Here is a 54,615-nt window from a genome sequence, read left to right on the forward strand (position 1 = left end):
TTACCCTTGCGATCCACGGCAACAAGGCCACCGGAGCCACCAATTTCACCGAGTTCGCGGACAACTGCATCAGCCGCTTCACCGAGCGATTGTCCAGCCCAGCGCATCCGGGCATCAATTTCATGACCTACGGCCCAGCGAATGAAATATTCTCCGTGACCGGTGGCCGAAAGCGCAACGGTCTGGTCGTCTGCCCAGGTTCCAGCGCCTATGACCGGACTGTCTCCAACACGTCCCGGAGTCTTGGCGGTCATCCCACCAGTGGATGTGGCTGCCGCCAAGTGTCCGAAGCTGTCTAGAGCAGCGGCTCCGACAGTTCCGTGCTTGCGGGCGGGATCGCCATCGTCAGCAGCACCGCTGCGGCGACGTAGCATTTCATCATGCAATGCCTTGCGACGTTGCTCCGTCGAGAACCATTCCGGAGGCATCATTTCCAAACCAGCAGCTTCGCAAAAACGCTTTGCCCCTGCGCCTGCAAAAAATACGTGCTCAGTCTGTTCCATGACCGCACGCGCCGCCAGGACTGGATTGCGTGGCCCGCAAATTCCCGAAATGGCACCGCATGCACGAGTAGCGCCGTCCATGATGGCGGCATCCATCTCATGCGTTTCATCCGTTGTGAAAACAGAACCACGGCCTGCGTTGAACAGTGGATTTTCTTCCAGCGCGACCACAGACGCCGTGACGGCATCAATGGCTGTGCCCCCGTCCCGCAACACGTCGAGCCCAGCCTGTAAGCATTCGCGTAAACCGGCATGAAAGGCCGCTTCCTTCTCCGGCGACATATTAGCCTTGAGAATGGTTCCAGCGCCGCCATGCAACGCAATTACAGGTACGAACTTGGACATTTTAGCTCACTATTAAGGATGCGTTCACAGATCGGAGTAATGCGAAGAAATATGCAAACTATCGGAATGTGTCAGCCGGTTTTGACTGGTTCGTGTCACTTTGTGTATTCTCGAGTTCCTTCGGCAAAGGCTGGCTTGAGCAGCGCATATGCATTTCACGAACGAATAGTTTTCGCCGCTTCTCATCATTCTCTTTTATTGCCATTGCAATACCCAGTCCGTAGGGGCCGATAAGAAGTCCTGGAGCCAGATCGGAAACCTTCTTTTCTCCCGCTTCATAATTCACAACCTCCGCGCGAATTTGTTCGCACTGCGGTGACTGCCATTTAGGGTCCTGCGAGGAGAGAGTGGTTGCATAGTTTTGCGGCGATGTCGTGCATCCTGCCAATGTCAACGACAGCAGGCCAATAGCCCCCGCCCCTATACGATCCATCTTCATACTGCTCCGTCTCATTGTTAAAACAGTTCCAACCCTGGGCCGGTTGGTGGTTGCAATTTCTATCACATCACCCGCGCTTTCCAGTGGGCTTCTTAACTTTTTCCATCTTCAAGAATCGCTTCCGCCACCAGTCCGCCAGCTATACGAAAGTCATCGGACCATTCGTCATCATCAAATACACAAAGCGCAATTGTTGCACATCTCTGCCTCTCCTTGAGAAGGGCGAGTGCAATGGCCTCTAAAGTAGCCGTTTCACCGCTCGTTTGGGCGATTTCGAGCCACAAACCTTTAGCAGCGTCTGCAATATCACGGGAAAACTCCATGTAGTCCGCCTCCTCGGAGGCTTCAGCAAGCAGAAGCCTTATTTCATCGAATCATAAAACAGCCCCTGATTTTTAGCGATTCAGAATGAATTGCGTCAGACACTTTTCAATCACACTACAGTCAACGATACTTTCTATTCGAATGAATATAAGCTTTGAAGCTTCAACGCATCACGACCGGTGGGTAGTGGTTTAATAAATAGTGAGGTCGAGTTTGAAGCCGGATTTAGTCTTTAAAGTCGTTCTCGCGCTTTGCACTGCCTTCCTTCTGATCGCTATATTTGTCAGATTTTATCACGAGTATCATGATATCGATCCGACCTGGGGCAATATGCGCCCCGGAATTCATCCCGGATGGAATGATCGCGAGGACTAGTTTCATTTAGCTGTGTTGATCGATTTGAGCTTTATCGAAGAGGCGACGTCGATCATGCACGCCTTCAGAGAAGAAAATCGCAGTAATCGTCACAATTTTATGACTGCAATCGTTAGACACCTTAGGCTAGGTTTCAATCCGTAAAGGTGATCTTCCGATCCCCTAGTGGAGAGGCATGGCATGACGGTTGAATCTAAGTCCATCCGTATCATACGAACAGTCGTGGAAACGCTGCGCCCACAATTCAACATAGAACTGTGGGACGGTACGCGGATAGGCACATTCGACGGTCCGTCACTGATGATCAACGATCCGACGATTGTTCGACAACTGATTCTCAAGCCCAATTACGATTCCCTGATCGATATCTGGACTTCGGGTCGTGTCGATATCAGCAATGGCACTATTTTTGATCTCGCCAGTGCCCGAACCGACGGCAGCGTGAAGAACAGACTAAAAGAGCTGCCCAAGTGGCAATTACTAAAGGACCTCCCAGCACTCCTATTTGCCGGAAAGTCCGACGCACGTGCGGCTTTGGACGGTAAGGAGCCTTTTGTCAGCGGATCGAACAAGGAAGCGATTACCCATCATTACGATGTATCCAACGAGTTTTACCGTTTATTTCTCGATGAGCGGATGGTTTACACTTGCGGTTATTTCACGGACTGGGCCAACGACATCGATCAGGCACAGAAGGACAAGCTGGAGCTGATCTGCCGTAAATTGCGCTTGAAACCCGGTGATCGGCTTCTGGATATTGGCTGCGGCTGGGGCGCTCTTCTTATTTATGCAGCGCAGAATTTTGGCGTCATCGGCACCGGCGTTTCGCTCTCCGAAGCGCAAACGGCGCTGGCCCGCGAGAGGATCAGGCTAGCAGGACTTGAAGATAAGATCACCATTCACGTCAAATCCTATACCGAGCTGGACGGCCAGTTCGACAAAATATCGTCTGTTGGAATGTTCGAGCATGTCGGCATCACCAATTACGATAGTTATTTCAGCACCGTGAACCGGCTTCTGCGTCCAGGCGGACTTTACATGCACCACGCAATCACTCGCCGCATGAAGAAGAACAAAAAATCCTTCAAGCGCAAAAGTGCTGAGCATAAGGCACTTGTGAAGTACATTTTCCCCGGTGGGGAACTCGATCACTTGGGGATGACGGTAGAAAATCTCGAAGGGTACGGCTTCGAAGTTCACGACGTGGAAAATCTGCGCGAACATTATGGCCGCACCTGCCGTTTATGGTGCGAACGGCTCCATTCCAATTTCGACAAGGCCGTTGCCGAAATTGGCTATCCAAAAGCGCGGCTCTGGCTCCTCTATCTTGCTGGATGTTCTCTGGCATTTGAAAGAGGCACCGTTCAGATTAACCAGACATTGGCTTCAAAACGCAAACGCGGCATTTCCGCCGTGCCCCAGACCAGAGCGGATATCTACGCCAATTTCGGCAACCCGGGCGCCGGCTGAAGCAACGCAGACATCTGCGGCCAGTGGTCTGATTCCGGCATTTGCATCCATCGGATGTGGATACCGAGCAAATGTCGGAATCGAGAAGACCACGCGTAAATTTATGGTCCTAGTGGATTGAATTTGACGTTTGAAACGAGATCTATGTCGGAGGGGTATCAAACGTCAAATTCAATCCACGAGTTCATCAAAGACGGAGGCATCTTCGCTAACTGTACGCCCTTTTTATCGAATTGGTCTGTATCAGACGCCAAAGCGGCGTCATTGCCTCCGTGATATCCCTGTAAAGCGCGTAGCGACGATTGTAGTGCTCAACCAAAGCGGCATTCGGCTTATAGTGCCGATCAGCACGCACCATGGCAGTGGCGCCATCTGTAAAATCAGAGAACAAACCGACACCGGTTGCCGCAGCTATGGCCGCACCGAGCGCGCCCGTTTCCCGCGAAACGGCAACCGACACAGGCACGCCGAGCACGTCGGCAAAAATCTGGGGCCACAGACGGCTCCGGGAACCACCACCGGAAAGCACGGCCTCCTCGAAAGTCGCGCCTGCTTTGCGGATTGTCTCCACGTGCTGACGATGACCAAAAGCAACACCTTCGAGTAACGCTCGGATCAAATGCCCCTTGGTGTGCCAGCCCGCAATACCGTAAAATCCCGCACGCGCATGACCGTCCTGCTGCGCTCCGTAGAGATAAGGGTGGTAAAGCGGATCATCATTTGCGGGCTCAATCGCCGCTGCCAGGCCGCAACAGACATCAAAAGGCGAGACATCGGCGTGATGTTCACCTTCGAAGAACTCCCGCACCAGCCATTCCAGATTTGCCGCCGAGGTAGCGCTGTTTTCCATCGCCATGTAACGGTTGCGATCGAAAGTCGACGTCATGAAAACCGGCCCCTCAAGATCGGGACCGTCGACAATGATCTGATTGATGCTCCACGTGCCAGCGATGATCGACGCGCTGCCCGTACGTGAAACCCCGGAACCGAGCGCCGATGCGACGACGTCGAAGAGTCCCCCAATCACAGGCGTACCCGCAGCAAGCCCGGTCTCACGCGCCACGGCTTCCGTTACGTTGCCTGCAATGTTGTCACTTTCGATGAGTGGCGGCAGGATATCCATGCAATCGCTCAGGCCATAAGCTTCCATCAGAGTCCTGTCATAACGGCGCTTTGCCAGATCAAGCAAGCCTGCTCCCGACATATCGGAAACTTCGCTAAAACGTTTGCCGGTCAGGCGATTGACGACAAAGTCCTTGGAGAAGAATACCGTGCCGATCTGGTCAAACAGATCAGGCTGATGACGCTTCAGCCAGGCAAGGAGGGTCGGGGTTTGGGAGGGCCAAGGACGCTGACGAGCTATCGGATAGGTCCTTGCGCCCACGCCTTCCGCTGCCCACTCTTCAACGAGATCGGTCGCACGTGTGTCGAGTGACTGTATGCCGATGAGAGGCTCCCCCTCCCGGTCAAGCGCATAAAGCCCGTTGCCATGTCCGGCACAACCGATAGCGGCGATGTCGCTCGCTGCTATACCTGCTTTATCGAGGCAAGCCCGTATGACCCTCTTGGCATTGGACCAGAGTTCACCAAGGTCACGCTCGACATGGCCAGGATGTGGCATGCAGCTATGTCCCTCCTCCCCCGCATGTGCGAGTTCGCGTCCCGTAAGATCAAAGACCACCGCTTTGATGACGGTGTTGCCCGCATCAAGCCCCAACAGATATTTTTGCATCCAGAACCCCTCCCAAGGTTCAACTGGTTCAGCAACTCAGCCCCGCTGATAAAGCGAGTAAGCCTCCTCGCCACTCGCATCCTGATGGATGATCGCCATCAATCCGCGTACGACGGCGCTAGGATTGGCATGCTGATATATGTTGCGCCCATAGACCATGCCCATTGCGCCCTGCCGCATCAAGGAGGCCGATTTTGCAAACACTGCTGCAAGGTCTTCCTTGCCACCGCCGCGCACCAATACCGGACAACGCGCCGCTTCAACAACGCGATGGAAGTCCTCCGCATTCGTCGTCGGATCCGCCTTGATGATATCAGCGCCCATTTCGCGGGCAAGCTTCGTAAGTGTCACGATCTTGTCGGCATCACCATCAACCATGTAGCCCCCGCGTTCCGTGACCGGCTGCATGACGAGTGGTTCGATCATCAGCGGCATACCGTATTTTTCGCAATCAGCTCTGACACGAGAAATATTCTGCACGCACTGGCGAAAAAGGTCCGGCTCATCCGGCAACATGAACAGGTTCACCACGACACAGGCCGCATCCATTTGCAGCGCACCGACCAGCGGTTCGGCTTCGTTCTGCAGCACTGCCCACATGTCGCGATGGCGTATACGATTATAAGGATTACCCATATCAAGACGCATGACCAGAGCTGGCTTATCCTTGCCGGGGATATCCTGCAAAAGATCTGCCTGGCCATAGTTCATCTGAATCGCATCAGGCTTTGCATCGACCAATGCCTGGACGACGGCTGGCATGTTCTCCAGTCCGTCGAGAAAAGACGGCTCGTTGCACACGCCATGATCGATAGCCACGTCCAGACAACGGCCATTGCCGAACAGCCGGTTCATCCGGACTTTGCGGTTTTCTCGCATAATTCACTCCTTTGTTCGTTCCTTGCGGAAAGCGTTTCCTCGGCAACACCGTGGCGCTCGCGCATGAGGGTTAAAAATCGCGTCAGCTCTGCATCGCTACGCTGCGGCGGCCAGCTTTTCTCCGCCGCGAGCAGATCAAGCACAGCCTTGGTCATGGCGAGGGAAAGTTCACCAGAAATCGCCAGTGTTGTGCGCCGCAGAAGCAGGTCATCCAGATGCTCAACCGCCTCTGCACGGATGAGATACAAAAACTCTCGCGTGCTGTAGTCGCTATGGGGCAAGGTGCGATCCACCCCACCCGTGATGAAACGGGCGATTTCCGCTGCATCGGTGCCGTAACGTTTGAAAAGCGATGCAATACGAGCCGAAGATAATTCCGTTGTGGTGGCCAGTTTTTCGATCCAGCTCGCGCGATCTTTCGGGAATGCGCGTCCACCGCCGATTGCACGTTCCGTCGTGTCGATCCGGCGCGATTGCGCCAAGCGCTTCAGCACCATGTCGGCAGCCATTTCGCCGAACGACCGGAAAGTCGTCCACTTGCCACCAATCATGCAGAGCACGGGAGGGCGGCCATCACATCCTTCAAGCACAGTACAGAAATGGTCGCGCGGAATACGTCCTGTAAAACTGTCATCGCTGGCTGGTAACGGACGCACGCCTGCGAACTGAAAGACAATTTCTTCGGGATGTATTTTGACCTCAGGCAACACGAAAGCGAGCGATTGCAAAATGTAGTCCCGCTCGTCTGCCTCGCAATGCACCTTGCCGGGGTCATCAACGCGGATATCCGTCGATCCAACGAGAACTTTGCCGAGATAAGGAAACAATATGCAGATCCGCCCGTCCTCGTTCTCGTAATAGATCATATGCCCATGGAGGCTGTCGCTGAGGGCGGGATTGTCGACGATGAGATGCGATCCCTTGGTGCCCCCCATCAGAGGTGCGGGCTGCGCCTCTTTCGGAAAGAGCGAGCCATTCGCCATGTCGATCCAGCCGCCGGTCGCATTGATGACCAACCGTGGTCTGATTGGCAGCATTTCGCCGGAGATTCCGTCGAGCAACAAGAAATCACCACCACCACTTTTCCGAATTGTCGCATAGTTCAGCGCCTTCGCATTGTGGCCAGCAGTGAGGCCATCGCGAAGAAGTTCTATACCGACCCGCTCGGGATGGCTGACCCAGGCATCAAAATACGTAGCAGAGTTGCGGATCGCTGGATTGAGTGCAGGCCATTTCGCAAGCGTCGTCTTGCGGCCACGAAAACGGTGCTTTGGCATCAGCGCCCGTTTACGCGTCAGGAAGTCGTAAATGCCCAGCCCTGCTTTGATGGCGATTGCACCACGTCGGCTTGGACGGCGGGTAAGCCCCAGAAAGCGTACAATCCCATTACCAAGGCCCGAAAAAATGTCGAAGATCGGAACCGTCGTCGGCAATGGAGCCACATAGTGGGGAGCATTACGAAGCAGTCTGTCACGCTCGACGAGGGATTCCTTGACGAGGCTGAATTCGCCATTCTCCAGATAACGCAACCCGCCATGAACCATGCGCGAGAGCGCCGCACTGGCACCCGAACAATAGTCCGACTGCTCGACCAGCAGCACATTCACGCCCTGCAGCGCAAGCTCGCGGAAAACGCTGAGCCCGTTAATGCCACCGCCAACGACACAAACATCCACCTTCGGGCTCTGGCGGAGCCCGTTCAACATCTCTTCACGGTTCATGATGGCCGTCCGTTATCCGTCCATGTTAACCAGTTGCGTCGAAATAGCCGTGTCAATTGTCATAAGATCGTCAACTGACAGCCGAAGCTCTCCCGCCTGCGCATTGTCGAGTGCTTGTGTCGGGTTTCGCGCGCCGCAAAGCGCAAAGGTGACACCGGGTTGCGCAAGCGTCCATGCAATCACGATCTGAGCAACAGTCGCGTCATGCTGATCAGCGACTGGCTGTATCGCCCTGGAAAATTCCTTTGCCTTCTGCCTGTTGGTGACGGAAAAGCGCGGATTGTCCTTGCGCTGATCGTCGCCGGAAAATACCCGTTCCGGTCCAATCACGCCGGACAGAAGACCAAGCGCGAGAGAGGAATAACTCAAGGTCGATACATTGTTTGCCGTGGTAAGCGGCAACAAATCCTTCTCGATCTCCCGATCTATCATGCTGAATCGCTCCTGGATCGCATCGAGTGCTCCCAACTGGATATATTGTTCCAGCTCCGAACGATTAACATTGCTGGCACCGACGGCACGGATTTTTCCTGCCTGCTTCAATTCCTCAAGCGCCGCGACGGTCTCTTCGATCGGTGTTGTCGGGTCCTGCCAGTGAGTGATGTAAAGGTCGATATAATCAGTGCCAAGGCGACGCAGACTTTCTTCCACCTCGTGGATGATCGCATCTCGCCCCAAATAGCGATGGACTGGTTTTCCATCCTGATCGAAGAAGTGGTTACCTTTTTGGGCGTGCCAGACAAGACCGCATTTTGTAACGATAACTGCCTTGTCGCGGCGCCCGACAATCGCCTTGCCGACAATTTCCTCAGATCGCCCGAGACCATAGGCCGGTGCGGTATCGATCAGTGTTACACCAGCTTCCAGCGCCCCCTGGATAGCCGCGATGGATTGGGCTTCGTCCGTTCCGCCCCACATCCAGCCGCCTATGGCCCATGTACCGAGACCGACTGCGGAAGCCTTGACGCCGGAGCGTCCGATTTCGCGGACCAACTGTTCGGAGCTCATGCGGAAAATCCTTCTTCGGATGCGAGTTCGAGGATGCGGGCACCAGTCGCCTCGTCTGTGACGAGTGTATCGAGATGATTGCCACGAAGAACACTCAGGATAGACGCAGCCTTGTTCAATCCGCTGGCAACACCGATCTTCGTCGGGATGTGGGCAAACTCGTCCAGCGTTAGCGAGACCAGAGCGCGGTTCAGACTATACTCACAGACCTGACCATCAACATCGAGCAGATGAGCCAGAAGCTCGGCACTAGCTCCGGAATGCTCGATAGCCGTGCGATCCTCACTCGAAGAGGGGTGCAGGTCGTAGTAAGTCGAATCCGTACTGACGATAGAGCCTATGCCCACAACTGCTATCTTGGCCTCCCTTGCCCGTTGGAACACGTCCGCTACAGAACGCATGTTCATCAGCATGGCGCGTTGCCCAGCGTCATCTGCGAACAAAGGCGCATGTATCTGATATGAGTGTCCGCCAAGCTTTTCGGCCATCAACGTCGAGACGTGGTTGACGTCAGTATAGTGTTTTCCCTGCACACAGCCCGTCGCCGGAATGACCTCAACATTAAAACGGCGAGGAGCTTGAATGCCTGTAACAACGGCACTCACACCCTTGCCGCCGGTAATGCAAATCGTGTCGCCATCAGCGATTTCTTCTACAAGCAAGCGGGCGGCCGCTTCTCCAACCGCCAGCAGAGCGGTTTGCGGATTGTCGGATACGGTCGGCACAACAATGGCGCGGCTGATACCGCCGAGCGCTAGCAGACGTTCTTCCAGATCGACAAGAGGCTCGACCGGCGACTTGATCTTGATTTCAACGAGACCAAGCTGGCGACCGCGCTTGATGAGCCGGTTGACTGTCGCATGTGATATGCCGAGTTGGTCCGCTATCTGCGCCTGTGTCAGTCCTTCAAGAAAATGCAGGACGAGTGCCTGATGCATCTGGCGAGCGACAACGATTTCCTCACGCGGCGCGGTTGTTCTGGGTTTCAGTTTGGCAATGGACATATCAGGACGCCTTCCGCTTGTGCAGGAAATGGTCGATAGAAACCGCCGCAAGAAGAATGCAACCCTTGATCATGTCCTGCCAGTACACTGAAACATTGAGAAGGATCAGCGAGGATGTGACCAGCGAAAGCAGCGCCATACCGAGAATGGCACCAAGGATCGTGCCGGAGCCGCCGCTCAGCGATGCACCGCCGATGACTGCGGCAGCAATGATGTTCAACTCCATACCGACGCCAAAGGTGGGCGTCGCAGCGCCGAAGCGGGACATATAGATGACGCCTGCAACACCAGCGAGCGTCGAGCACAAGACTGTCACCCAGAATTTAACCTGGTTCGTCTTGATGCCCGAATAGAGCGCAGCCTTTTCATTGCTGCCGGTATAAAACACCTTGCGAAAGGCGGTGGCCCGGCGCAGCAGGAAATCAAACAGAATGACGACAGCAACGAAAATCAAAATGACATAGGGTATGCCATAGAAGGTACCCTGTCCTACTGCCTTAAAACTTGGCGGCAGTGTGAAAAGCGATAGCGGCGTGCCTTTGGTGATGATCAGGCAAAGGCCGCGCACAATCACCATGGCCGCCAGCGACGTGATGAAGTGGTTGAGACCGACGACGGTTACAAAGAACCCCATGGTAGCGCCGATGGCGCCGCTCGCCGCGATGCCGATAAGCGAAGCCGTCCAAGGATCAAGCCCGGCAAGAAAGAGCGCACCGGAAAGGACCATGGAGAAACAGACCACCGAACCGACCGAAAGGTCGATGCCCCCGACGATCAGCAGGATTGTCATTCCCACGACGACAATACCTTCCACCGAGAAGCTCATCAGCATCGCGCGAAAATTGCCGAGCGTCAGAAAATGCGGCGATGCGAAGCTCATTACCACGCCCAATGCAAGAATGATCGCAATCAGACCGGCCTCACGCATAGTCCCGATGCGCCTTATCGACGATGTTCTCGGCACAGTCGCCGCCATTGTGTCGATAGCCATTTCACCCTCTCCCATTTTCTTTTTATGCAGCATGGTGCGATGTCCGTTCCGTGCCAACGCCCGAAGCCAGACGGATCACCGCCTCTTCTGACATCGCAGCCGCTGAAAGCTCTCCCGCAATGTGTCCTTCCCGGACCACCAGCAGGCGGTCGGAAAGACCGAGCAGTTCCGGCATCTCGGATGAGATGACGATGATGCCGATTCCGGAGCGCGCAAGCTCCCGCAGCAGCCGATGAATTTCCGCCTTCGCACCGACATCAATGCCCCGTGTCGGTTCATCCATCAGAATGACTTTGGGTTTTACCGCCAGTTGCTTGGCGATTGCCACTTTCTGCTGGTTGCCGCCCGAGAGCGATTTCACCGGCGCTTCAATGCCGCCCATGCGTACGGAAAGCCGTTTCGCAAAATCCTCTGCAAGTGTAGCCTCGGCGCGACCATTCAGAAGCCCGGTGGCATTGGTCAATGATTTCAGGTCCAGTACGGAAATATTCTGCGCGATGGACATTTCCAGAAATACGCCAGAACCTTTGCGGTCTTCGGAAAGATAAACAATGCCGGCCTTGACGGCATCAGAATAGGAATGGGTTTTCTGCGTTTTGCCATGGAGGCGGACTGTTCCCGCCGTACGCGGACGAAGGCCGCAGATACCTTCGGCGATCTCGGTTCGCCCGGACCCTATAAGGCCGCCTATACCAAGAATTTCGCCTTTGCGGACGGCAAAGCTTACATCGCGGAAACGCACACCGTCGGTAATACCATCGACTTCGAGAATGACTTCACCTGCCGCCTCGTGGGGTCCAAGCTTATCGGGATAGAGCTGTGTTATCTCACGACCCACCATTCGGCGCACCACATCGTCCGGCGTGATCTCTGCAATACAGTCAGTGCATACATAACGACCATCGCGAAAAACGGTCACCCGATCGCAGAGACTGAAAATCTCGGCCATACGATGACTGATATAAATGATAGAAATGCCGTTGGCCTTGAGATCGCGGATGATCGAAAAAAGCTGTAGCGCTTCCGTTTCGGTGAGCACTGCCGTCGGTTCATCCAGGATCAGCACGCGACAGTCGAGTGTCAGCGCCTTGGCGATCTCGACAAGTTGCTGGCTGGAAATCGGCAAGTCGGCAACTTTTTGTCGAACATCAATCGCCGCCAAACGATTCATCACAATCTGCGCATCTCTTTCCAGCGCGCGATAATTCATGAACGGCGAACGGCGGCGGTTCGTCGCCGCCATGAACATGTTTTCAGCCACCGTTGCATCCGGACACAGTGCAATTTCCTGATGCACAAGACCGATACCAAGCGATTGCGCCACAGCGGGCGAAGCAATGTGAACCGTTTTCCCGTCGATGCGTATTTCACCCTCGGTCGGCTGCAGCACGCCAGCGATGATACTCATCAGCGTCGACTTGCCAGCGCCGTTCTCACCGCAGAGCGCATGAACTTCGCCGCGTTCAAGCGTGAAATCGACATGCGTCAGTGCCTTCACCGCTCCGAAATGCTTGGATACACCATGGATGGTCAGCACCGGTTCAGCCATCATATTCCTCCCTATCCGTCAAAACCATCCGCGCCGCCTGACGCGGATGGTTCTTGAGCAGAGCCTACTACTCTTCAATGCCCTTGGTGCCACGACGCTTCAGGTATTTGTCCCAATAGAAGTCATCAGCATTTTCCGCCGTCACAATTGAAAGGCCGTTATCGACAACGGGAATGCTCATCGGGTTGAAGCCGGACCGCTTGGCGTCATTCATCGGATCGATCAATTCCGGGTGCTTGGCGAGCCACAGCAGCATGAAGCCCATATAGCCCTGTATGCCCTGGTTCGGATTGATAGAACCGAAGACTTCGCCAGCCTTGATCATGTCCAGGATGTTGGCGTTGACATCCGCACACATGACAAGGACCTTACCACCGGCTTCCTTGTTTGCCTGCGCGGCACCGATCGCAGAGTTAGCCTCCGGCATGAAAACCGCACCAAGGTTCGGATTGGCCTGAATCAGGCTCGACAGCCCCTGATAGGCCTTGGTCGGGTCCTGATTGGAAGCAGCGCGACCAACCAGTTTCATGTCCGGCCACTTCTCTTCCATGCGAGCAACGAAAGCGGCGATACGCTTGTCGTGATTATCCTGTCCAGGGTTTTCAAGAACGGCATATTCGCCCTTGCCACCCATTTTCTCGGCGATGGCATCGGCAGCATAGGTGCCTTCGCGAGTGTTGTCCGAAGTGATGAAGGACACCCGCTTCGACAGTGGTGAGTCTGCCGCGAATGTGACAACAGCCGTGCCCTGATCGATGGCTCGATTGATGGGCTCGATGAATGGATCGGAGTTCATCGGGTGAACGAGAATACCAGCCGGATTCTGCGCCAAAGCTTGATCGAACGTAGCGATCTGCTTGTTCACATCGTATTCCGGCGAACCGGTATACTCTGTCTCGCAGCCGAACTGCTGGCCGGCCTGCTTGAACATTTCATAGACTGGAAACCAGTATTCAACGCCAGAAACCATGACGTTCATCACATATTTTTCACCCGGTTTGCAGCGGAACGGATTCTCCGTCTCAGCCGCCGTAGCAGAACCGGCCAGAAGCGTTGCCGCAAGGACCGTCAGTGCGGTCGTGCTCAGAAATTTGCGCAAGTGTCCTCCTCGAGGCCGAAGCCCCTCCCAAACGCGCCGAAAGCGTCCCAAAACGCCGTTGATCTTTATGAAAACCGACCCTCCTCCTCGAAGGCCAGTATTGATAGCTAATCGCAAAGAAATGCGCCTGTCAATATAATTCACTATATGAAATATATTTCATCAAACTACTTCGATGGAACTCCAGATCCCGGTTTAGCTGCGCATCAGCCACTTCGCTCATGGTCGATTTCAATAGGCAGCGAAGAGCATATCTGCGCGATGAAATTATCGACGCTGACGGCATTCTCTCTGCTTCTAAAAATGGCCGCGACCTCTGACATGATCGGCTTTCCAATTATTGGGCGGAAAACCGTGTTGGGCATGTTCACGACGTTTCGCACCACACCCGGTATTACCGATATACCGGCCCCCAACGACACTTGCGTCAGAACGGATAGAAGACCGCCCGGCTTTGCAACGATTTTTGGAGTAAACCCGCCGCGCCTTGCAACCTCATACGTACCTGCCTCCTGTTCCGGCAGAATAAACCGGCTTTTCGAAAGGAGATCGTACTGGTCGTCCACTTCGTGAAGTGCAAGTCGATGGTCGGATGGCAAAGCCAGACAAAAATAGTCCTGCAGCAAGACATGGGCGTTGAGCGAAACGGGGAGCATCATGGGCAGACGGACGAAGCCAATGTCGAGTTGTCCTTCCTCAATGAGCTTTGGGAGTTCCTCCATCGGAAACTCACGCGAGTGAAGCTCCACCTGAGGCCAATCTCCTGCGAAACGGTTGATTTGCAACTGCAGTGCGCCCGCGTAGGCCGCAGAACCGACATAGCCGATTTCGATCCGCCCGATCTCTCCGCGTCCAGCTCTTCGCCCCACACTTTCAGCCCTGTCGAACTGATCCAGCACAAGCCTTGCTTCCTTCAGAAACATCTCGCCAGCATGGGTGATAGTGACTGATCGCTTTGTTCTGAGGAAAAGCTTTGCACTGAGCCGCCGCTCGATTTCCTGTATCTGAACTGTGAGCGTAGGAGCGGCAATATTCAACCGTTCAGCTGCTCTGGAAAAGTGAAGCTCTTCGGCGAGTGCCACGAAATAGCGAAGGTGCCTGAGTTCCATGTGCGCTTCCAACAATTAGGTAAAAACTAATATTATTCCAAATTACCGCGAATGAAAGAAATTTAAAAATCCGATCTATTGGCACTGTCAATCTCTATGAAAGAGTGCCTTATGTCCCGACATGCTGTCGCAATCCTCTCCTCGCTAATCACAACGATAACCCTCACTAACTCGGCATTCGCGCTGGACTTGCCGACAAAACCTTTTCTTACGCTCGAAGCTGCCCGCCTCGTCGTTGCGGCCGCCGAGGAAGAAGCTAAGGTGAATGGCTGGCCCTGTGTGATCTCTGTCGTCGATGCGGAGGGTATGCCAATTCTGACCGTGCGCATGGACGACGCATCAGTACCTGCTGGCGTCGAACTTGCACCTGAAAAAGCCCGGACAGCCGCTCTTTTCCGTCGGGAAAGCGGCGCTTTGGAAGATGCCATCAACGGGACACGTCCTGCTGTCATCACCGCGCGTGGATTTGTGCTTATGCGTGGTGGCGTGCCCATCACCGTGGGCGGTAAGGTTGTCGGCGCCATCGGCGTATCGGCGGACACGCCCGATCATGACCAGCAAATTGCTAAGGCTGGCGTAGCTGCGTTGACGACAAAATGACAACAGCTATCGCGTCCGCACCGCGTCTTACCAATTCGACTTTGATTTTGCTGACGGCATCGACCGGTTGCGCGATGACGGTGCTGGACACAAATGTCGTCGCAATGGTCCTACCGACTATCGCACAGGAATTTTCTGCCAGTTTTGCCGACGTCGAATGGGTAATCAGCACTTATGTCCTTTGCTTCGCATCCCTTCTCCTTCCTGCGGGTGCGGTAGCCGATCGATTCGGGCGCCGTACCGTTTTCCTGATCGGGATTGGCGCGTTCGCATTTTCCTCCTGGCTTTGCGGTGTTGCGGATTCAGCCGCATCGCTCTATTTCGCGCGTGCTTTCCAAGGTGCGAGCGCTGCATTCCAACTAGCACCGGCACTTGCAATCATCGGCCATACGTTCCACCGCGAAGAAGAACGTAATCGGGCATGGTCCATCTGGGGCGGAATCATGGGGCTAACCATGGTATTGTCACCCATTTTCGGTGGCCTTATCGCCCATGGTCTCGGCTGGCGATGGGCATTCTACATAAACCTACCTATCTGCATCGCGCTCGGGCTCGCAACACTGCGCTTTATCACGGATTCAAAAGATGAAAATGCGCGCCGTCTCGATCCTGTCGGGATTATTTCCTTTGCCGCATCCATGTTCGCGCTGACATGGGGGCTCATCAATGGGCAGGCGCACGGCTGGACGTCTCCAGTAGCGTTGGCTGGTTTTGTTGGCGGTATGGCGGGATTGGTGATTTTTCTCATTGCCGAACGCGTCCAACAGCGCCCAATGCTCGACCTCAGCCTGTTTCGCAATCCCCGCTTTATCGGCGGTGTGTGGGCGATGTTCGCCTACGCCGCCTGTGCGCAAGTGATGGCGTCCATGCTGCCGCTCTTTCTTCAAAATGGCTTCGGTCGCGCACCGTTACAGGCCGGCTTTGCCATGCTTCCATTTGCGAGCGCCATGCTGATCTTTCCCAATGTCGGGCGCTATCTCGGAAAGAGAACATCATCTCGGGAAATTCTTTCTCTCGGGCTCATGATCGTGGGCATCGGCAGTCTCGTGACGAGCTGCGGCGCCTACTATAGCAATTGGTCTATTGTCATGTGCGGCATGTTTCTGATCGGGAGCGGTGGCGGCCTCTTGAATGGAGAAACACAGAAAGCGATCATGAGCACGGTTGCGCGCGATCGCGCCGGGATGGCATCCGGCATCAGCACCACCGCTCGATTTACTGGGATTCTGCTGGGCTTTGCGGTCCTGAGCGGCGTGCTGGCAAGTGCTGTCAGGACCCATTTGATGCAAACGGGGTGCAACGATTCCACGTGTAGTGGAGAGTTTGCTGATGCAATAGTCGCAGGCGACCTGCCTAACGCACTTGGCATGGTAGCGCCTTCAGCAAGGGCAGTTGCAACAGAACTTGCCATGCGGGGCTATTCCGTTGGCTTCTCGGTTGCGCTTCTTGTTTCCGCAATCGTAGCCATAGTCTCCTCGCTTTTGGTGTACCGTCTGATGAAACGACGATAGCCTTTTGGCGAGAAGCCCTATTCTTTCTTGTATAGCATGCGCGATCGCTCCAGATGGCGCAGCATGGCAGCCTCGGCACGGTCCGCATCCTTGGCAGACAGGCAATCCAATATCTCCTCGTGTTCCACGAGTGTATATTTCTCCTTGCCGGTCCAGATAAGCATATGAGTGTGATACTCTTTCAGCCATGCCAGCATGGCTTCGCTCACTGCCATCAATATTGGATTGCCGGAAATCCCGGCTATCCGGACATGAAACTCCATATCGGCAGCGATGAATGCGTCCGCGTCACCGAACGATTCCCGCTGCCGCTCGATGATCTGCCTCAGTTCCGCGATATCGCTATCCGTTATCCTCTGTGCAGTCTCGCGAACAATACCGCGCTCGAAGAAAATTCGCGCACTCTTTAGATGCTCCAGAGTATCCATTGATTGCGCAAGCATGATCTTCGCAGTCGGATCCACTTGCTGAAAGATCGACTTGGCCGTCAGCTTCAACACCTTCGCACGCTCTCCGTGCGAAATGCTGACTAGCCCCATCTTGGCAAGCGATTGCATTGCCTCGCGGATTGCGGGACGACCAACACCGAAACGCTCCATCAGAACTCGTTCCGACGGCATTTCGTCCCCCGGCCCCAACTCGCCGGAGGTGATCATATTTTCAAGCCGATCAAAAACTTCGTCGGACAGTTTGCGACGAACAATAGGTTCGAATGGCTGGTTCATTGCATCTCACCCCTCACGCGCTTTCTCCCCTTATGCATCTTCGACTGCCCGGAGAAAAGTTATTTGCCCACAGCAGCCGAGACGCCTCACAATTTTTCGCTTGCGCATAATGGAGTACTCATTATACCAGTTAACCTGTATATGCCAAGCGAACACCGCTGGCAACAAACCAATAGCCAGTTCCCGGTAACGACCATGCACATAAACTTGACCTATCGCATTGAGACAACCGGCAGCATCGAGCAGATGGCAGCTAAGATCGCGAGTGATCAGTCGACCGGTACTTTCGTCTCCGTTCCCGGTGAAACGGAAGAGCTGAAGGCGCGCGTTGCGGCACGCGTGCTCGCAATTCGTCTACTTGAAGACGCAACCGTGCCTGCATGGCCGGAGCTTGAATCCGGTCACGGGCCGATCAAGCGCGCCGATGTCGATATTGCCTTTCCGCTTGATGCTATCGGCACCGACCTTGCAGCGCTGATGACGATTGCCGTTGGCGGCGTTTACTCGATCAAGGGCATGACCGGCATTCGCGTTGTCGATATGAAGCTGCCGGATGCATTTCGTACAGCCCATCCCGGACCACAGTTCGGGATTGCCGGAAGCCGTCGCCTCACGGGCGTTGAAAAGCGCCCGATCCTCGGCACCATCGTCAAGCCAGCCCTCGGCCTGCGTCCGTATGAAACAGCAGAACTCGTCGGCGAATTGATCGAATCCGGTGTTGATTTCATCAAGGACGATGAAAAACTGATGAGCCCGGCCTATTCGCCGCTCAAAGAGCGCATTGAAGCGATCATGCCGCGCATTCTTGATCACGAGCAGAAGACTGGCAAAAAGGTCATGTATGCCTTTGGCATCTCCCATGCCGATCCCGATGTCATGATGCGCAACCATGACATGGTATTGAAAGCTGGCGGCAATTGCGCCGTGGTCAACATCAATTCGGTTGGCTTTGGCGGCATGAGCTTCCTGCGCAAGCGCTCAGGCCTCGTGCTCCACGCCCACCGCAATGGCTGGGACGTCCTGACCCGCAATCCAGGCGCTGGTATGGATTTCCGCGTCTATCAGCAGTTCTGGCGCCTGCTCGGCGTCGATCAGTTCCAGATCAACGGCATTCGCGTGAAATATTGGGAGCCGGACGAAAGCTTCGTCAATTCGTTCAAGGCTGTCAGCACGCCATTGTTCACGCCTGCCGATTGCCCGCTTCCCGTTGCCGGTTCCGGCCAGTGGGGCGGTCAGGCGCCTGAAACCTATGAACGTACAGGCCGCACCACGGATCTGCTTTATCTGTGCGGTGGCGGCATTGTCAGCCATCCCGGAGGTCCTGCTGCGGGCGTTCGCGCCGTTCAGCAAGCATGGGAAGCAGCAGTCGCTGGTATCCCGCTTGAAACATATGCAGCCGATCACCCAGAACTTGCAGCCTCGCTCGCAAAGTTCGGGAAAGGTGGCGAATAATGTCACAGGCTTCCAGCGAATTGCTATTGTCCTATTACGGTGACGACCTCACCGGCTCGACTGATGTCATGGAGGCACTTGCTTCCCACGGCGTCGACACTGTTCTGTTTATGAATGTGCCGGATGAGTCGCTGCTTGCACGCTTTTCGCACTGCAAAGCCATCGGGCTTGCAGGCACCAGCCGCAGCGAAACGCCGGAATGGATGCAGGAACACCTCACGCCCGCATTCAACTGGCTGAAAAACCTCAATGCGGCGATTGCCCATTACAAGGTCTGCTCGACATTCGATTCCGCACCGCATGTCGGCAATATCGGCAAGGCCGTGGAAATTGGCAAAGCAATCTTCGATCAAGCCTATGTGCCGGTGATTGTCGGTGCCCCGCAGCTCAAGCGTTACACATCTTTCGGCAATTTGTTCGCCGCCTATCAGGGCGAAACCTATCGCATCGACCGCCATCCCGTCATGAGCCGCCATCCGGTCACGCCAATGCATGAGGCAGACCTGCGCGTGCATCTGGCTCAGCAGACAGCGCTTAACACCGTGCTCGCTGATCTCGTAGCGCTTTCAGCCGCCGATGCGAATGAGCGTGTAAACGCGATTGTCAAAGATGCTGACGGAATGGTGCTCCTCGACGTCGATAGCCATGAAAGCCAATTGCAGGCAGGCGAACAGCTCTGGCGTTTGCGTTCCCGCGATGGCTGGTTTGTCGCTGGTTCGTCGGGCGTTGAATATGCGCTTCTGGCCGCTTGGGCCAAGTCGGGACTGATCGGTGCGAAAAAAGAGTTTCCACTTCCGGGCAAGGCTGACCGCATTGCGGTCGTTTCAGGAAGCGTTTCACCGACGACAGAACGTCAGATTCGTCATGCGACAGAATCAGGTTTTACCGGCATAGATCTCAACCCTCTCGATCTTTTGGGCGAAAGCAGCAATCAGGCAATCGAAACCGCCGTTACTGAAGGCCAGAAGGCACTTAAGCAGGGCAAAAGCGTAATCCTCAACACCGCCCTTGGCCCTTCGGCTGATCGAGGCACCGAAATCGACAAGATCGCAGGCAGCCGCCACAAGCTGGCCCGTAGCCTCGGCTTCATCCTCCGCAGCCTTGTCGAACGCGAACAGCTTACCCGCGCAGTTATTGCAGGCGGCGACACTTCCAGCCACGCATTGCGTGAATTGCATGTCGATGCACTCACCACGCTTTTGCCGCTTCCACAAACTCCGGGGTCGCCGCTTTGCACGGCACACGGCGCTCACGCCGCCACCAACGGCCTGCAGGTTGCCCTCAAGGGCGGCCAGGTCGGTTCTGACGGTTACTTCAGTCAGATTCGCGACGGGGTGACCGCTTGAATCTGGAATACTCATTGACTGGTTATACCAGTTGAGCTACCAAAAGTCTGGGAAGGAACTACAATCATGACAGCTATCGCTTTGTTCGGAGCGGGCGGCAAGATGGGCTACCGTCTGGCCAAGAACCTCAAGGGTTCGCGCTTTGACGTACGTCACATCGAAGTCAGCGACGCAGGCAAGGCACGCCTGAAGAACGACCTCGGCATCGACACCATCGATGCTGATGCAGGTCTTGAAGGCGCTGAAGTCGTCATTCTGGCTGTGCCGGATACCATCATCGGCAAGGTTGCTGCAGGCATCGTTGACAAGCTGAAGCCAGGCACAATGGTTATTGCGCTCGACGCAGCTGCGCCATTCGCCGGTCATCTGCCAGAGCGCGCAGACCTTACCTATTTCGTGACGCATCCTTGCCATCCGCCGATCTTCAACGACGAAACAGACATGCAGGCAAAGAAGGACCACTTCGGCGGTCTGTTTGCCAAGCAGCACATCGTTTCGGCTCTGATGCAGGGTCCAGAAGAAGCCTATGCGCTTGGTGAAGAAATCGCCAAGGTCATCTGGGCACCTGTCATGCGCTCGCACCGCGTAACCGTCGAGCAGCTCGCAATCCTCGAGCCAGGTCTTTCGGAAACCGTTTGCGCTTCGCTTCTGGTCGTCATGAAGCAGGCCATGGACGAAAGCGTTCGTCGCGGCGTTCCTGAAGAAGCTGCTCGCGACTTCCTGCTTGGCCACATGAATGTTCTCGGCGCCGTCATTTTTGGCGAAGTTCAGGGCGTATTCTCCGATGCCTGCAACAAGGCAATCGAATTCGGCATTCCTGCGCTGATGCGCGATGACTGGAAGAACGTTTTCGAACCGGAAGAAATCGCAGAAAGCATCCGTCGCATTACGTGACGTCACTTGGGAGGGCGCAAGCCCTCCCCACTTACCGCCCTTTTGGGAAACGGGGCTTATTGGGAGGTCTACATGAAGTTTACACGCAGGAAAATTGCGCGCGGTTTTGCGATTGCAGCCGTCTCGGCAACATTGGCAGGCAGCGTTGTCATGCCAGCCTGGGCTGCCGATCTTATCGCGATCATCACACCATCGCATGACAATCCATTCTATAAAGCCGAAGCTGTCGGCGCGGAAGCCAGGGCCAAGGAGCTTGGCTACGATACGCTGATCCTTCAGCATGATGACGACGCGACCAAGCAGTCGCAGCTTGTCGATACGGCCATCGGCCGTGGCGCAAAGGCGATCATCCTCGACAATGCCGGTTCGGAAGCATCGATTGCGGCCGTTCAGAAGGCCAAGGACGCGAAGATCCCTTCGTTCCTGATCGACCGTGAAATCAATGCCTCGGGTGTTGCTGTTTCGCAGATCGTTTCGAACAACTATCAGGGCGCTCAGCTCGGCGCTGAAGAATTCGTCAAGCTGATGGGCGAAACCGGCAATTATGTCGAGCTGCTTGGTCGCGAATCCGATCTCAATGCTGGCACCCGCTCCAAGGGCTATCACGACGTCATCGACGAATATCCAGACATGAAGATGGTTGCGCAGCAGTCTGCCAACTGGAGCCAGACTGAAGCTTTCACCAAGATGCAGAGCATTCTGCAGGCAAACCCTGATATCAAGGGCGTGATTTCCGGCAACGACACCATGGCTATGGGTGCATGGGCAGCGCTTGAAGCTGCAGGTCGCAAGGACGTTATCGTTGTCGGCTTTGACGGCTCCAACGATGTGCGGGACTCCATCAAGGCTGGCGGCATCAAGGCAACTGTTCTTCAGCCAGCTTACGCTCAAGCACAGATGGCTGTCGTACAGGCTGACGAATATATCAAGACCGGTAAGGGTCCTGCTGAAGAAAAGCAGCTGATGGACTGCGTCCTCATCAATCCTGACAATGCAGACAAGCTCGAAACCTTCGCTTTGAAGGACTAGCTCCCAAGGCTTGCGACATCGGGAGCGCCGACAAATGTTAGCGCTCCCCATATGTTCCTAATACCAAGGATAAATTCATGTCAGTGCTGAAGTCAGCTTCCATTATCCTGCTGGCCTGCGGTGTCGCGCTTTCGGGCTGCAAAATCATCAAGACTCCGACAGCAGAAGAAGCCGCAGAAGCACGCGGCGATAATTTCAATCCCGATCGTTCGGTTGCCGACATCTGGGACTCAAAAGTTAAGCCGTTTTTTGCCCCGAAAACTGCAACGCTTGATGAAGTGATGCAGGCAGCAAACGCAGATGCGGATGCCGCTGGAGCAAAATACGGCCATCGCGAAAAGCAGGGCAATGCCCCCTGGACTTTTGCAGCCAAGCTTGAAGGCACTGTGGTCGCCGCCGAAACGAAATCGCGCGCAGCATATGTTGATGTCGACAGCAATGGCGATGGCAAGGCCGATGCACGTGTGCAGATCGGGCCGACGGTTCGCGGCAGCGCAATCCGCGACAGCCTTTCCTTTGTGAACTTCAACGAGTTTCGCAATCAGATCGACTGGGCTCAGTTTGGCAAGGCGTTCAACACCCGCGTCAATGACGATGTTCTTTCAAAGCTTCCGCGCGAAGATCTGGTTGGCATGAAGGTGAAAGCCGAAGGTGCTTTCCCGTTGCCATCGAAGGGACAGCTTCCTCTTGTCACGCCAGTTTCCATCTCTTTGGAGAAATAATCGATGGAGACGGAAATGAACCCAAAGGACGATATCGTCCTCAAGCTTGAGGATGTTTCCAAGGTTTACTCGGGCATTGTCGCGGTCAAGCGTGCCAATCTCGAATTGCGTCGCGGCTCGGTCAATGTGCTTGTCGGTGAAAACGGTGCTGGCAAATCCACGCTGATGAAAATCATCGCTGGCGTTGAACGCCCAACCATGGGGAAGATTATTCTCGATGGAGAGGAAGTGTCATTCGACAGTCCAGCCGACGCGCAAAAGCGCTGTATTGCGATGATCTTTCAAGAACTGAACCTGTTTTCAAACATGTCGGTGGCAGAGAATATCTTTGCCACACGCGAAATCATGCGCGGGTTGCGCGGTATCGACCACAAGGCGCAGGTTGTAAAAGCCAACGAATACCTCGACCGACTCGATGCAGGCATCAGTGCAAATACGCTTGTCGCCGATTTGCCGATTGGTCAGCAGCAGCTTGTCGAAATCGCAAAGGCAATCTCGATTGATGCACGCATTGTCATTATGGACGAGCCAACATCCGCACTTTCTGCAGCCGAAGTCGACATTCTTTTCAAGGTGATTGCCGAGCTGAAAAGTCAGGGCGTCGCAATCGTCTATATTTCGCATCGTCTCGAAGAACTGATGCGGATCGGCGATTACATCACCGTTTTGCGTGATGGAAAAATCACCGGGCAGGAAGAGATCAAGAATATCGATACGCAATGGATTGTGCGTTCGATGATTGGCTCCGATGCCAAGGATTTTGCAAAGCCTGTGACCCACAAGATCGGTGCAGAGCGGTTTCGTGCTGAAAACATCACCCTACCCCGCCCAACCGGCGGATTGGCAGTCGATGATGTATCGCTGAGTGTGCGCGCAGGCGAAGTTTTGGGCATTTACGGCCTGATGGGCGCGGGGCGCTCCGAGTTCTTCGAATGCGTGATGGGCCAGCATGGGCATTCCACTGGTAAGATCTATATTGATGGCGAGCAAGTGAAGGAGCGCGACACCACCCGTCGTATCCGGCGCGGTCTTGCGCTCATTCCGGAAGACCGTCAGCGCGAAGGTCTGGTGCAGATATTGTCGATTGCCAACAATCTGACACTGGCAAGCCTCGACCGTCTGGCCCGCTTCTTCCACATCACGTCAAAGCGTGAAAAGCAGGCCATTCAGGAAGCCATCAAGGACCTTTCGATCAAGGCACCCAACCCGGATTTTGAAGTCACTTCAATGTCAGGTGGCAACCAGCAGAAGGTCGTCATCGGCAAGGCGCTGATGACCAATCCAAAAGTTCTCCTGATGGACGAGCCATCGCGCGGCATTGATGTGGGCGCAAAGGCGGACGTCTTCCGCACCATGCGCAGGCTTGCCGCCGAGGGTCTTTCCATTCTTTTTTCAACCTCTGATCTGGAAGAAGTCATGGCGCTCTCCGATCGCATCGCGGTGCTCAGCAATGGGAAGCTGATTGCCATATTCGACCGCGATAAAGCGACGGAAGCCGACATCGTTGCCGCTTCGGCCAAAGGCCACGGACATACGCATGACAACGACCACAACAAACAAACAAGGGAACTCGCGTCATGACAGCCAACACGACGACGGCCGCCACTGACTCAACCTTTAACAGCGGCTCGGCCCTGCTGACACTGATGAAACTGAGAACCTTCATCGCGCTTTTCGCTGTGTTTATCTTCTTCTCATTCGCAGCGCCAAATTTCCTTTCTGCCGCCAACCTGATCTTGATGTCGAAGCACGTAGCCCTTAACGCATTCCTTGCGATGGGCATGACCTTCGTCATCATCACGGGCGGCATCGATCTCTCGGTCGGCTCCATCGTCGGGCTTTGCGGTATGGTTGCCGGTGGCCTGCTGATCTATGGCGTTGACCTTGGTGTCGGCTATACGATCTATTTCAACATCATCGAAATCTCGCTGATCACATTGGCCGTTGGTGTCGCAGTCGGCTTCATAAACGGGCTATTGATAACCAAACTGAATGTTGCGCCCTTCATTGCGACACTCGGCACGCTTTATGTAGCGCGTGGCCTGGCACTTCTGTCCTCGGACGGCCAGACCTTCCCGAACCTTGTAGGCCGCGAAGACCTGGGCACAACCGGCTTCGCCTTCCTCGGATCAGGCAGCATTCTCGGTCTTCCGGTCTCGATCTGGATTCTGATCGTCGTCGCATTGGCAGCAGCCTATATCGCGCGATACACGCCGCTTGGTCGCCAGATTTTCGCAGTCGGCGGCAATGAACGTGCGGCACGCATGTCGGGTATCCGCGTCGACCGCGTAAAGATGTTCGTTTACATGTTTTCGGGCTTCTGTGCTGCGATCGCCGGGCTTATCATCTCGTCCGAACTGATGTCGTCGCATCCGGCAACCGGCAACTCGTTCGAGCTGAACGCTATTGCGGCAGCCGTCCTCGGCGGCACTTCGATGTCGGGCGGACGCGGCACCATTGGCGGCACAATCATCGGTGCATTCGTCATCGGTATTCTCTCCGACGGTCTGGTTATGATGGGCGTTTCGTCCTTCTGGCAGATGGTCATCAAGGGCCTTGTCATCATCATTGCCGTGGTGGTCGATCAGGCACAGCGCCGCCTCCAGCAGCGCGTTACACTCATGCAAATGGCAAAAGCGGGTTAAAAATGGCAGAATTGAATGGCGCTCTGATCGGCTGCGGTTTCTTCGCAATCAACCAGATGCATGCATGGAATGACGTTTCGGGTGCCAAGATCGTGGCAATCTGCGACCGTGATGCTGAGCGGTTGAAGATTGTCGGCGACCAGTTTGGGATCGAACGCCGCTACACGGATGCGGAGGCGCTGTTTGCAGATGGCGGCTTCGATTTTGTCGATATCGCCACCACGGTTTCAAGCCATCGTGTGCTGGTGGAACTTGCGGCTGCGCACAAGGTGCCAGCAATCTGCCAGAAGCCTTTTGCCAAAACGCTTGATGATGCAAAGGCCATGGTGAAGGTCTGCGATGAAGCAGGTATTCCGCTTATGGTGCATGAAAACTTCCGCTGGCAGACGCCTATTCAGGCAGTGCGCAAGGCACTCGACAGTGGTGTCATCGGCACGCCATTCTGGGGACGTTTCTCCTTCCGCTCCGGCTTCGACGTGTTTTCTGGCCAGCCTTATCTTGCAGAGGGTGAACGTTTCATCATTGAAGACTTAGGCATTCATACGCTTGATATTGCGCGCTTTATTCTGGGTGATGTCACGAGCCTTGTTGCACGCACCAAGCGTGTGAACCCGAAGATCAAGGGTGAAGATGTAGCAACCATTCTCATGGACCATGAAAATGGTGCTACTTCCATTGTCGATGTAAGCTATGCCACCAAGCTCGAAACTGATTCTTTCCCGGAAACACTCATTGAACTTGATGGCACCGAAGGCTCGATCCGGCTTTATCAGGGTTATCGCCTTGAAGTGATTACGCCGAACGGCACCACGGTTTCCGACGTTTCGCCAAAACTGCTCTCATGGGCCTCACGTCCATGGCACAATATTCAGGAAAGCGTCTTTGCCATTCAGCAGCATTGGGTCGACAAGCTGGCATCCGGTGAAGAAACCTCGACATCGGGTGCTGATAATCTCAAGACCTTCGCGCTCGTTGAAGCCGCCTATGACAGTGCGGCCAGCGGCAACCGCATCGACATTAACGCGTTGCTCAAATGAGCAGCGTCGATCCTTTTCTGCTCTTTGGAACGCGCGAAACGGAAGCGAAACCACTTCATCTGAAAGCGGGCCTGCTCGCCGTCGATTTGAGCGATGGCAATCTACGAACCATCAAATATGATGGCGTTGAGGTTCTGCGCGCTGTTTCCTATCTCGTGCGGGATCGAGACTGGGGAACCTATAATCCGGAAATCCATGATCTGAATGTTGAGCAAAACGACAGCGGCTTTATCATCACCTATCAGGCACGTTGCGAAGGCCCGGATGCGACCCAACTCACCATTGATGTCCGCATTCAGGCAGAGAGTGGCGGTACGCTCACTTTCGACGCCGTAGCGAATACAGCGACAGGCTTTGAAACCAACCGGTGCGGCTTTTGCATTCTGCATCCAATCGTCGGGGTAGCAGGCTCCGCTGTGAACGTCGAGCATGTAGACGGTACACTCAACAACACCCGTCTGCCCGATCTGATCGAGCCATGGCAGCCTTTCAAGGACATGCGTGCGATCACCCATGAGACCATGCCTGGCGTTACGGCGGAATGCCGCATGGAAGGCGATACGTTTGAGATGGAAGACCAGCGCAACTGGTCCGATGCATCTTACAAGACCTATGTACGTCCGCTGGCCTTGCCATGGCCTTACCAGATCGAAGCCGCCAAACCCCAGCATCAGCGCGTCGTACTCAATATTTCCGACACGCGTTTAGCGAAACCGAAAACCACCCAATATGCTGAGCCGGTGCGCATCACGCTCGGTGACGCAAGTGGAAAAATGCCAAATATCGGCATCATCATTACGCCTGAAGAAGCCAAGGCCAGTTTAGCTGCAATAGAGCTGCTCGAGGAAATAACCCCGCAGGATTTGCTATTTCATTACGATCCTCTGGCAGGTCATAACGGATCAGCTTTTGCTGATTTCACGACCTTGGCTGCGAAGCATAAAGGGTGCATCTCGCTTGAAATAGCATTGCCTTGCGAGAAAGCGCTCATTGATGAGACGACCGCAATCGCGTTTGACATGAAAGCAGCTGGCTTTACCCCAGATGCGGTCATTGTTTCACCGGCTATAGATCGGCAGTCAACACCGCCCGGCAGCGAATGGCCACCCTGCCCGCCGCTTGAAGATGTTTATGCAGCAGCAAGAGCAGCCTTCCCGAATGTGCGGCTTGGCGGCGGAATGCTGAGCTATTTCACCGAACTAAATCGCAAGCGCGTTCCGGGCGAGCTTGTTGATTTTGTCACCCATTGCACCAATCCAATTGTTCATGCCGCTGATGATCTGAGCGTTATGCAAACACTGGAGGCGCTGCCTTTCATTACCCGTTCGGTGCGCGCGATCTACGGCGACAAGCCCTATCGCATCGGGCCGTCGACCATCCCCATGCGCCAGAACCCTTATGGCAGCAGGACGATGGAAAACCCGAATGGCAAGCGCATTGCGATGGCCAATCGCGATCCGCGCCATAATGGAAAATTCGCGGAAAGCTTCGCGATGGCCTACGCCATATCGGTGCTGAATGCTGGCCTCGATAGCCTTTCGCTTTCAGCACTCACAGGGTCTTTCGGCCTACAGGCACAGGAAGGCGAACCAACATCGACAGGTGGGAAACGTCCGCTTTTCAACACAATAAAAACTTTGGCCGAGCTGGCGAGAAGGGAATGGCAGCAGCTTATCTCGTCTCAGCCTGAGCACGTTTTGGCCTTTGCAACCGAGCAGGAATTCTGGCTCGTGAATATCAGGTCTCAGCTTCAAACCGTTAGCATCGCCCAGTTTAAGGAGATTGTCCTCGCTCCCTATTCCGTTCGAAGCTTGAAGCGCTCTCAATTCTAGCCAGGCCGCTGTTGCATTCTGATCAAGATTTCTAATCCGGACAATAAATGTTTTATGCCCGCCAGTAAAAACTGGCGGGCATAAAACAGTAGCGTTTTCAGTAATTTAAATCAAATCTGGCGCGTTATGAAGAACCAAATCACTCCCACTCGATTGTTTGAACAGTATATAACCACTTGAAATTACTACTACATTCTTGCTGACGCCGAGGAAATTCCGACCCCAAGGCCGTCAAAATGTTACGCTTTTGATTTTAAAGGGAAATCGCCGCGAAAATTTTTTCGTCGGTTACGGCATCTATCGGCACAAATTGCCTTCAAAATTGATTTTTGAAGGCAGATGGCGCGCTCCGCAGTTGGCAGAAAAGTACCGCCACTGTCTCTATAGCACGTTTCCATCCTCGAGCGAGGATCGCGAGTGAAGAATCCCCGACTGGAAGATACAAATCCTCGGACTTCAGCCCTCGGAATTCTAGGATTTGTATCATAATCAATGAGGCATCTGACTGCCCGAAACCTGCCCCATCGCCCGTGCAGTAATCACCACCATAAGCATCATTCTTCATCTAATATATCATATCTGACTGTTTAAGCGATCTAATATGTCATATTTGAAACTCAAAGGGCCAGAGCAATCTCCGTCTGGTCATTGATGAAAGCGCCCTCATACTCCCGCGCTTGGCTTCCCAGAACGCCCGCTGATCGCAGCGTTTCGCGCCAGCCATCGGAAACACGCTGCGCCGTCTCCCGGATTATCCGGCGAGCATCGTGGTCGGCGATCTCGAAAAACTCGCACGCCTCAAGAGCCAAGCGGATCGAGCGATCATGCGCACCGCCTTCGATAATCGCCGTTTCGAGATGCGGATTGCGGTCCGGTGCCGGATTTACATCGAAGACCGGAGATAACCGCCAGCGGCCCGATCCCACGTAGAGGAAGCCGTGGTTCTTCAGATGATCATCCTTGTTCGACACGAGGATCGTGAAGAGCAATCGCAGGAAGAGTTCCTGGAAATCAGCCTGCGGATCGGCGGCGTTCGCTCGTATGAAATCGACGATCTCAGTGTAGGAGCCAAGTTCGGTCCCAGTCTTGCCTAAAGCCGTGCGGGCCGAGATGTATGGAATCCGTGTGGCACCACGCCGATCGAACCGCTGGATCAGCGCCACGGGAAAGGGCGTTTCAGCCAGTTCCAACCTGACGGCTGGCGTGCGGATACCACAAGCCTGTGCCAAACGAAGCGTCGCCACCTCGACACGCTCAATCGGCTGTTGGTCATGAACCGACGTGAACTTGGCCAGCCAGAGCGTATCGCCATCCCGGACGTTGGCCTTGGGACGCGCGCCACCGGATCCGCCCGCGCCGGCGAGCGCCTGCAGTTCTTCGGCGGCGATCTCCTTGCCCTGCTCATAGGCGCGGGCGATGGCGGTGATCGCCTGCAGATCGACCAGACGTGGCACCGCGTCAGCCGCCCTGCCGCGGATGATCCTTCCTGCGTCGTCGAGAAACCGCAGCGCGCCTTGCCGGCAACTGTCGTCGGACAGCGTCAGATACTCGAATTCGGAAAGACCATTGCCATAAGCGCGTTCGAGAAGCCTGCGGCCCCATGTATCCGGCGCAGCGTCAGCAAAGGCACCGGCCAGCGCATCGCGCATGTTTCCGGGCTGCCCGGACGTATGGAAAGGTCCTCCCTCAAGAGGGAAATCCGGCTGCACGGCAAAGGCTCGCGGGTTCTCTATCCAGGCCGGATCATAGGCGAAGGTCGAAAACTGACGCGGCCCGTTCCGCGTGAAACGCAACTGGCCAACTGGCATCAGGCTTTCGCCGAGAACGACATGCGCGGTAAAGTCGGCCATCAGAAGGCCGCGCCGTCAGGATCGATGATATCTGCGCCATCCTGTGGGGGCTCCACACTGGCCTTCTGTCTGCGCAACTTAGTCGCAAAGGTCCGGCCGCGGCGCGGCAGGCGCTCATCGGCCAGCGCCAGCCCCAAATCGTCCTTGCGGACGTCGATCAGGTCAGCCAGCCGCTCCACCAGGCCCAGGACGACCAGGACATCGGCAAGCGTGCCAATGGCGACGCCAGCGTCGCCCTTCTCGAGCCGCCCGACAGAACTGGGCGACGTCCCTGCGCGTATCGCCAGATCCGCTACGGCGATTCCACGCCGCAAACGCGCGCCACGGATGTCGCGGCCGAGCCTCTCAAGTGCAGTTTTCGACTTCGGGGAGCCCATAGCAACAATCCATATACGAAGAACAAACTCTCTTTGTCTATCATATATGACTAGTTGGTAGATACATCAAGAGCCAGCTGAGGGAGTGTCGAAAGGCCGGCCGCGGCACCTGCTTGCATAGCGCCGCGATTCTCCAGCTCCTTGCTGGCGGCTGATTGGGAGTGAACGTCCCGCTAGTTGGAAGCGTATCGGTTGTGTCCGCAGTAAGATCGGCAGACGATTGGCACCTCGGGAGGAGTGACCATTTCGCGCTGTGGATCAGTCGGCATCTCAAACCGGATCGCCCGCAGTTCAAATATAGAATTTGAAAGGTTGCTTCTCGGCCCCGGCGGCGCTGCCCATTGTCAGCACTTCGCCGACTTTGTCTGCGAAACGAATGGTGACCGGCAGTCCGTCGCTGAAATTACATGCGTTGTAGTTGATTTTTGTGAGACCTAGGATGTCGGCCAACACCGTCACGATGGGGGGATATTCGCCGCTCGCGCGCAGCACGGTCACGAAAAGTGGGTTCGGCGTCTCCGGGCCGATATAAGTGTCGATGCGTGGTGCATATCCCGTGGTCCACAGATAAGCATCTTTGTCGCCGAGTTGGATCGCCGTGCCGCGCAGACACGGATAATCGCCGTCGCGGAAGAGCTTGGTCTCGCCATGAGTCGATTGGATACGCACGCCAACGATATTGGTCCCATCGGGCGCTGCCCTGCTGAAGGCCTCCCACTCCGCGTCGTTGAACTTGGTCCGGCCGTGAATGAACAGCTCTTTCGGATAGGCTCCAAAGCGTTGCTTGTAGGTATCAAGAACCGTCTTGATCAGCTTTCCAGCTGCCAAATCGCTGAGGTGAAATTCTCTGTTTTCGGTCTGCCACGGCCCGTTCGCCCCGCGAAAGACGACACCGTCTCCTTCGCTTAGGAACATCTGCGCCGCACAGCATGCGTGATTGTCGGGATGATTGGGAAGTAGCTTGAAGACCAAGCCGACGTAGCAGACGCCTGGCCGCATTCCCGCAATCTTCCACGGGGGTTCGGCCTGCGTTTTGTAGAACAGGCCCGTCGCCAGGTTCCAGGCGACGGTGGCGGAATCCTGGGTGCCACGCTTCGGATATCCCGCCTTGTTCACGAACTCCTCTGGGGCAAGGGTCGTCTCGCGAATGAGCTGGGATGTCATGCCCAGCTTCAATAGCTTCGCCTTGATCTGACGGTGAAAGTCAGGAATGTCGTCGAATACCGCTTCAAGCGCGTCATCAATGACACCCGCCAGCAGCGGAAGGTCGGCGCGCCCCTTCTGGCGCCTGGACAACTCCCCCTTTAGAAGCTCGACCTTGCGGCGCTGACCCGCAACCGGCCGACACGTTTCGAACACGTTTTCCGGTACGACGACGATCCAGACGTCAACTGTCCGCTCCTCGTTTTTCGCGTGACGCTCGATCGGGTCGATGAACAGTTTGGTCGTCGCGGCCACCGCCTCGTGATGGTTCTCGATCGCAATCGCGGCACGGATGTCCGCGGGATCGATCTCGCATGTAATCATGGCCCCCAGATCGACGCGGATTCCGAATGCCTCCTCGAGACCGGGAAAGTCGGACAGATGCAGCCGGAACTCTTTGTCGCGCTTGCCGCGAGGCGGAATCGCGACCGGAGTGCTGATCGCATCTAGCCAGCGGCGCAGGAGATCCAAGCCGTGTTTTGTACCAATCGCCCCAATCGTGATCTGCGCACGATCGGGCGTCGACGCCGGACCGTAAAGCGTGAGACCGTCTTTCGGATGATCCGAAGCCTGGCCGTGCCCAAATCCGAGCGGTGGTTCCGGAATGTAAAGGACCGGAATGGATTTTTCAGGAAATTCGATCAAGCGTCCTCCTCCCCGAAGTGGCCACCGAGCGTTGTCGAATCGGCTTCCTCCGCATCCTCGCCCAACTTGTTGGTCTGGCGCGCGGTTACGGGCGCTGTGAACTGGATCGGCATTGCGTCGAGCGTGATGCTGCCGCCCGAGCCGACGGCAAGATCGACATAGGGGCTGTCGCCGGCCAACAACTCCATGAACGCCATCACACGCCCATGCCAAGCCTTGTTCCGCCAAGCCGAGCAGATCGAACGCCGCAGGCGAAACTGGATTTTAGTGTCTGGAATGGCAATCGGCTTGTTGCGCTCCCCGATGTCGGAGAACAGCACGCGGCCCTTGAGACGCATATGGGGATATGGGAAGAGGCTGGGAATAACGCTGACACCGTATTCCCATATCTTCTTTCGGGCGACGCCGCGCAGCATGGAATTGCGGCTCTGGCCCTGGCGCCCCCATGAGACACGCTTCTTGAGGCCCAATTTGTCCTCGCCGACATGGAAGGACAGTCCGCTCGAGAAGGCGTGAGCAAGAAACCCTTCGCGGGCGCAATGCTTCTCCCACGCCTGGCGCAAGAGATTCATCATGATCGACCGGGCATCCCGACTTTCGATCCCCGCATCCGATGAGCCGTTCTCGAGGAGATCGAGAACATCGAAGTCACGCTCGGCGCGAAACGGCCCCACCCGCTCAAAATGTTCCGTCAGGTCGAATGGGCTGGCGAAGGTTAGGAAACCGTCGCCGAATTCGGCCATCGGGTATTCGAAGGACGCGCCGAGCTTTCGCAGCAAAGCCTCATTGGCTCGGTTGCGTGGCACCAGATGATTGAGCTTGTCCGGCATCCTTAGGATCCGCAGCCAGTTGGATGTCAGGACCTCGGGAGCCGCTTCGATCTCCACGGCGCGCCGACGCAGATGAGCGTACCATTCAGGCTGTATGATACCACCGCCCCCCTTGGGCACCTGCTGCCTTTCGAGCGATTTGAGCAGGCTCGCCAGCCCCTTTGCCCAGCCGCTTTCGAAATCGACATATTGCAGGCCGCCGATACCGAAGAGCTTCTGGAAGGTGCGGATCTTCAGCGGAATGATGAAATTGGGATCCTGGAGCTGCTTCGTCAGGTCTTCCGCGATGGCGATCTCCTCGCGAACGCCCCTCCTAGCGAGCGTCTCGTCGCTGCAGCACAGCAGCATCTTGATCGCCCGCGTCTGAAGCGCTGCGGTGAGCTTGCCGCGCCATTCGTCCCCGGCATCGAGATCGAAGATGTCGGCAAAGACCTTGTAGCCGGCAGCTTCAAGCCGCGGCGCGAGCCACAGCACAAACTGGTCATCACCAGGCGTCGCCTTGGATATGAAGATCAGGTCGCGTTCGACAGGCTCGCTCCCGCTCATCTACTCGACCGACTTGTCGACGAAGCCGAGCGTGTTGGCGTTCTCGATGAGCGTCCGGACTTTCGCCCGCTCAAGGCCTGCCGGAACCTCCGCCTCGATCTCGAGCCTGAGCTTGACCTCGCTGCCCGGCAACGTCGTGAGCTGCTCGACGATCGCTTCGACGATCTGATGCATGTCCCTGGCAGGACGGTCCGGTGAAATCATCACACTCCCCATGAACCGGGTCGGCTTCCTTTCTACCGGAGGACTGTCAGGCGTTCCGCCAGCCGGCTGTCCACCGGGTTCAAGCGTCTGATCGCCTGGCGCTTCCGGCCCACCGGTCGGCCTGGGCTGCGTTGGTGCTGGCCGATGCGCCTCAGCCACATCGGGCTTCACAACAACACTGTCGCTGTCGATGACGATCACCGCATTGCCGGCACGATCGATCGCGAGCCCCAGATAGGTGTCCGACTTCTCGTCCCACCGCTCGGCATAGGCGAAGGGACCGGGCACTATGCCGCCCACCGCGCCTTGCACGGCCTTGATCAGAACCTCCTGGTTTTTCAGGCGAGGCAGGTAAATGTAACGATTGAGGTATTCCCGCAGGTCCTTCAGCGACAGGTGCGGCTTGCCGTTCCAGATATATTTCTGAAGATCGCGATCGAGCCGTGTCGGTCCGAGGTCGATAAGCAACCCTTCTTCAGCCACAAGCTTCTTGCTCGCCCGTCCCAGCAACCCGTCCTGCGCCGGAATCTTGCCCGAAACCCATTCCACATCGGCTTGAGCGCTCTCCTGCGCCGGATAATGCAGATAGCACCATGCTTCCTTGAGGCGGGTCTTCATCGTCTCGTTCGATTCGGCCAGCTTCGCCTTTGCAAGCGCACTGTCGCTCTGGGTTAGGTTGAGACGGTCCGTATCACGAACAATCTCGCCCCAAGCCAGAGATGCGCGTACCGCGTCCTTCAAATTGTCGAGCTGTCGCGCCTCCGCCGCGATGAAGACCAGCATGTTGCGGTAGACACGCGGCGTGCTGCCGCGCTGCATCAGGATATGCTTGGCTTCAACCAATGCATCCGAGCCCTCGCGTCCGTTGTGTGGATGGGCGACGCCCAGCACCACAGCGCGCACGCCGCCGGCTTCATCCGGCACCTCGGCCGATGACGCCGGCGCCGTCTGCACGGCGTCGAAATGCCCCCGATCAGAGAGGCTATTCACATACTTGCCAAGCTCGCTGTCGATCGTCACTTGGACGAGCGCCGTTTCGATTTGCGCTGCCTTGTCCGCTGCGATCCGGTTGAGGCTCGCTGACATCGAGTACCAGTAGCGACCCAGATCGGCGTGCATGAACTTGGCCTGGTTGGTCAGCCGCCGCAGCGCATCGCCGAAGATCGCCGGACGCTCGCCGGGCTGCACCACGCCGAGATTGATCTGCTTGTCGTCGAGGCCGGTATTTTGCTGCTGATGCGTCGGTGCCGTGCCCATGAAGATCGCGCGGGCGACCCGCCTGGTCGCCGAATAGCGGTTCAGGTTGGGCGCGGACTGGTCGATCTTGTAAGGGGTGGATGTCGTGCCATCGACATCGCCAGCAATAATCGATTGCCAGCTCACGTCGAGATAATGGAGCAATTCCGGCTCCACGCGCGGCGAGCTCACCGCGACGCTGCCGGGCATGATCATCACCGACGGATCGCCATTCATCCAAAGCTCGTGGATGGCCTGCGCCATCAGCCGCAGCACGCCGCGCGTGCGCTGGAATTTCTCTAGCGATCCCCAAGTTGAATAGAGCTGGTCGAACAGTTCGGGATGGATTGGATAGGCCTTCTCGAGCTTGCGCCGATAATCCTCGTCGGCGCAGCCCTGCGGGAAGTCGTTTGTATTATCGCGATAGAGCTTCGCAAACTGCTTCAGCGTGTTGTCGCGATGATGGAACTTGTCGCCGGGGATGTCCTTGAACAGCCGCCGCCGAACAATCTCATAGCTCTCTTCCTGGCTCGCCGGCCGCCATGACGATTCCACGCGGCTGAATGTCTGTTTGAGACGCGCCAGCGCCTCCTGGCCGCCTTCGCCACCAACCTCGATCTGGGATGCTGGTAAGGATGCCACCAGCAAGGTTCCGGGACTGGCCTTGACCGCTTCGGTCAGCGATTGGACGAAGGAGAGGTTCGCGTCGAAGGATCCCGACGGCAGACCTTCAACTTTGTAGATTTGCCTCAGATAGGCGACCCATTCGTCGATCAGGATCAGACATGGCGCATACTTCTTGAAGATCGTTTCCAGCAGGTGGGAGCCGGGCGCGATGCCGTTGGCATCATTCTCGGCGACCATGTCGAAGGCCTCGGCCCCACCGAGCTGCCACGCCAGTTCGCCCCAGGTCGTACGAATTTTTCGGGCGCCCTCGGCAACCAGAACATCCTGTGGTCCTCGCGAGGTGCCGACGAGCACCGCGCGATTGATCTTCTGGGGCACGGTCAGGCCGTGCTCGTCCAGCAACCGATCTAGGCCGGAGAGATCCTGAACCGGCGTCCCTCCCGCCATGTGGTAGAGGGCGAGCATCGAGTGGGTCTTGCCGCCGCCGAAGTTCGTTTGCAGTTCGACCACTGGGTCGCCGCCGCCGCCGGAAAGTCGCTTGGCGGCACCGATCAGGAGAGTGCTCAAACCCTCGGTCAGATAGGTGCGGCTGAAGAACTGACGCGGGTCGCGGTACTCGGCAGGCGCGCTGCCCGAATGAACCTTGGCGAGATCGGCCGCGAACTCGGCCTGCTGAAACTCGCCAGTGGCAACATCAGGATGCGGCTCTACCACTTCGCGCCAGGGCAGTAGCCCCGCCACGGTCTCGACGGAAATCTCCAGCCGTTGGGTCTTGCGGCGCTCTTCGTTGCGCTGAAGCTCGGTGAACTTCGTGCGCAAGATCGTCTCGCGCATCTTCGAGAGTTGCTCGGCAACCTCGCCGGCGCTGATCGATTCCATCAGGCGGCGCATTGTGTCCAGCGCCCGCTCGGCGTCGTCGTAGGTGAAGGTCTCGTTGTGCGAGAGCTTGTTGCGGACGTCGAGCAGTTCCGAAACATAGGAGCGCTCGGGGTGCCCAAGCACCGATGTGAAGGCATCCTTCCAAAACGCCATCATGGTCTTGAGCAAACCCTGCTGATCCCAGCCCACTTCTCCGGCGGAATTGGGCTTGAGCCCCTGCACTCGCTGCACGACCTCGATCTGCCAATGCCCCTTGACGGAGGTCTCCAGCCTCTTCTCGACGAATGGAATGAGCGCCGCAGGGAGCAGCTCCATACCCTCGAAAACATACTGCCGCGTACTCTTGGCCACGTCCTGTTCCCCCTTAAATGTCCAGCCGGATCTGACGATCCCCGCTCGTGTCGTGGATTGTTGCCGCCTGCCGCGTCAGCTCTGTCCAGTCGGCGATGAGGGCGTTGTAGGCGGTGGCCTCCTTCGCATCCTTCCGCTTGTTGGCGCTGATGTCGTAGAGGCAATAGGCAAGGTCCTTCACGGCTTCGGCCTGTGTGTTGATCTTCTTCAGCAAGACGGCTGTATCGTGAGACAGGCCGTCCTTCTCATGAACCTTGACGAGATGCTGGAGACATTCCCACACCGTCAGGTGGCGGTCGCTCTCCGGTTCCCAATCGTCGTCGATCTCATCGCGCGTCAGGATGCGCACCTTGCCGGCGGCGCTTTCAACGATCTTGGCGTGTTTGACGCTTTCGACCGAGATGCCGCGCGCACGGGCGAGATTATCAGCAACGCCATAGTCGCCCTTCCCATTCCCATTCTGCTCAAACCAGGTGATGGCGAAGCGCGTATCGGCGTCGAATTCGCCCTGAATGCCGCCGAGATATTCGTCTAGCTCCCGATTGATAAGCTGGAGCGCAGTCTTCACGCTCATCGGGCTATCGTCGGATTCGAGAACGGCTTTGTAGCGCGAGAAGACGCCCATGCCCGGGCCAATAGCCGATTGAGGCATGTCGGCAGGCGCGATGTTGGCAACTTGAAGTTCGGCAATCGCTGGTGGTAGTTCGCGTTTTAGGGCGCGAATGAACTCGGCCCGGGTGATAACCTCGGCTGTAGCTTCCTTCTTACGGCAGACGAGGACGACCGAATTGGCGAGTGCGTTGCTTTCCTGGCCGCGCATTCGGTTTGCCAATTCAGTGCGCATTGGCCAGGTGCTGACCACAGAATACCCTGCATCGAGAACCGCTTGAAGGAAGGTCGCCCAACCTGTCGAGCTTATACCTTCCTGCGCAACCTCACTTTGCTTGAAGGCGTAGTATATCGCGGCGGGAAAATGAGCAGACGACTGCCGGGACATATTGGCAATGGCCCTGCGCATTCCGTCTAGGAAGAATGCCTCAGCCGCTTCTCGCCCACCCTGCCGATAAGGAGCGGCGATAAGTTCTTCTGACTTTGGCGTCTGAATAACCCCGAAGATGTCTGGATAAATGGAACGCAAAACTGGCTTGAGCCAACAAAAGAAAAAATCCGACAGATCGGCGTAGCCGATATTATCGTAGTAAGGTGGATCTGTAGAAATAACCGAATTTGCCGGATAAACCACCGTTTGCGCATCATGATTGGTTTCAAAGCCTTCACCACCAGGAAAAAACCTCTCAATAACTTTTATGATACTCTTAAGGCTTGTTCGATAATCGCCGGCAGCGTCCGCGAAAACATTATTCTCGCCGAAATCCCACATCATCGGAATTGCTTGTCGGCCGAACAAGTTCCGAACTTGGGTCTTAGAGGACTCCCATCGGCACAGTGAATTTTGGATGTCCGCAAGTCTGCTAACGCCAAAAGCCAAATACACGCTGACTGCTTCGGCATAGGCTTTCGCGCCCAGGCCACCGTCCCGCAGCGGCGTTGGGTCGGAGGAGAGAACGCCCCCAGCGTCGGCCTCCATTTGAGCGCGCGCCTCATGTACCAGGTCGCTATAGGTATTCAACGCGACGAGCTGTCGTTCGGTGAACAAGTCACCGAAGGTTTCCATTCCATAATCAGGCGGAGTGAAAGCACGTCTGTCTGGCGAAATAGTCATTTCTGGTCGCCAGGAAGCTTTAGCAGAGCGCGCGACCAGAGTCTGATCGTCGTTCGGCGCTACATAGATGCGCTCCCTATGCCCGTTGGCGACGATGGCGATTAATTGTTGCCCCAAGCCGCCCTGTTTGGCGGCATGGCGCACATGCTCCATCGTGATTGCTGTGCCCGATACCAGGCAGCGAAAGTTTGCACCGCGCCCAGCTTTTGTACCTTCTTTGGCAGCCGCGATCTCGGCCTTCGTGCCGTTATGCCGGATGCGATACTTTATCGTCTTAGCCTGTCGGTCCACTACAGGTTCGATCCAAGCCTCTTTCCCTTCCTTGGAACTCAGCAAGAAACTCGAAGCAATCGGCACCTGCATATCCGCAAAGGCCGGGTCCGGGCTCGGCACCGTTCGCGCCCAAATCCAGGCGATCACCGTCGCTTTGCCGCCGCCGTACTCCTTTGGCACGTCCACCTGTGGGTAAAGATGCCCGATGCGCTCCCGCGCCTTCTCCCGCATCCATTCGCCGTAGTATGTGGCATCCTCGGCCAGGCCTTCGGCATTGCGGTAGAACGACCGTTCCTTGATGCCGGGATGAACCGGAGGCAAGTCTTTGAACTTCGGCGGGATCTCGATCATCGCCTTTCCGATCATCACCGCGACCGGATTGAGATCGGACCCATAGGCGGGCAGGCCGAGACGCTGCGCCTCCAGCGGAATTGAGCAGCCGCCCGAGAACGGGTCATAGACCGGCGGCAACTCGCCGCCGCAGCTACGCCGGATTTCGGCCCGTGCGCGCTCCAGCACTTCTTCGTTCGTCGAATTCTCCCAGAGCACCAACTCTTCGATGATCTCAAATAGTCGTTTGCGCTCGATGTCTGCCGCGCAATCCTCCAGCGTCGGCTCGGGCGTGTCAGGCACGCTGCCCTGCGCGCCAGCCTTGCGGTCTCGCCACACCCTGAGGCGCGCGGCAAGATCCGCCTCTGCCTGCTTGCGGATCTTCGGTTCGTCCAGCAGCTTATCCGTATAGCCCGATGGATCATCCACGAGCTGAGCGAACAGCACCGCCCGGCACGCAGCCAGCGGCCGTCGTGCCCACCACAGATGTAGCGTGGACGGATGCCCGTGCCGGATCGACTTCTCCCGCGCGGACGCGGCGTTGATCGCTTCGAGGGGAATGGCAACCTCGATGAGTTTCTTTTTGTAGTTGTTAATCGAGGTCATAAACCAGCCTATATGTTGCGGGGTGAATAGTGACTTCTCCGCCATCGCGTAATGCACGCAGGCGGGTTCCCGTCATTTCGACGGGTTCACCCTCTGGGTTGACGAGAATGAATGAGTAGGTGTCCGGCTTCTGGTCGAGCAGCGCCCAGACGTCGGCATCAAGCTGGAGCGGATCGCGTTCCAAGCAGTGCTCTTTCGGATAGTAGTGGCGCAGAATCTCACCGCTCGCTGAACGGTGCTCCCACGGGAACCTCGCGCCGTTGGCACGCCCGATCCAGCTCCCATCCGAATGGAAGAAGCGATCATCGCCATCCGCCTTATAACCTTGGGTCAACGCGAAGCGCGCCATGACGCTAGATCGTGGCGGTTTCGCCCGAGGGCGCGACTGACTGACTTTGACTGGTTCCGCTAGCAGGCCTTCATCGGGCTGATCCTGCGGCGGCTCAGGCTTGGTCGGTTCTGCTGGCTCGTCATCTTCGGACAACTCCAGTCCGATGCCGGGGAGATCAGCGCCAGCGTCTCCCGCCCGGTCGCTGGTATCCGAGAAATCGTCTTCGATCACATCCTCCGCCGACGAAATATCCGGTGCACCAGCGGTCTCCGGCGTCGTCGTTTTCTGCTCAGGGCCAAGCGTGAAATTCTCTTCGAGATACGCCCTGATATCTTCGGGTGACCGTTCAAAAGCATAGGCTAGAGCCGCGCGAATATCAGCGCTCAGGCTCTTGCCGATCTCCTCGGGCACACGCTTCGCGAGTTTGGCCTTCGATAGCGGGCTGACGAACAGCTTTCCGTCAAGCCACAGGATGTCCGTGAGCCGTGCCGTGCCAGCGGGCACGCCATCGAGATAGGGAATGACCTCCAGCTTGGGCGTCTGGACCCAGCTCGTTGCCGCGATCGCTTCCGCCAGTGCTCGCACCCGCTCGGTATCGTCAGGACCGGCAAGCTCGATCCGTCCAAGCTGCGTTCCGAACGCCGACAGCCAGTTGTGGCGCTCTTCCATCGCAGCCAACAGTGATGGCTGGTTAAATTGTTCCTCGACCAGGTCCGACAGCGCTGGAAGCGCAGAGAACGGCAGCGCCTGTACGGTCTCCGCCTGCAAGCGTTGAAGGTCGGCTGTCTTGCGCTTGACCCAATCGTGCAGGTGACTCCATCGGAACAGGGTTGGCATGCTTAGCGCGTAGGCGAGCCTGTCAGCCGGCACCCATTCGCCCAGTAGGTTCACCCAATGGCCGCACTCTTCCCAGATGCGGATCGGGTATCGGACCAGCAGCGTACGAACACGGCGGGCGTCGTCGGCCGACAGTGCCTTCCCCGAAGCCAATGTACCGAGCCATTGCAGCGCCAAGTCGGCTGAGGGACGATCGGCCACGCCGATGCGATGCCACAGGCTGAGATCGAGCACAGAGGCGCGGACAACCGCTGCGCCTGGAACATCCTCCTCGTCTCCGGCCAGGAAGACACCGCTCGATGTTACCCAAGTCCCGTCCTGCGCGAGGATCAGTTTCTCAGCCCTGAAAGCGTCCCTGATACTCTGCGCGTCCACCGTGGAAGCACCGTCAAACATCTGGTCGAGACGGCGATACCATTTCTCGATCTCATGAGCCGGGGCCTTGTCCGATTTCGCAAGCGCGCGCAGCCGGTCGAGCAATCGGCCTGGCCCGCTCGGCGTGCTGCGGACGCCGAGCAGATCGAGCAGTGGCCGCGTCGTTTCCCGGTCGAACAGACCATGGACGAAGGATTCGACGTCGAGCAATGCCTCCGTCTCGGGAGTTCGTCTCAGCAGGTCTATCGGCTTTTGAACGTAACCGCGGGCGTCGCGCAGGCACGGCAAATCGCTAAGCCGAAAGGCCCACATGGGTCTAATATCTCGACGCAGAACCGTTCTTTGATTCCCGTTGGACGCCTCCTCGACAACACGAGCAGACATCTTTGGCGACCAGAAATCGCTCTTTTCGGAAAGGAGCTTCTCAGCGACGGCAACCCATATTGTGGGGTCATCCTTTGCGAGGCGGTTCCAATAGGCCCATACATCAGACTCGAAATCCCAATCAACGATGTAGAACCACGGATCCTTGTAGCGAAACTCGATACGGCCAGCGAAGCCGCGCCTCTTCAGCTCGTCTTCAAGAGAGCGCTGCCTCCCGGAAAGGGTGCGCATCTCAACCAGTGGCGGAAACGATTTCAGGCCCGCCTTGCTAGACGAGACCCATTGAAGCCAATCCTCCTTCGAGCATGACCGAAACTCAGAGACATATTCAGAATGTAAGAGCTGGGTCTGCTTCAGCGCTGGCGGCAGGAGCTCATCGAGCGCCCCGCTGTCATCAAACAAGATGGTCTTTGAAACGGGCCGAAGCTTCTTGTCGGCGCAGGCGAAGCGGAAAGCGTCTCCAACCGTCGCGCCTAGCTTTGCCGCGATCTGGGCAAGCTGAACACATTCGGCCAGCTTGATATCTCCAGAGCCAAAAAAATCGGCCGCCACCCGCTCGACAACCGCGTTGACGTCACTGGTCCCATCGAGCCCGATCTCGTCTAGAACCGCAAAAGCAGCCTCGACGCCATCCCCTCGTCCGCCAGCCGGTTCGCCTTTGTCGCGGCGTTGCTCCGCTAGAAAGCGCGTCCAGTTTTGATTGAGAACGATCAAGTGCTGTGCGAGAAACTCCCAGTCCTCATCCGACTGGAGCAGCTTCTTCTCGCCCAGCCGCACCACTTCAGATGCAGAATAGAGCACTTCCTTGCCCTGAACAGGAACGATGCGAAGGCAATCGGCGTCGTGGCACTGCCAACCCGTCACCTCGGGCGCAATGTAGGCCCAAAGGTTCAGCAGATGCCGCCAGGAGGAGGGACGAGGCAGATGCCGGTCCCGCAGTCGATCTAATAGATCATCCTTCGAGAACTCCTCAAGCATGTTCCAGTTGATCAGCTTGGTTCGGTCCGCGATCGCCACATGCCGGCACAAAGCCGGACGAGACTTCTCGTCCAACAATGCCATCGCCTGTTCGGCCGACCAGATGTCGAAGATCGGCAGAGGAATGATGATCGCCGCTTCCGCGGCAACCAGATCGCCATCATCGGTCAGCAAGATCCGTTTGCCATCGATCGCATCCGCGAAAGCCAGCTCGGCGATGGCTGCGCAGGCACCCTCAAGCGTGCTTGCCTCCCGGTCGACGTCGGGAAGTAGACGATAGGCCGCCGCCCGATCCGAAGTGCCGGTTTGAGACTGTTCGAGCCACTCAACCATCGCCTTGGCTGCGAGTTCGCCCGCGCGCTTCAAGAGCCAACGGTTCGTTGGCGATGTCTCCGGGTCCTTGATCTTGAGACGCGCCGGATCCTGGATAAACGGTGCATTGCATGCGAACGGGAGTGTCGTTTCTACGCCAGTCGGCAGCACGACATAGAGTCGGCCTTTCGCACCCAGCACGATCTCGACCCGGCAGGGCGGGAAATCTCCACCATCTTCCGCGCCGAGCATTCGCTCCTTGCGGATCTCATCGAGCGCCTCGTCGGGAAAGGCCTCTTCGGCCGACCGCACGAGCAGGAAGGGATCGTCGGCCTTGTCGTCGAGCGCCATCCATTCGCTATCGGCAATCGGACCAGGGCCAAGACTCTGCCAATGCACCACCTTGTCGCCGATCTGTAATCGGCGGATCCGCTTGAAGAAAAGCAGCGATACCGGGCTCTTCAGCCATTCATCGAGATTCTTCTCGACCTCCCGGCGCAGCAAGGCATCGGCAATGGCCACTTCGACCCGCGTAGTCCCGGCCGTAGGCTGCCTGCCGTCGATCCAATGCGGCTCCGTAAACCGGCTACGCTCAAAGGCGACCGCCAAACTCGGTGTGAAGAGCTCCACCCGATCGCCGAGGCTGAAGGTGCTCTTGAACCCGATACCGCGAAACCCGATCGTGTGGAGCGCGCGCTTGTTCGAATAGCCGAAACGGCAGATCGACGCGAAATGGGCCTCGATGAAGTCCTCGCCATTGTGCTCGAACACAAAGCGATCATTCTCGATCGATACACGCGCTTCGCTGGCGCCGGCATCGTCGGCATTCTGGAGCAGCTCGGAGAGGATATGGCGCGGGCTCTGCACCTGCTTGAAGAGCTGGTGCCACGGGCCGGCAAGCTCTGGGTCTGCCTCGAGCTGGTCCCAACGTTTGGCTGCGCGATCTTGAATCGAATGAAAGTAGCTTGGCGGGCCGACGACCGCGGCAGCTATTTGGCTCTCCACGGTCACAGCGGCAACTCCAGCGCCGATGGCATGGCAACCAGCTCGGGTCCGCGCGGCGGGGCGCTCTTGCGCCAACCGCCCTTGACCGTCTGGATGGCGGAAATCGGCAAGCGTTGCGCTGCAGGCAGCTCACGGAGGTCGCGTACATGCCAGAATACCGCCCAATGCCCCCGGTTGTCCGAGGCATATTGGCCTGTCGTCGGCGGACGATGTGCCATGCCCTGGGAATGTTTGCCGTTGCCGCTTTCCTCGCTGCCGACGTACCAGCCGACCCACGACACGATGAAACTGTCCTTGGCAGGCACATCCTCGTGCGAGGGATAGATCAGGACCGGAACGCGCGCGCCGCCACGCAGTTCGTCGACCTGGCGGAACAACTCCCACTTGCGCGAACCAAAAGCGACGAAGCCGGACTTTTGCGCGATATCGACGCCGGACTGAAGATGTTCTAGCGGGACCGGGGCAAGAATGGCGAAATCCTTGATCTCCATCACGATGCCCTCCCTTGCAATCCGTAACGCTTGAGGCTGACGCGATAGCGATAGGGGGCGACCTCCTCGACCACGACGCGATCCCCGGTCCGGGCGCGATGCAATTGATAAAAGGCGCCGATCCAACCTCGCGCTCGGAAGAATTTCTTCTGGCCGTCGAGATCGGTCTGGACCGGCTCGCCGCCGCCCCAATCGATCGTCAGGTCGCGCTTGGCCCGCGTCGCCTTGTTGGAACCGCCTATGGCATCGGCCGGAAAGCGGTCGAAGAACGAGCGCAGATAGATGTGGTTATTCGTGATGTTCCCGTCGGTGATCTCCACTTCACCGACCACACGTCCCGCCGCTGACCGCGAAGCGGCGGTTGCCGGTCGCTTCAGCGGCCGTGCGGCCTGAACTGTCGCAGCCGATGGGCTCATGCCTGCCGGTGCGGCAACGCCTGGCTTCCCGTCATCCCGCTCAATGTCGATATGCAGCTTTTGGCCGCGCTGGGAGACATCGACTTTCACCGTTTCGGCGCTGCCGAACCGATCACGACGCGAAGCTGCGGCCATCGGCATTGCCGGATTGGTGGCCGTGGCCTCGGCTTCGAACTGGCTGGCAATCCCAGCGATGGCCGCGTCGTCCAACTCGACCCAGGTCACGGCTCCACTCTTGTGCCGGTAGGGAACCGGACGGTCGAGCCGACGCACATCGGCCAGCTTCCAGGGCGTGTTCCATTTCGCGACTTCGCCCGAGCGGATCATGTCCTCGGGAATGCGGTGATGTTCAAAAGTGGCGATCATCTCCGCTGGCGCTAGCGGCGCGCCGACCTCGATCAACCTCGCCACACCATAGACCGCCCCGGTGCCTTTACGGATCAGACCGAACCAGCCGCGATGCGACGCCCCCGACGCGCGCATTTCCCAGTCTTTGGTCCCGCCAAGAACGTAGCCAATCCAGGGATCGGCGATGATCAGTCCTTTGGTGACTCTCATCGCGGCGCCTCCGCACGCTCGAGCAGGCGCGGCAGGTGGAACTGAATCGCCGTTTCGAGAAAGGATGGCTCACGCTCGACAAGAGGGCCGCGCACATAGCGCGGCTCATGGGCGAAGCCGCCGGTGACCGGGACAACGGCCAGAATGAACTTCTCCGGCTCGTGCAGCGAGGTGATGACCTCCTGCCGTGTGATCATCACGGAGTCCGCTCCGTCGACGCGGCCCTTTACCTCGATGAAACGCAGATGACCTGACTTCGGATCGTGCGAGGCGATGTCGTATCCGATCTTCTGAGCGGAAACATCGACGGGCGCATGCCCCAAGCCGCGCTCCGCCGCCATGACCGCTTCCATCGCGGCGAGCTCGATGACTTTTCGAGCCGCAGGATCCTCCGCGAAATGGCTCGGGATGCTCGGTGCCTGACGCGCATCCAGAAGACCGCGCGGAATGACCACCATTCCGCCGCGCACACGCGGCGGCTGCGACGATACGAAACGCTCCTGTTCAAGCTGATCCATCCGGCGCTTCTGGCGCTCGGCCAGATCCTCTGCCCGGCGCTGGGCGTTCTGCCAATTGAGCCGCGTCTTCTTGCCGGCCTTCTCTTCCTCCTTCAGTTCGAATGCTCGCGAGTCCCAGTAATTGATCTCCTTCTTGAGCCGAGCGCGGACCTCACGCTCGACCTTCTCGATTTCAGGCAGGCGACGCGCCTTAACTTCCGCGACATGCCCCTGCGCCAGCTCCACCGTGGCGAAGCGAATGGCCGTCTTCTCCAGCTCGCTCGTCAGCCAGCTCTCGTCGAGTAGGTCACGGACGGCGTCGATCTCCTCGGCCTTGGCCGGGCGAAGGTTAAGGTGCGGCGCGATGCCGGCATTGACCACCTTGCCAGCCTTGTCGATCGCAGCGAACTGGAGCCGCTGCGAAATCACATGCGGCTTGCCGGCGCTCGTCGTGCGGCCGTCCTGAACAGTATGCTCCAGAAGGAAGACGGCCGAGAGCGCGTCGCCTGGATCGGTTTCATCGACCAGGATCGCGCCCTGACGCATGATCTGCTCATACTGCTCGCGGATGAGGCTGATCACGGCTTCCAGCAGCGGGTGTCCGGGGCACACGAAAGCCGCAACGGGCTGCTGGTTGATCAGACTCTTCTCAAAGCATATCCGCTCATACTGCTTCTGGATTGGCGCGCCGGTGCCGATCTGGCGATCGCGCTCGCGGATGCGTACCGGGACATGGGTTACCTCCCAACGTCCTTCCTCGCGGCGCTTGAGACGGCCGCCGAGCTGCTGGAACGCTTCGACGAAGAAGCTCTGGATGTGGTGTGGCTGAAGCCGCAGCGCTTCTGCCCGCTCCATCTCGAGCCGCAGTTCCTCGACCCTGGCCTCGGGCATGGTGTCGTTGGTAAGCGCGCGCCGTCGGAGCAGTTCGAGCAGATGCGTCTGATCGACCGCGCCATCAACCTGTTGGAAGAGCCGCGCCTTCACATCCTCCTGCTCGCCATATTGAATCGCCTGGAAGAGAAGGTCTCTCAGGGCTGTGCCCTCGAAGAGTTCACCAAGCACGTCATAGACGCGGCCGCCCAGCGCTTCCCGTGCCGCCTCCAGCTTTTCGAGGAGGCGGCCATAGACCTCGCCCTCGCGTGTGTCGGCGGCGACGAGATTCCACAGGTGACAAACCTCGGTCTGACCGATGCGGTGGATGCGGCCGAAGCGCTGCTCGATCTTGTTGGGATTCCAAGGCAGATCGTAGTTGACCATCAGATGGCCGCGCTGAAGATTCACACCTTCGCCGGCAGCATCATTGGCGATCAGGACGAGCAGATCCTTGTCCTGCATGAAGCGCTCGATCACCTTACGGCGCTCCTCGCGCGACACGCCGCCATGAATCACATCCACCGCCTCGGGATTGCCGAGGCGCGCCCGTACCTTGTCGAGCAGGTAATGGAGCGTGTCTTTGGGCTCGGTAAAGATGATCAGCTTGCGACGATTGCCAGCCGCGTCGACCATCAGATCGTCGTCGAGAATGCGATTGAGCTGGGTCCATTTCGTATCGACGCCGGAGCGCAGAACGCCCAAAGCCATCGACTCCAGACCCTTCAGCGTCTCGACTTCCAGCGCGAGCTGCTCGACCGTCTCGGCTGTGGTTGCGCCCGTCGAGATCAGCTCTTCGAGCTCGTCGATCTCCTCCTGGCCATATTCATCGATGTTGCCGAGCACGTCCGCATTGACCGATGGCTCTGCGATCCCGGCCCGTTTTCCTTTGGTGGCAAGACGCGCCTCACCCAGCTCGGTCTCCAACCGCTCCCGGCGGCGCTTCAGCGATTGGTAGATGGCGGCCGGCGACGAAGCGAGCCGCCGCTGTAGAATCTGCAACGCGAACCCGACATTGTTGCGCTTTTTGCCGTCGCCCTCGGCGAAGCGCAGCACACGGTTCATCTCGGTACGGACATATTCGGTAACGGCGGCATAGAGCGCGGCCTCGCCGTCCGAGAGCTGGTATTTGACCGTGCGCGCGCGGCGCTCGGGAAAGAGGGGCCGGCCGTCGAACTTGAGCAATTCCTCCTTGGTCAGGCGCCGCATCATGTCTTCTGTGTCGGCATAATGAACGCCGTCGCGGAACCGTCCCTCGAAACGATCCCCGTCGAGCAGCGCCATGAAAAGCTGAAAATCCTCTTCCTTGCCGTTGTGCGGCGTCGCCGACATAAGCAGAAGATGCCGGCAGACCTGGCCGAGCTTCTGGCCGACCTGATAGCGCCGTGTATATTTGACCTCGCCGCCGAAATAGGTCGCGGACATGCGATGCGCTTCATCGCAAATGATCAGATCCCACTCGCGCGCGCTCATGAGCTTTTCCTGCAGCTCTTCATTGCGCGCCAGCACGTCGAGACGAACGATCAGCCGATCGCGATCATTGAACGGATTGCCCGACCGCGACGTCTCGATCATGTCGCGGGTGAGGATGTCGAACTCGAGATTGAATTTCTGGCCGAGTTCGTCCTGCCACTGCTCGACCAGGCTGCCGGGCGCGACCACGAGACAACGCTCCAGGTCGCTGCGCGCGATGAGTTCCTTGATGAGCAGGCCAGCCATGATCGTCTTGCCGGCGCCTGGATCGTCCGCAAGCAGAAAACGCAGGGGTTGGCGCGGCAACATCTCACCATAGACCGCTGAAATCTGATGCGGCAGCGGTTCAACAAGACTGGTGTGGATCGCGAGATACGGATCGAAATAATGCGCGAGCTTAATGCGATTGGCCTCAGTCACCAAGCGCAGCAACGCGCCATCGGCGTCGAACGACCATGGCCGTCCGTTTTGCTCGACCTCCAGGCGATGCTCGTCATCTCGGTAGAGAACCGCTTCAGCAACGGTCCCGTTGTGATTACGGTAAACGACGTTGATCGCCTGGTCGCCGATCCAGTCGACCGACACCACCTCAGCCGGCTGCGCGGACGCAATGCCGCGAACCGACGCCCCGTTCTTGATATCCTCTAGCCTTGCCCCCATCAGTCCTGGCTCCCCCATGCCGTCATAACTGAAGTTCCGCCTTCTCAAGCGCGGCTTCAGTTTCTTTGCGGTTTATTGTTACAATATGCTGTGTGCGAGCGCTCTGCTTGGCAGCATCATTAAGCAGTCCAAGTCGTTTGAGAACATAGAAGAGCATTGCGTAGCGGACAGAAAGGACGCCGTTGCCGTGCTCAAACCCGTAATCCTTGGCGACAACTTTCTGCTGGCTCACGGTCAGATCGGGATGCGGTCCGATCATGACATCGAAATAATTGTTCCAGAGCCAGTCCTGCTCGCCGGTCGCGCCCGGCTTCCCCTTGTCTCCCACCTCCAATATGCGAGGCAGGAGGAAGTCTTTGAACTTGTGCTCAAGATGACAATAGGCGCGGGTATGCCAACGGAAACCGTCATAGCCGAAGGCATGCGGCGTGATCCGGCGCCAGATTGGATCCGGGCGTACACGGTTCATCGACTGGTAGAAGATGTCCACGGAGACACCATCGCGCACGGCATCGAGGATTCTGCGCAAGACCTCCATGCCGATGTCCCGTTTCGGGGTCAGCGCGACGTCGGCCATGGGGACCGTGGCGATCCAAGAATCGTGGGCGGGCACGGTGCCCTCGGCCACCGAACGGAGCTGGGCCAGATAGACATACGGATCAGGGTCGTTGAAGCGCAGGACAAACTTCTCGGCGGCAACATAGCGCTTGGCGCGCGTGTCATACTCCACGTTTCCCGGCGCCCGCTCTTGATAGAGCGTCAGATCCTTCGATGCCTGAGGAACTGAGACGCCGAAAAAATCCACGATATCGGCGCGATTGATTGAGCCCTCCCAGAACAGGCGGAACTCAATGAACTCAAGTCTTTGTTCGACACCCCAGCGCACTCGCGATCCTCATATCAGGCTAGAAACTATACGGACATTGACATCCGATCCGTATAGTTGATATATGCATCCTGTCGTCGAGTCAACAATGAAGGAGATTCCAAATGGCCGACAGGTACGTCACCAAGCACCCCAAGGGTTGGGCCGTGAAGGCGCCCAGCGGCGAGCGCGCAAGCAGCGTTCATTCCACACAGCGTGCAGCCGAACAGGCAGCTAAGCAGACGGTTCGCAACCTCGGTGGTGGCGAGGTCCGTATCCAGGGGCGTGATGGCCGCTGGCGCGACTCCGACACCGTGCCGCCCGGCAATGACCCGAATCCGCCGCGCGACAAGAAGCACTAGGCGCGGGCGGGAGGCCACGACATTGAAACGGATCCTGACAATCGACGGAGGCGGCATTCGCGGCACCTTCCCGGCGGCGTTCTTGGCCAATCTCGAACAGGATCTCGGCCAGCCGATCGGTCGCTATTTCGACCTGATCTCCGGCACCTCCACCGGCGGCATCATAGCCATCGGACTGGCGCTTGGGTTGCCCGCGGCAGACATTCTCAAGCTCTACGAGGACAAGGGGCCGGCAATCTTCGCGCAGACGCGCGGCGGCGTCGCGGGTTGGCTCGGCCGGCGTTTTCGGACCGGGCGCTGGCTGCTTTGGGGACCAAAGTATAGTCCGCAACCCCTGCACGACGCGCTCTATGACGTGCTGGGGGATCGCAAACTCGGCGACGCCCGCACTCGTCTGGTGATCCCCGCCTGGCATCCCCAGACGCAAGGCGTCTACATCTTTAAGACCGCCCATCATCCGCGCCTCAGGACCGACTACAAGGAACTTGCGATCGATGCGGCGATGGCCACCGCTGCCGCGCCGACATACTTCGCGCAGCACGTCACAGCCAATGATGTTGGGCTGGTCGATGGCGGGCTCTGGGCCAACAATCCGACCGGCATCGCCGTCGTGGAAGCAATAGCGACGTTGGGCTGGCCGGCGGAAGATATTCGGGTCCTCAGCATCGGTTGCCTCGAAGACATCAAGGTCGTTCGTGAAGCCTACGGCGCGGCCAGGCTTGCGCCTCAACTCGCCAGTCTGTTCATGGCCGGCCAGTCGCATGGCTCGCTTGGCATCGCTCAAATTCTCACGGGCGATCCGCATGAGCGGCGCGCCATCTATCGCGTCTCCCAGCCGGTGCCGGACGGGTTCTACTCCCTCGATGACACAAGCCGAATCCGCAGCCTGAAAGACCGGGCCTTCGCCGAGGCGCGCATTCAGAAACCTATCCTTCAACCGCAATTCTTCGCCAAGCCGGCCGAGGAATTCGTCCCTCATTACAGGTGATGCCATGACTGTGCATGACAAGAGATTTGCGACGACGCACGACGATGTCCTCGAAGCGATGGCGGAGGCACTCGATATTCCCCCGTCTAAATTCGAAGAGGCGAAAAGCCGTTACGAAGCGATCGGCAACTGGCTTGACCGGCCGGAGTCCACCATCGCCGAGTATGATCCGGCGATTTCGCCGCAGGGTTCCTTCCTGCTAGGCACGGTGACGCGACCGTTCACCGATGCTGAGGAATATGATGTCGATCTCGTGTGCCGGCTTGAAGGCTCCAAGGCCGAGTTCACGCAAAAGAGCCTGAAGGAAGCCGTCGGCTATGAGATCGCGCTGTACGCCCAGGCACACAGCATGTCGGATCCTGAGGAGCATCGCCGCTGCTGGAGGCTGAACTACGCTGCCGGCGCGCAGTTCCACATGGATATTTTGCCTGCCCTGCCGGACGCACACCGCTTTCAGACTAAGCTCTTTGAGCAGGGGTATCGTGCGCTCGCGCATGATGGGGCGCTGAGTGGCCATGCCATCGCGATCACCGACACGACCCAGCCGCACTATGATCAGCCGACCGAAGATTGGCCTCAGAGCAATCCGACCGGTTTTGCGGCCTGGTTCCGCAGTCGGATGCAGGTGCGTCTGATCGAGGCCAAGCACGCGCTGGCAAAGCGCGAGCGGATCACCGCCAGCGTTGACGACATCCCCGACTACAAGGTCAAGACACCGCTGCAGCGCTCGATCCAGCTTCTGAAGCGGCATCGCGACTGCATGTTTGCCGATGACTGCGAACATAAGCCGATCTCGATCATCATTACGACGCTGGCGGCCCATGCCTATAACGAGGAAGCCACCATCTCGACGGCGCTGCAAAGCATTCTGACCGGTATGGACCGCTATATCGAGGATCGCAGCGGCATCGCCTGGGTGGTCAACCCCGTCAACCCAGCCGAAAACTTCGCGGACAAATGGGCGGAAGAGCGCAAAAAGCGAGACAATTTCTACCGCTGGCTCAATCAGGCCCGGCAGGATTTTGCGCTCTATCTGCGGGCCAATACGTTCGACAAGATGCCCGAACTGCTCCGCGAGCATCTTGGTCCCAAGCTCGTCGACCACACCATCGCAGCGATGCTGCCCGTTGCTGCTGCTGGCCTCGCGGCCCCGGCCATTGCAACGGATGCCTCCCGCATAGAGGACATGGAGCGCGCCGAGCGCGCCGTCGAACAGATCAATCGCACGGGATCGCAATCCAAGCCTTGGGCGAGAGCATAACCGGTCCACGAAATTGCTCACGCTGGAGGAAGTCAGGAGCGCCATTGCCTTTGACCAGCCGAAGCTTCACGCCTCGGCTGACGGTCAATCGATCAATGTCGAGGGCACCTATCTCGTATTTGAGAAGGATGTCGTTTCGGCACCGGACGGGCCCATCGCCGAATTTTACATCAAAATAGAGCTAACCGACCATTATCCCCGTTTCGAGCCGCGCGTTTTCGAGGTCGGCGGCCGGATTCCGCGAAACCCCGATCGCCACATCAATCCCGATGGCGATTGCTGTGTTACGGTTTGGGAAAATTGGTTGGTCATGGTCAAGGACCACTCTTTCAGTAATTTCCTGAATGGCCCGCTTAATGAGTATTTTCTCGGGCAGTTCTGGTTCGAGAAGACCGGGAAATGGCCGTTTGGCGAAAGGGCGCATGGGACGCCGGGTCTCGAAGAGGCCTACGCGGATGCGCTGGGAATTCCAAACCGGCGAAAAAGCCTGCTCTATCACCTGCGGTTGCTCTCCCAGGTCTGGCCCAAAGGTCACTGGCCATGCCCGTGCGGAAGTGGAAAGCGTCTGCGGTATTGCCACCGCGACGACCTGATGGCCATGCACCAGCATGTTCCGTCTCATGTTGCGCGACGAATGTTGCACCGGTTGAAGCCGGACAAGCATGAATTTAGCAGGGCCGGATTCTAGGGTCGATCATCGGTCTGAAAGAGAAACCTGTTGGGGGAAGGCCTTTCCCTGCGATCGAGCCTGCAGTCTCGACCGACCCCTTCTGCGGGAAGACCCGCAACGCCCCTGAGAGGGAGAGTGCTGACGGAATTTCCGTGACGGGTTGGTGGCTGGAGAAGGTCTCCGGCGCCCGTCGTGGAGAACCGCGATGTTCAGGAATGACCACAACGGGCGTGCCGGCTCCGACCGCGCGAGCCTATACGACGACATCACCAACAAGATCATCGCCGAGCTGGAGGCAGGTCGCTTCCCCTGGGTCCAGCCTTGGGGCACGTCCACGGCTAAGGCGCCCCTCGCCATGCCGAGGAACGCCGCAACCGGGCGGCACTATTCTGGGATCAATGTGCTGATCCTCTGGGGCGCGGTGATCCAGCACGGCTTCCCCGGCCAGAGTTGGCTCACCTTCCGCGAGGCCCTATCGTTTGGCGGCAATGTCCGCCGGGGCGAACGCGGCACCACCGTCGTCTATGCCGACCGCTTCACGCCGGAAGATGAAAAGCGCCGCGCTCGCGAAACCGGCGAGGAAGCCGCCGCAATCCCGTTCCTCAAGCGCTTCACGGTCTTCAATGCGGCGCAATGTGACGGCCTGCCGGAGGAGATCGCCGTTGTTGCTCCGCCGCCTCCGCCCGGTATCATGGAACCGCAGGTCGAGGCCCTGATCCGGGCAACTGGCATTGACTTCCGCATCGGCGGGGACCGCGCCTTCTATGTGCCGGCGCATGACTATGTGCAGGTGCCGCCGCCCCATGCGTATTTCGAGCCGATCAATTGGCACAGGACGGCCCTGCACGAGCTGGGACACGCCACGGGTCACCCCTCACGCATGAACCGCGACTTCTCGGGTTCCTTCGGCTCGAAGAAATATGCCTTCGAGGAGTTGGTCGCGGAGATCAACGCGGCCTTCTGCTGCGCCTCGCTCGGCATTACGCCCACCGTCCGCCATGCCGACTATATCGGCTCCTGGCTCCAGGTGCTGCGCGAGGACAATCGCGCCATCGTGCGCGCCGCTTCTCAGGCGAGCAAGGCGGCCGACTGGCTGCTGGGGTTCCTGCCGGGCGCCGATGTCGATGCGGCCGACGACGAACGGCAGGCGGCGTGACGTTCCTGAAAACCGGAAAGGCGGAGAATGGACTTCCCCTTCAAAAATGGAGGGCTTCTGTTAGACAAGACTGACAGGAGACTTAGAATTGAAGCAGCGAGAATT

General features: G+C 57.5%; 41 protein-coding genes (1 of these 41 cut by a window edge). 17 read left to right on the forward strand and 24 right to left on the reverse strand.

All coding sequences use genetic code 11. The annotated features are described in order from the left end of the window. The 3 genes from FIB18_RS21145 to FIB18_RS21155 all read right to left on the reverse strand — a co-directional run. Positions 1-848, reverse strand: the 5' portion of a protein-coding gene (locus tag FIB18_RS21145; protein ID WP_140022592.1) for an isoaspartyl peptidase/L-asparaginase family protein. Its footprint begins 85 nt before the window's first position; 848 of the gene's 933 nt are visible here — the first part of the coding sequence; its start codon is at positions 846-848; its stop codon lies beyond the left edge, outside the window. 58 nt (positions 849-906) lie between these two features. Next, positions 907-1,287 (reverse strand): hypothetical protein, encoded by a 381-nt coding sequence (locus FIB18_RS21150; protein ID WP_140022593.1) that lies wholly within the window; start codon positions 1,285-1,287, stop codon positions 907-909. Between the two features lie 92 nt (positions 1,288-1,379). After that, the gene (locus FIB18_RS21155) at positions 1,380-1,610 is read right to left on the reverse strand and encodes a hypothetical protein (RefSeq protein WP_140022594.1); all 231 of its coding nucleotides are present in this window, start codon (positions 1,608-1,610) and stop codon (positions 1,380-1,382) included. Positions 1,611-2,166: 556 nt separating this feature from the next. On the opposite strand from FIB18_RS21155, the gene FIB18_RS21160 reads away from it, so the two are divergent. Next, positions 2,167-3,456, forward strand: coding sequence for an SAM-dependent methyltransferase (locus FIB18_RS21160; RefSeq protein WP_140022595.1), 1,290 nt, complete (start codon positions 2,167-2,169; stop codon positions 3,454-3,456). Between the two features lie 208 nt (positions 3,457-3,664). On the opposite strand, the gene FIB18_RS21165 is transcribed toward FIB18_RS21160, so the two are convergent. The 9 genes from FIB18_RS21165 to FIB18_RS21205 form a co-directional block, all read right to left on the reverse strand. Beyond that, positions 3,665-5,188 (reverse strand): FGGY-family carbohydrate kinase, encoded by a 1,524-nt coding sequence (locus FIB18_RS21165; protein ID WP_140022596.1) that lies wholly within the window; start codon positions 5,186-5,188, stop codon positions 3,665-3,667. 36 nt (positions 5,189-5,224) lie between these two features. Beyond that, entirely contained in the window at positions 5,225-6,067 is an 843-nt protein-coding gene (locus FIB18_RS21170; RefSeq protein ID WP_140022597.1) for a class I fructose-bisphosphate aldolase, read from the reverse strand. Further along, positions 6,040-7,788, reverse strand: coding sequence for a glycerol-3-phosphate dehydrogenase/oxidase (locus FIB18_RS21175; RefSeq protein WP_168436633.1), 1,749 nt, complete (start codon positions 7,786-7,788; stop codon positions 6,040-6,042). The genes FIB18_RS21170 and FIB18_RS21175 overlap by 28 nt, the downstream gene beginning before the upstream one ends. A 12-nt stretch (positions 7,789-7,800) precedes the next feature. Further along, entirely contained in the window at positions 7,801-8,796 is a 996-nt protein-coding gene (locus tag FIB18_RS21180) for an aldo/keto reductase (protein ID WP_140022599.1), read from the reverse strand. Then, positions 8,793-9,800, reverse strand: a complete 1,008-nt coding sequence (locus FIB18_RS21185) for a sugar-binding transcriptional regulator (protein WP_140022600.1) — start codon at positions 9,798-9,800, stop codon at positions 8,793-8,795. The genes FIB18_RS21180 and FIB18_RS21185 overlap by 4 nt, the downstream gene beginning before the upstream one ends. Before the next feature lies 1 nt (position 9,801). Next, positions 9,802-10,791, reverse strand: a complete 990-nt coding sequence (locus FIB18_RS21190) for an ABC transporter permease (RefSeq protein WP_174977463.1) — start codon at positions 10,789-10,791, stop codon at positions 9,802-9,804. 22 nt (positions 10,792-10,813) lie between these two features. Next, on the reverse strand, positions 10,814-12,340 hold the full coding sequence (locus tag FIB18_RS21195; RefSeq protein ID WP_140022602.1) for a sugar ABC transporter ATP-binding protein: 1,527 nt from the start codon (positions 12,338-12,340) through the stop codon (positions 10,814-10,816). 67 nt (positions 12,341-12,407) lie between these two features. Continuing rightward, a complete protein-coding gene (locus FIB18_RS21200; RefSeq protein ID WP_140022603.1) occupies positions 12,408-13,439 on the reverse strand; it encodes a substrate-binding domain-containing protein in 1,032 nt (343 codons plus the stop codon). A 206-nt stretch (positions 13,440-13,645) separates the two neighbouring features. Further along, positions 13,646-14,548: a LysR substrate-binding domain-containing protein gene (locus FIB18_RS21205; protein WP_140022604.1), complete on the reverse strand. Its 903-nt coding sequence runs from the start codon at positions 14,546-14,548 to the stop codon at positions 13,646-13,648. A 111-nt stretch (positions 14,549-14,659) separates the two neighbouring features. On the opposite strand from FIB18_RS21205, the gene FIB18_RS21210 reads away from it, so the two are divergent. Further along, entirely contained in the window at positions 14,660-15,148 is a 489-nt protein-coding gene (locus FIB18_RS21210) for a GlcG/HbpS family heme-binding protein (RefSeq protein WP_140022605.1), read from the forward strand. Next, complete coding sequence (locus tag FIB18_RS21215; RefSeq protein ID WP_140022606.1) at positions 15,145-16,659, forward strand: MFS transporter; 1,515 nt, start codon at positions 15,145-15,147, stop codon at positions 16,657-16,659. The genes FIB18_RS21210 and FIB18_RS21215 overlap by 4 nt, the downstream gene beginning before the upstream one ends. Before the next feature lie 17 nt (positions 16,660-16,676). On the opposite strand, the gene FIB18_RS21220 is transcribed toward FIB18_RS21215, so the two are convergent. Further along, positions 16,677-17,384, reverse strand: a complete 708-nt coding sequence (locus tag FIB18_RS21220; protein ID WP_140022607.1) for a transcriptional regulator NanR — start codon at positions 17,382-17,384, stop codon at positions 16,677-16,679. Between the two features lie 195 nt (positions 17,385-17,579). Between FIB18_RS21220 and oiaX the strand changes: the two genes are divergently transcribed. From oiaX to apnL, 9 genes are all read left to right on the forward strand, one after another. Continuing rightward, positions 17,580-18,836 carry a 3-oxo-isoapionate-4-phosphate decarboxylase OiaX gene (gene oiaX, locus FIB18_RS21225; protein WP_140022608.1) on the forward strand — a complete coding sequence of 419 codons (1,257 nt, stop codon included), beginning with the start codon at positions 17,580-17,582 and terminating at the stop codon, positions 18,834-18,836. Then, complete coding sequence (locus FIB18_RS21230) at positions 18,836-20,182, forward strand: four-carbon acid sugar kinase family protein (RefSeq protein WP_140022609.1); 1,347 nt, start codon at positions 18,836-18,838, stop codon at positions 20,180-20,182. Before oiaX ends, FIB18_RS21230 begins: the two co-directional genes overlap by 1 nt. Before the next feature lie 66 nt (positions 20,183-20,248). Continuing rightward, positions 20,249-21,076, forward strand: a complete 828-nt coding sequence (locus FIB18_RS21235) for a phosphogluconate dehydrogenase C-terminal domain-containing protein (protein ID WP_140022610.1) — start codon at positions 20,249-20,251, stop codon at positions 21,074-21,076. Between the two features lie 72 nt (positions 21,077-21,148). Beyond that, entirely contained in the window at positions 21,149-22,105 is a 957-nt protein-coding gene (locus FIB18_RS21240; RefSeq protein WP_140022611.1) for a D-ribose ABC transporter substrate-binding protein, read from the forward strand. 77 nt (positions 22,106-22,182) lie between these two features. Next, on the forward strand, positions 22,183-22,827 hold the full coding sequence (locus FIB18_RS21245) for a DUF2291 family protein (protein WP_140022612.1): 645 nt from the start codon (positions 22,183-22,185) through the stop codon (positions 22,825-22,827). Between the two features lie 3 nt (positions 22,828-22,830). After that, positions 22,831-24,408 carry a sugar ABC transporter ATP-binding protein gene (locus FIB18_RS21250; protein WP_140022613.1) on the forward strand — a complete coding sequence of 526 codons (1,578 nt, stop codon included), beginning with the start codon at positions 22,831-22,833 and terminating at the stop codon, positions 24,406-24,408. Next, the gene (locus tag FIB18_RS21255; protein ID WP_140022614.1) at positions 24,405-25,472 is read left to right on the forward strand and encodes an ABC transporter permease; all 1,068 of its coding nucleotides are present in this window, start codon (positions 24,405-24,407) and stop codon (positions 25,470-25,472) included. Before FIB18_RS21250 ends, FIB18_RS21255 begins: the two co-directional genes overlap by 4 nt. A 2-nt stretch (positions 25,473-25,474) precedes the next feature. Then, positions 25,475-26,509 (forward strand): Gfo/Idh/MocA family protein, encoded by a 1,035-nt coding sequence (locus tag FIB18_RS21260; protein ID WP_140022615.1) that lies wholly within the window; start codon positions 25,475-25,477, stop codon positions 26,507-26,509. Beyond that, complete coding sequence (apnL, locus tag FIB18_RS21265; protein ID WP_140022616.1) at positions 26,506-28,341, forward strand: D-apionate lactonase; 1,836 nt, start codon at positions 26,506-26,508, stop codon at positions 28,339-28,341. The genes FIB18_RS21260 and apnL overlap by 4 nt, the downstream gene beginning before the upstream one ends. A gap of 617 nt (positions 28,342-28,958) precedes the next feature. On the opposite strand, the gene FIB18_RS21270 is transcribed toward apnL, so the two are convergent. The 11 genes from FIB18_RS21270 to FIB18_RS21320 all read right to left on the reverse strand — a co-directional run bounded on the left by FIB18_RS21270 (position 28,959) and on the right by FIB18_RS21320 (position 50,094). Then, complete coding sequence (locus tag FIB18_RS21270; protein WP_140022617.1) at positions 28,959-30,191, reverse strand: type II toxin-antitoxin system HipA family toxin; 1,233 nt, start codon at positions 30,189-30,191, stop codon at positions 28,959-28,961. Further along, a complete protein-coding gene (locus FIB18_RS21275) occupies positions 30,191-30,568 on the reverse strand; it encodes a helix-turn-helix domain-containing protein (RefSeq protein ID WP_140022618.1) in 378 nt (125 codons plus the stop codon). Before FIB18_RS21275 ends, FIB18_RS21270 begins: the two co-directional genes overlap by 1 nt. Before the next feature lie 291 nt (positions 30,569-30,859). Beyond that, positions 30,860-32,416: an argonaute/piwi family protein gene (locus tag FIB18_RS21280; protein ID WP_140022619.1), complete on the reverse strand. Its 1,557-nt coding sequence runs from the start codon at positions 32,414-32,416 to the stop codon at positions 30,860-30,862. Further along, entirely contained in the window at positions 32,413-33,792 is a 1,380-nt protein-coding gene (locus FIB18_RS21285) for a toll/interleukin-1 receptor domain-containing protein (RefSeq protein ID WP_140022620.1), read from the reverse strand. The genes FIB18_RS21280 and FIB18_RS21285 overlap by 4 nt, the downstream gene beginning before the upstream one ends. Then, the gene (locus tag FIB18_RS21290) at positions 33,793-37,089 is read right to left on the reverse strand and encodes a DUF499 domain-containing protein (protein ID WP_140022621.1); all 3,297 of its coding nucleotides are present in this window, start codon (positions 37,087-37,089) and stop codon (positions 33,793-33,795) included. Between the two features lie 13 nt (positions 37,090-37,102). After that, complete coding sequence (locus FIB18_RS21295; protein WP_140022622.1) at positions 37,103-40,021, reverse strand: DUF1156 domain-containing protein; 2,919 nt, start codon at positions 40,019-40,021, stop codon at positions 37,103-37,105. Then, positions 40,008-44,249: a sacsin N-terminal ATP-binding-like domain-containing protein gene (locus tag FIB18_RS21300; protein WP_140022623.1), complete on the reverse strand. Its 4,242-nt coding sequence runs from the start codon at positions 44,247-44,249 to the stop codon at positions 40,008-40,010. Before FIB18_RS21300 ends, FIB18_RS21295 begins: the two co-directional genes overlap by 14 nt. Continuing rightward, positions 44,246-44,737: a hypothetical protein gene (locus FIB18_RS21305; protein WP_206667405.1), complete on the reverse strand. Its 492-nt coding sequence runs from the start codon at positions 44,735-44,737 to the stop codon at positions 44,246-44,248. The genes FIB18_RS21300 and FIB18_RS21305 overlap by 4 nt, the downstream gene beginning before the upstream one ends. Next, complete coding sequence (locus FIB18_RS21310) at positions 44,734-45,708, reverse strand: hypothetical protein (RefSeq protein WP_140022624.1); 975 nt, start codon at positions 45,706-45,708, stop codon at positions 44,734-44,736. The genes FIB18_RS21305 and FIB18_RS21310 overlap by 4 nt, the downstream gene beginning before the upstream one ends. After that, positions 45,705-49,208, reverse strand: a complete 3,504-nt coding sequence (locus tag FIB18_RS21315) for a helicase-related protein (RefSeq protein WP_140022625.1) — start codon at positions 49,206-49,208, stop codon at positions 45,705-45,707. Before FIB18_RS21315 ends, FIB18_RS21310 begins: the two co-directional genes overlap by 4 nt. A 22-nt stretch (positions 49,209-49,230) precedes the next feature. After that, positions 49,231-50,094, reverse strand: coding sequence for a WYL domain-containing protein (locus FIB18_RS21320; protein WP_140022626.1), 864 nt, complete (start codon positions 50,092-50,094; stop codon positions 49,231-49,233). Positions 50,095-50,198: 104 nt separating this feature from the next. Between FIB18_RS21320 and FIB18_RS21325 the strand changes: the two genes are divergently transcribed. The 5 genes from FIB18_RS21325 (at position 50,199) to FIB18_RS21345 (ending at position 54,510) form a co-directional block, all read left to right on the forward strand. Next, positions 50,199-50,435 carry a DUF2188 domain-containing protein gene (locus FIB18_RS21325; RefSeq protein ID WP_140022627.1) on the forward strand — a complete coding sequence of 79 codons (237 nt, stop codon included), beginning with the start codon at positions 50,199-50,201 and terminating at the stop codon, positions 50,433-50,435. Between the two features lie 22 nt (positions 50,436-50,457). Further along, positions 50,458-51,423, forward strand: coding sequence for a CBASS cGAMP-activated phospholipase (locus FIB18_RS21330; RefSeq protein WP_235894937.1), 966 nt, complete (start codon positions 50,458-50,460; stop codon positions 51,421-51,423). Between the two features lie 4 nt (positions 51,424-51,427). Continuing rightward, positions 51,428-52,684, forward strand: coding sequence for a nucleotidyltransferase domain-containing protein (locus FIB18_RS21335; RefSeq protein WP_140022629.1), 1,257 nt, complete (start codon positions 51,428-51,430; stop codon positions 52,682-52,684). A gap of 13 nt (positions 52,685-52,697) precedes the next feature. Further along, the gene (locus tag FIB18_RS21340; protein WP_140022630.1) at positions 52,698-53,372 is read left to right on the forward strand and encodes an SEC-C domain-containing protein; all 675 of its coding nucleotides are present in this window, start codon (positions 52,698-52,700) and stop codon (positions 53,370-53,372) included. 187 nt (positions 53,373-53,559) lie between these two features. Beyond that, complete coding sequence (locus FIB18_RS21345) at positions 53,560-54,510, forward strand: ArdC family protein (RefSeq protein ID WP_140022631.1); 951 nt, start codon at positions 53,560-53,562, stop codon at positions 54,508-54,510. Positions 54,511-54,615: the final 105 nt, after the last annotated feature.

This window comes from Brucella pecoris, from assembly GCF_006376675.1.
GTDB lineage: Bacteria > Pseudomonadota > Alphaproteobacteria > Rhizobiales > Rhizobiaceae > Brucella > Brucella pecoris.

What these genes read in the sequence shown, in the direction of transcription:
- FIB18_RS21240 (WP_140022611.1), top strand. Translation starts at nt 21,149, where the DNA reads ATGAAGTTTACACGCAGGAAAATTGCGCGCGGTTTTGCGATTGCAGCC.
- FIB18_RS21175 (WP_168436633.1), bottom strand. Translation starts at nt 7,788, where the DNA reads ATGAACCGTGAAGAGATGTTGAACGGGCTCCGCCAGAGCCCGAAGGTG.
- FIB18_RS21190 (WP_174977463.1), bottom strand. Translation starts at nt 10,791, where the DNA reads ATGGCTATCGACACAATGGCGGCGACTGTGCCGAGAACATCGTCGATA.
- oiaX (WP_140022608.1), top strand. Translation starts at nt 17,580, where the DNA reads ATGCACATAAACTTGACCTATCGCATTGAGACAACCGGCAGCATCGAG.
- FIB18_RS21215 (WP_140022606.1), top strand. Translation starts at nt 15,145, where the DNA reads ATGACAACAGCTATCGCGTCCGCACCGCGTCTTACCAATTCGACTTTG.
- FIB18_RS21185 (WP_140022600.1), bottom strand. Translation starts at nt 9,800, where the DNA reads ATGTCCATTGCCAAACTGAAACCCAGAACAACCGCGCCGCGTGAGGAA.
- FIB18_RS21315 (WP_140022625.1), bottom strand. Translation starts at nt 49,208, where the DNA reads ATGGGGGCAAGGCTAGAGGATATCAAGAACGGGGCGTCGGTTCGCGGC.
- FIB18_RS21285 (WP_140022620.1), bottom strand. Translation starts at nt 33,792, where the DNA reads ATGAGCGGGAGCGAGCCTGTCGAACGCGACCTGATCTTCATATCCAAG.
- FIB18_RS21295 (WP_140022622.1), bottom strand. Translation starts at nt 40,021, where the DNA reads ATGACCTCGATTAACAACTACAAAAAGAAACTCATCGAGGTTGCCATT.
- FIB18_RS21195 (WP_140022602.1), bottom strand. Translation starts at nt 12,340, where the DNA reads ATGGCTGAACCGGTGCTGACCATCCATGGTGTATCCAAGCATTTCGGA.
- FIB18_RS21250 (WP_140022613.1), top strand. Translation starts at nt 22,831, where the DNA reads ATGGAGACGGAAATGAACCCAAAGGACGATATCGTCCTCAAGCTTGAG.
- FIB18_RS21210 (WP_140022605.1), top strand. Translation starts at nt 14,660, where the DNA reads ATGTCCCGACATGCTGTCGCAATCCTCTCCTCGCTAATCACAACGATA.
- FIB18_RS21150 (WP_140022593.1), bottom strand. Translation starts at nt 1,287, where the DNA reads ATGAAGATGGATCGTATAGGGGCGGGGGCTATTGGCCTGCTGTCGTTG.
- FIB18_RS21220 (WP_140022607.1), bottom strand. Translation starts at nt 17,384, where the DNA reads ATGAACCAGCCATTCGAACCTATTGTTCGTCGCAAACTGTCCGACGAA.
- FIB18_RS21255 (WP_140022614.1), top strand. Translation starts at nt 24,405, where the DNA reads ATGACAGCCAACACGACGACGGCCGCCACTGACTCAACCTTTAACAGC.
- FIB18_RS21325 (WP_140022627.1), top strand. Translation starts at nt 50,199, where the DNA reads ATGGCCGACAGGTACGTCACCAAGCACCCCAAGGGTTGGGCCGTGAAG.
- apnL (WP_140022616.1), top strand. Translation starts at nt 26,506, where the DNA reads ATGAGCAGCGTCGATCCTTTTCTGCTCTTTGGAACGCGCGAAACGGAA.
- FIB18_RS21155 (WP_140022594.1), bottom strand. Translation starts at nt 1,610, where the DNA reads ATGGAGTTTTCCCGTGATATTGCAGACGCTGCTAAAGGTTTGTGGCTC.
- FIB18_RS21235 (WP_140022610.1), top strand. Translation starts at nt 20,249, where the DNA reads ATGACAGCTATCGCTTTGTTCGGAGCGGGCGGCAAGATGGGCTACCGT.
- FIB18_RS21260 (WP_140022615.1), top strand. Translation starts at nt 25,475, where the DNA reads ATGGCAGAATTGAATGGCGCTCTGATCGGCTGCGGTTTCTTCGCAATC.
- FIB18_RS21245 (WP_140022612.1), top strand. Translation starts at nt 22,183, where the DNA reads ATGTCAGTGCTGAAGTCAGCTTCCATTATCCTGCTGGCCTGCGGTGTC.
- FIB18_RS21310 (WP_140022624.1), bottom strand. Translation starts at nt 45,708, where the DNA reads ATGAGAGTCACCAAAGGACTGATCATCGCCGATCCCTGGATTGGCTAC.
- FIB18_RS21230 (WP_140022609.1), top strand. Translation starts at nt 18,836, where the DNA reads ATGTCACAGGCTTCCAGCGAATTGCTATTGTCCTATTACGGTGACGAC.
- FIB18_RS21160 (WP_140022595.1), top strand. Translation starts at nt 2,167, where the DNA reads ATGACGGTTGAATCTAAGTCCATCCGTATCATACGAACAGTCGTGGAA.
- FIB18_RS21275 (WP_140022618.1), bottom strand. Translation starts at nt 30,568, where the DNA reads ATGGGCTCCCCGAAGTCGAAAACTGCACTTGAGAGGCTCGGCCGCGAC.
- FIB18_RS21345 (WP_140022631.1), top strand. Translation starts at nt 53,560, where the DNA reads ATGTTCAGGAATGACCACAACGGGCGTGCCGGCTCCGACCGCGCGAGC.
- FIB18_RS21170 (WP_140022597.1), bottom strand. Translation starts at nt 6,067, where the DNA reads ATGCGAGAAAACCGCAAAGTCCGGATGAACCGGCTGTTCGGCAATGGC.
- FIB18_RS21165 (WP_140022596.1), bottom strand. Translation starts at nt 5,188, where the DNA reads ATGCAAAAATATCTGTTGGGGCTTGATGCGGGCAACACCGTCATCAAA.
- FIB18_RS21270 (WP_140022617.1), bottom strand. Translation starts at nt 30,191, where the DNA reads ATGGCCGACTTTACCGCGCATGTCGTTCTCGGCGAAAGCCTGATGCCA.
- FIB18_RS21180 (WP_140022599.1), bottom strand. Translation starts at nt 8,796, where the DNA reads ATGAGCTCCGAACAGTTGGTCCGCGAAATCGGACGCTCCGGCGTCAAG.
- FIB18_RS21205 (WP_140022604.1), bottom strand. Translation starts at nt 14,548, where the DNA reads ATGGAACTCAGGCACCTTCGCTATTTCGTGGCACTCGCCGAAGAGCTT.
- FIB18_RS21335 (WP_140022629.1), top strand. Translation starts at nt 51,428, where the DNA reads ATGACTGTGCATGACAAGAGATTTGCGACGACGCACGACGATGTCCTC.